This window comes from Pseudoalteromonas sp. SG45-1, assembly GCF_014164135.1.
GTDB lineage: Bacteria > Pseudomonadota > Gammaproteobacteria > Enterobacterales > Alteromonadaceae > Pseudoalteromonas > Pseudoalteromonas distincta.
Genome location: NZ_JACJEP010000024.1, coordinates 1 through 56,397 on the forward strand (window position 1 = coordinate 1; position 56,397 = coordinate 56,397).

Below are 56,397 nucleotides of genomic sequence, written 5' to 3' on the forward strand. Positions count from 1 at the left end.
ACACTACTCATCATTACCTCTTAAAATTAGTGGTGATAGATTTAATCATTAATTAAATATAACGGTAAATAAAGTGAATCAGTTTTACACTGCCAGCCATGCATATCTTTGCCCAATTTAGCCATACTAAGCGCATTTAATGACATGACCGCATTTCCATCTTCTTTGAAGTCACCGTATTTACATTCATCAGCGTGCCACGCAATTACTTTGTCAATGCTTGATTGCCATAACAAATCATCGCCAATAGTAAGACCTTTAATGGCCTCAATAAGAGGAACAATGCATTGTTGTACATCTTTATCTTTAGTTGATTTTGCCTCAGTAAGCGCATTTTCAATTTCTTCTTCAGGCAGTACTTTACCTGTGCCTATTTTAATTAGTAAGTGATCATACAAAAAAATAGCTTTCTTAGTCACGCTGCTGGTTGTAAAGTCATCTGCATGTTCACGTAACTTGCTTATTATTGATTTATCACCAAACAATAAAGTGATATTAAGCTTATTTTGAATAGTCCATTCGTTGTTGTGCCCTTTTAGTTCTGAGTCAAAACCTGTTAAGTATGCAAATGGCGCTGCTTTTTTCAAATAAAGCTTTGCTTCTGTGTAGTTTTCTAATACATAATGAGCATAAGCGAGTTCTTGAAGTTTTCTTGAGAGAATCCTTGTTGCATCCTCCCTTTCTTCAAGAGGAGTCTGCCTGTTGTCCATATCAGCTAATCTAATTTCAATAGTTATAGGTGCTTTTTTAAAAAGCTTTTCAAATTCAAAGTTATAATTATTAAGTTTTAGCATTCTTTTTTACCTTCTTTTTTTCTTTGGGAGAGGCTGAAGTTTACCGCCAGTAATCTCACCGTCAACCTCGACAGCTTCAATAACAAGCTTAGTTACTTTAGGTTTTTTATCCTCGATAGCATCTAAAATATCTTCTCCCAATTGATTTTTTTCTTCGTATTTTTTAGAATTTTTCATCGACATTAAGCTGCTTTCAATCCATTCATCTGTCATCTGGTCGCCTTTATTTGCACCAGTTAACAATTTAGCGCCTGGACCTTTAGCTTCAACAATAAAATACTCTATAATTTCGTTATTTTCGTCTCGTTTAACCCAAACCTGATCGACTCCTGGACCGGGTCCAAAGCTCAACTAAACTAGACAGCCACTCTAATTGTACAAGCCAAACTGTGGGCAGATTCAAGGTCGAAGTGCACCACCTTTACTAAACTATAAGTTCAGGAGGTGTGCCATGGGTACCCAATATTCACATTTATCTAACTTTGAACGTTGTCGTTTATTTGAGTGGTATCATTACCAAAAAAAATCAATACGTGAGGTGAGCCGATTACTAAATCGTTCACATAGCACTATTAGCCGAGAGTTAAAGCGTAATAAATATGATTATTACGTACCAACTTATTACCCTCATCCAGCTCAAATGTATTACGAAGTAAGGGTAAGGGAGAGAGCTAAGCGAGTTAAGCTTAAGTCTGTTGAAGCTCAACGATATGTGACTGATAAGCTCAAGCTTGGGTGGAGTCCTGAGATCATAGCTGGGCGAATAAAATTTGATAAAACCTTACCCAACGTATCTCACGAGGCCATTTATCAATATATATACAAGAATGAACCATCACTTATTGTATATTTAGCTAGGCAACATAAAAAACGTAAGAAAAAATATCCAACCCGTAAAACGAAAACAGTTTGGGGTCAAAGATGTAGTATTTTAGACAGGCCAGATGACATTAATCTCAGAAAAAACTTTGGGCATTGGGAAAGTGACTCTGTTGAATCTAGCGACAGAAAATGTGCGCTGAATGTGTTACTTGAACGAGTTTCTAGAGTGTGTCATATCACCAAATTACCATCTAAAAAAGCTCTAGCGACATCGAATGCAATATGTAAAAAACTATCTATTTACCCACCAAGTTCTTGTTTATCGATAACTTATGATAATGGCTCTGAAAATACAGAGTTTAAAAAAGTAGAAGCCATTTTGAAAAATAAATCTTATTTTTGTGAGCCTTATCACAGCTGGGAAAAAGGTGCTGTAGAGCAAGTAAATGGGTTAATTAGAAGGTATTACCCGAAGAAAACAAACTTTAGCAAAGTAAGCCATCAGCAATTAAAAAAAGTAGAGGAACAACTAAATAATCGCCCTAGAAAATGTTTAGGATTTAAAACACCAAATGAAGTCTATAATGAATTAGGTGGTGCACTTCCAATTAGAATCTAGGCGTTTGCTAAACTGCAAAATTAAGATGGGTGTCTTGTTTATTGCTTTTTTCAACCCAGCCTCGTCGATGTTCGTAAGACTTACCTGTAAAGTGATCTTCACCACATAAAAATGCACGACGAACACACCGTGAAATACAATGATAATATTTTGTATCAACCAAACTTACTTGACGCTTTCTTGCAATTGCCATAAGACACCCTGCTTGTTTTTTATACTGACAAAAGCCTAGTACTACGTTTGCTAAACTGCAAAATTAAGATGGGTGTCTTGTTTATTGCTTTTCTTAAATATACTCATACTATTTTAACTAAATAACCTAGGCAGCACTTATGCTACCTAGGTTTAAATTCCTTTTATGATTGTTAAAGAACTACGGTTAGTTAATCGATTTGAAATCCTGGTTCTTCATGGAAAATAGAAAGCTGTTTTTAATGTGTTTTCCACAGTTTACAAATCTATCATCAAAAATGATGTAAATTTTTGCCACAAGGTTTTCCCAAACTTAATTTCACTCTCAGGCTTGATGTTATCTGCGTATTTCCATGGAAATTTAAAAATATCTGGCGGTGTTAGCTTTTTGATAGGTTTTCCCATCAAAAGATTATCGAGCTGCTCTTCATCATTAAATTCTTTTCTAAGCTCATCATCAGCTTGATTCATTTCTTTTAAAAATGACTTATCAACGCGATACCAAAAGTACTTAGGGCGACCATTGGCTTTATCAAATTCAGCAGTGGTTTTATCAAACTCTCGGTAATATTCAAATTGTGGGATGTCTGCTAATGGCTGAGTAACATCCATAAAGTTTTGTAATAATTCCCAATGTTGAAAACTGCAAGCTATCTCATTGTTGTAAGCAACATCATAACGCTGATCTTCTTTATAATGAAGAAGCGTAAGCCCCCTATGTGGAAATCCACTTTTGGGATCATGTGTAGCTTTGTAATGAGCATTAAATTCTTCAAAGCTTAAATAAGCAAAGCTCTTTGCATCGATTTTGGGTACTTTAACTACACCTGTTTTACGATCGAAAATAACTGCTAATTTAAAATTAGATCTAAAATATGGCCATATTACCCAGTTTGAAATTTTTGAAAAACACCAAACAGAAAACAACACAGTATAACTATCAAATGCTTCTGCAATATCTCCAAGCAAAAAACTAGTAATAGGAAAAGCTAGCAAAAGAAACAGTATTGATATGTGGAATATCCCCCAAGCGAAAGTTAAAGTGTCTATGAAACTTACAGGATTAGAAGCCAAAGGTAATTCCAATCGGCTCTCATTTTGACTAAGTATACTTCGATGCTGGTTTGCTGCACCACTTATATTCAATTTATATTCTAATCTTTGAGAGTTATCAAAGCAGTGCCCAAACACATCACCTCTAGGAAATAACGCTTGCTTACTTTGGTAACGGCAATACATAGAGTCACGCTCATCAGTCGCTATTCCATCTCTATACTTTGTATCTTGCTTGCCTCTGTAAACAGTTTCAGTATACTCTTCAAGCATATTTTATTTCCTTTATTATCCATGCTTTGTCTGGTATCTCGCCGGTTTTCCAGTCACTGCGCTCGTCAATGTCCACATAAGGCAAGGTCACATTTTTATCTAACCGATACTGCACTTTTACCTGCCAATCAACGTCAAAGTTTAATGGCCACATTGATAAAATTGGGACAATGTATTGAAATCCACTTATAACGCCTGATTCAGTATTTTCTTTTTGGATTATTTGCCAATTTTTATGATCGTGACGAAATTCCTGCTCAAAGTGTAAAACTCCCTAATCCTCTATTTGGTCAACTTGAGCGAACACCTCTGACTGCCCTAACGCAAAGTTTGGCGTGTCCATATCAATGGTTAGTTGGCAAAAGTTTAGGATGGATGTCTAGTTTATTTCTGTTTCCATATCAATGGTTAGTTGGCAAAAGTTTAGGATGGATGTCTAGTTTATTTCTGTTTCAGGATACTTCTCTTGGTCTATATGGCTAATTTCTGGAAAGTAATTCATCACCCCCGGCGCACCCATTTTCGAGGTTAACCTGCAAACAACCCCTTCCCATTTAAAGCAACAGTTACCTAATTCATCTCGTTGTTCACAACCGGGTATATCAAAAGTGAACCCGACCGTTTGGTTTTTCCTGTCAAGGTACATCACCTTATCAGGTATATATCTAGCCATTATTGGTAATAGGTTTAAGAAAAATAAGTTCCAGAAAAAGGTAACAAGTGGTATCCACCACTGATATTCTTCACCTTCTTCATAAAATGGAAGTGATAAAATACTAATTAATGTAACAAAGCTTAATACAGCACCAATGGCCATTGGACCAAATAATATGGCTTTTATAGGGTTATTGCCACAAGGCGCTATTTTATATTGCTCTTTTTTATTCGCATAAATGCGCCTATCTTGATTTAGCCAACGTCGGAAAAAACACAACCCTCTAAATTCGCTTCCTTCATTTATTATTCGGTGCGCTTCAAAAAAACGATTAAACTTTATTTTCTTTGGCATTATTCCAACACCAAAGTAATTATTATTTTGCATCAGGTCCCTTTGCTTTAATAAACCTAGGCAGCATATACCGTCTAGATTTGAATGCCTTTTATTAAAAATTAACTTAGCCTAATACTATACATAAAATCATCTTTTAAGGTATTCCCATAAACAACTGCAATGCTAAACGCTTTGCTTTATATTTCAATGTCAGTTTTTCGATACGTTCTGGCTCACCTTTAAAATGCAGCCAAGGCTTAATTATTTCTTCGTTAGGTGTCGCTCTGAGCCAATTAAAATGAGCTGCTTCTTTATTAAATTTTTGCCAAATTTCGACTTGTTGAGCAAGTGAAAAGTCGCTCCAAAATTTATTAGGTCTGCCATTTTTTTTATCAAATTCAGCGGTGGGTTCATCAAGGTGTCGGTAGTTTTCATACTCAGGTACATCAGGAAGTGGTTGGCTGTTGTCCATAAAACGCACTACACGCTCCCAATATAAATAACAGTTCATTGGGTTGTTTGAGTTATCCGGCACTGGCACAACAATTTTAGTGTCAGGGTATTTATCTTCATTAACATGACTTATATAGGGTACAAACCCCATTACACCTGGGCGTGTTGCAACCATATCTAAATGGCATACAATATCAGCCCATTTAAAACAACAATTGCCCTGCTCATCACGCGCTTCGCAACCAGGGATAGTATAAGTAAAGCCTACTAGCTGCTTTTTTCTATCAAAGTATATTTGTTTTTTAGGGATGTAACTGTCTGTTAGCGGCAGTAAATTAAGAAAAAACAAATTCCAAGAAAAAGTAAGTATAGGTATCCACCAGTGGAATGGGTCCTTGGAATAGGTAGCTACTAAGCAACAGATCAACAAGATTATACTCAAAGTAAATCCGATTATTATTGGGCCAAATAAAATAACCCTGACGGAGTTATTTCCACACATTTCTACTTTATATCGTTCTGGGTGCTTTTGTATAACTTTCTGCTTTTTAGAGGGCAGGTCATACAAGTAACATAAGCCTTTAAACTTAGCCTTAAGACTATCTAATCTCTCAGGGTAAAAAAAACGATTGAACCGCGTTTTTTTAGGCATGATATCAACGGCTAGGTAATCATTATTTTGCATTACTTTCCTTATGCGATTGCTAAATCAGGTGAAGCATTTTTAATTGGCTTTTCAAACGCATCAAAATCTATTGGTAAGGTTAAATCTTCGTTGTATATAAGTATTGATTTTATTTCAACATCAAACACACTGATACTAGGTGATTCAATTTCAAACTCATAAACTGCAGCATTTAGGCTAAGGCTATTATCATCAAATTCACATAAATATTCTTTAGTACCTTCAACCCACCCTGCTTCTTTGTAAACATCCAATGTTGTTGGATGTCGCCAAGAGTATTTTACATCTAAATGCAACTCAGATTTACCGACTATAAACATTGGTAAATCTACTTTCACCGTATAATAACTGCGACTATCAAAAAAAGTAGGCGTATTAATAGTCACTTTGGGCGAAAATAAAACACTTTGAATATATTTAAAATATTGGTTTGGATCTGAGAAAGTATTGTAAATAGCCCCCTCTTCACCTGCAAATACACCCCGCTTATTCTTGGCAAATGGACCAAACTTAGCCCATATTTCTAGCTTGCTATCGGTTAACCACACAGCAAGTAAGCTAAATACGATTGAGCCTAATAATAATGCCCACCCCCAAGGTCCAAGACTTGCAAATAAAGCCGTGTGTATTCCTAGTCCAATACTGAAACCCGCCGCGGCAAACATAGCAATACCAGCATCAGTGTCACTTACACTGATTAACTGATACGCATCAACTGCTTGTACCGACCCCATGAGAACCCCCATAACACCCGAGAAACTTCTTAGAACATTAACACTCGCTGATGAGCCAAGTAGTTGAAATGAGAGCCTTGTTCGAGTCAACAAACGTTGCTCTACATTTTTTGTATACGCCTCCCAAACACTCCCCACAGCAGCCAAACTAGAACCAATTAACGCTACATTTTTTACACCTTCATAAGCGTCGCCTTTTTTAAACTCTTTTTCATAATTTAGGTAACAAACATATGTGCTATACCCCGTCAAAAATAATAGGGGTATAGAAACAAACCGCCCCGTAGCTACGCTGATACGTTTTAGCATCTTAGAGTCTAAGCCACGATGGTGGAACTCCTCCCCAAGACTTCGGACGGGGCTATCAAACAGCACCTTTGCAGGAATATCATTTTCAGGCAATGTCAAAACATAAAGTTGGCTACCAGCCATGAGTGCCGCAAAGTTCTTTTGCTCCAAAACCATTTTTGCCATTTGCGTAACTAAAGCGATGGTTTGCTTAAATAGCTTGCGATTACTTTCATTAATCCCATTTGAAAAAAGGGGTTGCTTTAATGCTTTAGCAACTGTTATTACTTGATTTGTATTAGTAGAGGTGATTTTTCCCTTTTCTTCAATAGCTTTGATAATATTTCTAAATGCGCTACGTTGTTTTCTAGTTTTCAAATCATTTAATAAAGGGTGGCTAACAATATCCATATTCAAAGCAAAGCGCCCTTCAGGCACTGCATTCGCGGGGTATATTTTTAAGTTTTTAAACTCTGCTATGTTACGTGATTTGCTAAAGCCGCCAATTAAGTGATGATACTTAATTCCCTTTTCTGTTAATTCTTTAGTAAAAGTAGCAAAGACTCGCTCTTGCATGCCTAGCCACTCATTAAGCCCTTTAGAGACAACATCAAGTACACTTTTACTTGATAAGTAGGCTGGGATGAATGGCAGTGATAATTCGTCTTTAATTTTATCATGATCAAACTTTTTAGGATTAAACCCTTCTACTGTGTCTGCTATTAATTCCTCATCATAATTAGTGTTTGCTAGGTTTTCTCCAAATGCCTCTGGGTGTACACAAAATTGCTTACTAAACCAATTATTGTTTGTTTGAGTTATTTCAAATACTAACGTTTTACTCTTTTCAAATTGCTCATCTAATCGATTAATTAACTTGTCTTTTTTTTCTTTATCGCATAGTCCTGGCAAATACGCAGACAGTGTGGTTTTAGGTAAGATTAGTGTTATTAATTGCTCACATATAAATTCGAACGCCAAACCGTAAGTAAGAACACCGCCCGTTGTTAAATCCTTGGCTAGGCACTCCCACTCTGCCGGTGGTTGAACATTAATTTGGTCGCTAATCTCACTTAAAGTTAGCTCTAAATCTTGGCAGTCTAAATAATATAAATCGTAGAGCTTTTCTCGAGCATCTAAATAACCTTCAACGGCATCAATTACTAAAGAGGGGTTGGTCCCTAGCAAATACTTTTCTAGTTCTTGCTCTGAAACTTCGCCTGCGGCTTTTCGTGTATTACTGCTTTGTGGGTCTTCTTTTACAAAAGCTTTATGCGACGTTTTAGGTGTGCTGAGCGCCTGTTTTTGCCACAAAGTTTCATTAAAATACAGCTGATGAGCCAGCATTGCCGACTTATAATAACCATTCGATTCAAGTTCTGATTGGTGGTTTTTCAGCATTTGAGAGTAATAGTCAGCTGTTAATTTTTGTACTTGTGCTATACCCAAAATATCATGGACGAGCACACTTACTTTACCAGCCAAAACGTCCATATTTTTAATCGAACCCCAATTAGGAGCATCATTAAAATCTAAAGATTGCATTCGTTCAGTACGGTAGCGACTAGCTGTTTGAGTATCATCACACTTGCTCAATAAAGGCTTTTTACTGAGACGTAAGTCGCTTTCATACATTCCTCCTAATGCAGTAATATATTCCCACGACCACTGTACTCGTGAAAAAGCAATTTGAATATTAGGCACTTGGGCTGTACTTGGCGAACCAAACAGTTCAATTATTTTACGCGGTAGTAAAATATCTTGATTAAAAACACTACTATGCGGTCTTAGGTCTTGGCTATGATGTAGGGATAAATCCACATCACTCAATTGCTTATCAGCTAACGCTGCAATCTCTCGCCATAAAAAACCATTAATATATATGTAATAATAACCATATGCAGCATCATCCTCAGGTGTTGGTCTAAATTTATCCATAGGGATGAATTCGGGTGCGCCCGCTTTAGTTTTATCAAGTGTATAGTCTTTAAATACTAGTGGCGTAACGGTTATAAATGTCGGCTTTTGATCTTCAGCTAAATCTTGCGACTTTAACTTTTTTGCTGCTTTACCAAATGGTATGCAAAGCTCCGGTCCAGAAAAACTATGTAAAATAAGATTTAAACTACAGTCTTTCGCTTCATCAACAATCCTAGGGGCGTATATATATTGTGTAGTCATTTAAACTCCCTCATCAAAAACTTGGTTATTCTTGAATGCACCTTGAGTGACGGTAAACTTCCCTTGACCAATTAAATTATTATTAGCGTCTGTCTCTACGATAAAAGCGGCCTCTGCTGGGTCTTCACTTTGTGTATCTGAATCTCTCATTTCGACACTCAACCCTCTTGGTGATGCGCCACCTGATTGCGCTAGCGGCATAGGCGGGGTGTTTTTTGAGTTTGAAATCATTAAATCGCCTTGACGCACTGCGGGTTTACCTTCAATGAGTACATTAAATGAGCCTATAATAAATTCTGCTTTTCCATCGTTTGTACCGCTTATTATGCCTTTTTTGTTACCCGGTTTGTCGCCCTTACTCTTTGAAAAGTTACTTTTGATATTAGCCGCGCCATTTCCGTTAATTTTTACTGACCCAGCAACACTTGCTACATCGCTGGCCGCAGCCATATTTGCGTATGGAATAGGGATTACACTTGGCCCTACTGTGGTTAAACATACATCTATGGTACTTAACTTACCGCCGCTTTTTTTGTGTACCGCGGTACGGCCATTTATGAGTACATTTTGCCCTGATACTGTGGCTACTTGCCCTGCTTGCGATTGCGCATCTTTGGTTAACTGCTCTTGACTGCCGGCTTGCCACCCTAAGTGACTCGACACTAAGTCTAAAAATGCTTGGGCATTGGTAATCGGTTTATTAACATCCATATCTGTTTGTGGTTCGTTCCACGGCAAGATGGCCTCGTTTTTTTCATCGTCCCATTGTGGTGGCGGAATTATATAGTCGGGTATGAAGGTATTAACCATTTCGCCTAGTGTTTTATCGCGGTATTTTGGGCGTGCTATTTCATCTAAAAAAGCAGCTTCACCGGCATCTCTGTCTTCAAATATAGCAACATTACTGGCTTTACCTAATGCGCCGTTACTTCGTGCACTATTATTGAGGGCTAATAAAGTTGGGTTATTGTGTCGCCATGTTAATGATCCTCCTGAGCGAACATCGGCGGTTAGCGCGTCTATGTCGTACTGAACACTGCCTGTTTGTTTACCTGCGGCTGCATTAATGTATGTCATGAATTTTCACTCCTTGAAATTTTTATTAATTGCTCATTGGGTGAATTAAATAATAAAAACACATGATTTAACCCTTCATTTAAAGGGTTATTTAAATAGCTATGTGTAAGTACTAACCCTGTTAGGTTATTAGCAACACCTTGATAACCTAGTGTGTTGTTTAAGTCTGCAAGCTCTATTAATTCATCTTCTGGGGTATATAGCATTTGTGTATTAGCAAACCATTTTTTTTGCCATGCTAACGACTGCTTACCTGCAAATAAGTAAGTATCATTAACACACGCTTGTGCTTGGTTAAGCTGCTCACTTAATTCGCCATTAAAAAGCTGTGCTTCTAGCCCACCTTGTCCATGTGTAAGTAATGCACATCCACCTTCTCCATTAATAATGCCTGGCGGGCCATTTAGCACTTGTACATCGTTATTTTTTGCTTGGTCACTTACATACTGATAACTAACACACGAATCTACTGCAATTATTAGTGTATCTGGGGCTATATTTTTAAAGTCGATAGTTGTTGTTTGTATAAAATCAGGTATTTGCTGAGAGATCACCTCAGCTAAAAGCTCATTGACGGTATCGTCACTTATTACTGGGTTTTTTAACTCATCCTGTGGTAATACAAACATTATTTGACTTATACGAGATGTTTTTCTAAGGGTTGCAATATCAAGGTTTTCGATAAGCTGGCTTAGTAGTAGTAAGCATTTAGTTTGCCTGTCTAGTTGGGCAAGCTCTTCTATTTCTACCATTATGTAGGGGGCATCTAAGCTTATATCGCAACGTATTAATGCTTTACTCGGTTTAGAAAATAACATTTGGTTTGCAACAGCGGTATATAGGCTGCTTGGTGTACACCCTGTGGCATTTATGTGGCAAAGTACATCAAACTTCATTGTTAGCTTCCTTTTTTGCCACGACTAACTGACTATTTGCGCCTACGTGCATAGCATCAATGCTCCCGCGCCATAATAAAGAAAAACTTTGCGCGTCAGAATCAATAATTAAGGTGTCGCAGCGCATATTAATTGTATGTCTGTTTAATGTGTTAACTAGCTGAACTATTGGCTCGTCAAATGGAAGCTCTACTCGCTGGTGCTGACCATAGTTTTGTAACGGGTACAGTCCAGAAAGCGAAAACGCCCACCCTGCTGTAAACTCATTTTTTATACGCTGATCTAAAGGTGCCACATTATTAAAATGTTCATCAAGCATTGTTTTAAATGGGTAATTACCTGCCATTAGTGCTTTTTTATCAATGTCGGGCATGAGCTCTATGCGTGGTGACCAATGTGATGGTATAGCTGAAAGACCAGCTACTGGCGTAGTATGACTCGGCTTTCGCAGAAGCTCGTTTGCATACTCAATAGAGGGTAGTTGCTGCCCTATTGCCTGTTTATTTTTAAGCTTAAAACCTTTTCCTATTGGGTTTTCTAGCAGGTAATCGGTTTCGTCATTCAGGTTTTTTCCACCAAAGGCATTGCTGTAATTGATAGGTGTAGGTTCAATAATATTAGGATCAGTTGCGACTGGCCCTAGCAAAGAGCGCTTCCAAAAACGTGCGCCGGTTACACGTAAACGCTTTTTAAATAGTGGCTGCGTTTTATCATGAAGGCCAAGCTCGACTTCAATCACTCGCGCTTGTTTGGCTTTAGGTGGGTAAGCTGTAAAGTCGCCATACACTTCAAATCCATGCTTAAAAGCAACTTGTTCGTTTACTTCACTCAGTGGAGAATGTGCGGGGTCACCAACGTAGTCATCCGCTACAACAATATCGGGTCCAGGCTCGTTTGGTGTTACATTGCCCTTTTCGTCAAACTCAAAGCTTTGTTTTACGACAACCACTTTAGCCAGCGTACGATCACTCAACCAACCATCAAAAAAACTGGCCTGCCAAGGAGAAAAATTATTCAGCACTTGGGCTCTCCGCTATCACACTTTGCCATTGCTTAGCGCTCACTAATAAATGGTATAACGCACAGGCTTTTTGCAGTGGATAATGCGGTGCTATTACACGTTGCACAACTTCTCCTGCAAGCATTTTTAGTTTTTGTTTTACATTACTGTGCACAAAGCTAACACCGTTTAATAATTGATCCCCGGGCGTTAATGCAAACGTTTGCCTTGCATGCTCTGCATCGTCAAGGTTTATGCCGCTATGTAGGTTTTTTTCGTTATTTGACTCTACTACAGTTACTTTTTCTGCTTGGGCAAGCGGCCTATCAGTTATTGTTAACCACGCTGCATATGCTGGTTTTTGCGTTACCCCATGTGCCATTAAATTAATAAATAAAGGCAGTGTGCGTTTGTATACAAAGTGGCTTAGTACATGCTGGCAAAGGCCGGGGTTAGCTTTACAAAATAGAAGGCAAGGTTCATCCCAACGCGGATCATTAGTAAGCCCAGCTAAAGCAAGCAATTTTGCTTTTTTATTGTCATCATTTGTTTTAGCAAATACTTTAAACAGCATGTCTGATACGTTTTCTGCGTTATTACAGTAGGCATTTACAAGTGCTGCGTAAGCAATATCAAAGTTAGCATGTAACATTGCATTGGTAAGCTCTGTTTCGCTTAAGTGCTGTGAAAAAAGTAAAGTAATTGCGTTACTATCAAGCTCTTCTTTTTCGTTGAGTACACTATTGCGCAGTGCTTTATTATCATCTAACTGCCAATAATCAAGTAAGTGCTGTAATACACTGTAATAACTTAAATGTTTGTCCGACTTTAAAGCTAAAAAAGTTTCGGCGCTGTTAAGCTCACTTTTTAAATTAAGACTTTGTAGCAATAGCGTGTAGATACTGTGGTGCTCAGGGTTTTCTGTCGCAAAGGTAATAAATTCATCAAGCGCTAAATGGCTTACTTGTGTTAAATTTTTACCTGCAAAGTAATCTGTGGGTGCATCACTTTTTAAATCGCTGAGTGTGTATAAATGATTTAGTAATTGGCTTTCAATTACATTGAGTCGCGCAAGCGGGTAAACGCCTTGCGCTTGCAACTTTTGTTTGTGTTTTAATAAAGTAGTTAAGCGCTGCTGATGCTGCTTAACCTTAGCGACTTGTGCAAACATAGAATTAATTAAGCCTAATTGGCCAGCCAGCCAAGGTAAGATCTTGCTCGCTATTGGCTGTTATGTCTCGCCCTTCGAGCACTATCGTCCCGTCGGCAAATACTTCTATCGTCCCTTTAGCCGTTTGAAGGCTAATACTTTGCTGTGCTTCAATAGTTATGTGGCCTTGGCTATTTTTAATAAGCGCAGCAGGTACTTGTCCTTCACTTGCAAGTAGCCCTGTTGCTATAAAGCCTTGTGCGGTATGAGTAAGCAGCACTGTGTCGCCCACTTGGCATGGTGTTATATGCGCCGCTTGCGCTACAACACTATGTTCGTCGTTATTTATTGTAACGCTTTTAACTCGGCCAAATTCATCAACTTTACTTACAGGTGCAAGTTGCTGATCGTGATTAAATATACTTTTAACTTTAGCGTTCATTAAATTACTCCTTTAACTTAGTTGTTACTAATTGCACTGCCTTTAATTGCTATATTAGTGGCACTTAACGTTATATTAGTGGCATCAATTGTAAGGTTACCCGCAGCATCAATTTCTATACTTGCACCACCTTGGCTTAACTGAATTGAGCCTTGCCCATTTGCTTTTATAGTAATATTTTTACCGCTATTTAGTTCTAAATCACCTTGTGGCGCTTGTAACTCAAGGTTGCCGTCTACCGAGTAAACGCTAATATCTTGTCGTGCTTGCATTTTAAGCTCATCAGTTGCTGTGAGCTCTAAATTACCATCTGTTGCTTGAATACGGCTATTTGCGGCTGAATTTAAGGTTAAATCCGCAGCCGAGGTAACTGTAATATCCCCCTCGCGGGTTTGAATTTGCAAGTTATTCTCTACTCGCGTTGTAAAATTATTAGCAACTGTAAAGTTTGCGTCGTTCTCAGCAACAAACTGTAGGTTTTCTTTCGCTGAAATTTTAACATCACCATCAACAGACTTTAACATTGCCTGGTGCGCACCATTTGTAGCATCGAGTATTAATTGGTTTTTATTGTTTTTATTGGCAAGGCTTATCTTCTCTTCGCCTTTTTTGTCATCCATTACAAAGCTGTGCCCAGCTTTAGTTACTAATTTATTTTCAGTTGGGTTTTCGCTTGTAACAGGACTTGGTGCATTTTCATTATAAAGCGCGCCTAAAATTATAGGCCTGTCTAAATCACCATTTTCACCACAAACGAGCACTTCTGTACCTTGAGTTAGTGGAAAATGCATACCGTGCCCGCTGCCACCGTAAGGTTGCATTAAACGTGTAGGACGGCTTTCTTGGCCTTCCCCATCTTGATTAAAAGGTAGTTTTACTACGTAGTTACCTTTGTCATCAATTTCTTGCTCAATTAATGCATTAAACGTTGCAAATACACGTCTCGCTGGACGTAATGCGGCTTTATAAGGCTGATTAACACTAATTAAATAAGCTTGGTTTTTATACGTTAAGCCCTTTACATTAGAGCCGTATTCAACCGAGGCACTTTGGCTACCTTTGTGCTCTACACGCGTCACTAAATACTGACCATCATGCTCTGGGTGGTCATAAATATTTAAACGCATACCAGGGCGAAGTGCTCTGCAGTCTGTATCTATTATTATTTGCTCACGTTGGCAATCAAACGCTTGCTGCCTGATAGTTGCTAGGTCTTGCCCTTCGTTTGACTGCCCGTAATTATCACCATAATGACTATCTTCACCAAAACCAATAACTGACGCACTGTTATTTTTTGAAACTTGCAAATTACCCGGAGCTTGGTAGTTGTAATCATCTAAGTGTGTACTTTGCGGAAATAATTGAGCCTGCCTGCTTATAGCAAAAATTGACTCACTCGTTCTTACTTGCCCAGATGGCGGTACGTAGCTTAGGTTTATTTCATTAAACTCTTGCGCTATACCATTTGAATCATTGCAAATATACAATGTACATTCACCACCCGTTTGCTCTACAAAGCTGTATACAAAACCGTGCTTACGCATTAAGCGTGTTACAAATTCGTAATCAGTTTCGTTATATTGCACGGTCATATCGAGCATGGTTGAGCTTGCTTGTACATTTAACTTTTGCGCAGGGAAACCTGCTTTTTCAAACACACTCGAAATAATTTTACCTGCATCCATAGCAGTAAATACACGGTTAGAGTGCTGATGCTTAAGTAATGTTAAATGAGAACTCATGATCAAAGTATAGTGATACCCCTGATGACTTTGACCATGCGCTATAAAACCACTAATTAACCCTGAAATAGTACGATCTAACATTGACCACACTAGTGATAACGAAACATCTTTGCCTATTAGCATTTCAGATGTTAAATGTTCAGGGCTCAATACTTGGATTTTAAATTCATAGTCTTCACATAAACGATCGTCCCTAGACTCAAAGTCAGTTACATATACCATCCCGTCAGGCATGCCCTGTATAGCAACACTAAAGTGACTTTTATTGGCCTTGAGCTCGTTAAATATGTCCATGAATCCCATTTTTACATCCTTTTATTTAAGCGTTATCTGCAAATGTCGCCGTAATTTCGTCTTGTTCGTCAACAGCCAGCGTTAAAATATCAGGCATGTCTTCTTCTGCCATAAACTCTAAAATTGATTTAGCGATACCAGGAAGTATTTGCTGCTCTATAACCGCATTTACCATACGTGCACCACTATCTGAAAGCGTACATTGAGTAGTCAGTTTTTCTAAAACACTAGCATCTACTCGTAGCTGCATTTTGTGGTTTTCGTGCAAACGTGTTGCAATGGCTTCAAGTTTCAAGCTGACAATAGACTGTAGAGCTTCTGAATCAAGCGCTAAGTAAGGTATAACTTGCATACGAGCAAGTAAAGCAGGTGCAAAAAAAGCAAGTAACTGCGGCTTAATTAAATCAGTAAGTGCACCGATTGACGGTACTTTCCAAGGCGTTCCGTCTTCATTAATAGGTGCTTGCGTTGGATTTAGCGCTTCGTTAATAGCTGCTTCTTGATCGCTTTGCTGTACTTGTTCTTCATCATCATCTTGAGGACTTAGGTCTATAACTGTAGGCGGTGTACATGCATCGATTAACTCTGCTGAGCCTAAATTAGATGTCATGATAATTACAGTATTTTTAAAGTCTATTTCACGTCCTTCACCGTCACGCATCGTGCCACGCTCAAACACTTGGTAAAACATGTTCATTACGTCTTTGTGCGCTTTTTCAACTTCATCAAGTAAAATTACTGAATATGGACGCTGTCTTACTGCTTCGGTTAAAACACCACCTTCACCATAACCAACATACCCTGGTGGTGAACCTTTAAGTTGCGATACGGTGTGCGACTCTTGATATTCACTCATATTAATAGTGGTTAAAAATTTATCACCACCAAATAATTGTTTTGCTAAACAACGCGCCGTTTCTGTTTTACCCACGCCCGATGGACCAGCTAGTAAAAATACGCCTAACGGGCCTTCATCGTTGCTTACGCCGGCTTTACTTACTCTTAGTGTTTGCGCTATTTTAGCGAGTCCTGCCTGCTGCCCTATAACTTCTTGGCCAATTGTGGCTTCAAGATTAATTAAATTACTAATCTGATCTTTTACCATTGCCCCTACAGGCACACCGGTCCACTGTGAAATAATTTGTGCAACAGCATCTGCATCTACTTCACTAAATAAGCCGTTGTCTTGTGTATTTTGCTCTTTTAGTGATTGGCGAAGTGTCAGTAATGATTCGCTATCAAGCTCTTGATCAGTTGCCTGCTTTATCTCGTTAATTTGACTCAAAGTCGAAATTTGAGATTCACGCGAGTGAGTAAGTTGCGCCAATTTATTTTGTGCAATAACCAGCTCTTCAACTAAATGGGTAAGCTTATCTTTATCAACGACTAAACCTTGTCCTAGCTCTACATTGAGACTATTGATTCTGGTTTCTAAGTAATTAATGTGCTCACGCTCAGACTCAATGGCAGCTGGGTCTGTAGCAAACGACATACGTACTCTTGCCGCTGCGGTGTCTAATACATCAATAGCTTTGTCTGGTAATTGGCGACCTGTTATATAGCGCGACGATAAAACGACAGCAGCTTCTATAGCGTCATCCGTAATTTGAATATTATGATGCTCTTGATATTTATCTTTTAAGCCTGCAAGCATTAATTGAGCCGCTTGCTCTGTTGGCTCATCCACTTTAATAAGCTGAAAACGGCGCTCTAGAGCAGCATCACGTTCAAAATACTTTTTATACTCGCTCCATGTTGTAGCAGCAACGGTTCTTAATTCTCCGCGTGCTAATGCTGGCTTTAATAAATTTGCTGCATCACTCATGCCCGCATCGCCACCGGCACCAATTAAAGTGTGCGCTTCATCAATAAACATAATTATTGGCGTAGTTGAATTTTTAACTTCGTCGATCACCGTTTTTAAGCGGCGCTCAAATTCACCTTTAACGCCGGCACCTGCTTGCAATAACCCCATATCAAGCACCAATAAGCGTACGCCTTGTAAATCACTTGGTACTTGACCATCAATTATGCGCTGGGCAAAACCTTCAACGACTGCTGTTTTACCTACACCTGGGTCACCCACTAGAATAGGGTTATTTTTTCTTCGACGGCATAACACATCGACCATCATTCTAATTTCGTCATTACGACCCAACACAGGATCAATTTTACCCTGTTTTGCTTTTTCAGTTAAATCTTCACAGTACTCATCAAGCGCAGCTGTACCGTGCGATGAATCTGTTTGATTTGCAGACTTTGATTTAGCTACTGGGTTTAAACGCTCTGAAGATTGCTGACAAATTTTATCTAAATTTTCAGCTAAAAAGCGTGAATCTATTTTATCTAGTAAAGCAGGTAATTGAAGTACAGGGCTGTAAGGTAATAACTCTGTTAATGAATCAATAAGCGCAGCACCTGTTATAAAATCACTTTTATGCTGAACATTAGCACTTAACCATGCACGCTCTAGCCATTCGTATAAACGACGAGAAAATGTAGGCTTACTTTGATTACCGGCAGGTTGTCTATTTAAAAAGTCTAATAGCTCATGCCATACTTTGTCTTGATTAATATTAAAGAAATGAAAAATGTGCTCAAGGTCACCATTACTTCCTTCTTCCATTAACTTAATAAGTAAATGCTCAGGAAGCACTTCAAAATGACTACGACTACTCGCAAACCCAGCTGCTGATTCAAGTGCTGTTGCGGTGTGGCCATTTAATTTATCTATGAGTTGTTTTATGCCTTTAGCATCCATTTTTTTATCCTTAATTCCTTAGTGTTTATACTGTTGATGGCTGTAGCTATGTGTTGTTGTATTTGCAGCTGCGGCCCCTAAATATGAATTATGTCCAAGTACTAGCGGTTGCTGACCTAAAGCTTGTTCGGCAACAGCCTCATTAGCTACTTTTATTTGGCAAACCCACTCTACATTACTTGGTAAATGCGCAGTCAGAAGTGCAGCCATTTTTATACCTTCTTCGCTTCTTGGCGTTAAACTCATGGCTGTATCACTATTAACTGGACCTATATCTATTGTTAAAATACTTCCGCTAACTAATACCTTCGTTCCAAGTACTGCAGAGCTGCCTAAAACCATTTGGTTTTCTTCGCCGATTGAACTTGGTGTATCTATTTTTTGCCAATTTGCTCGTGTGTCGTCAACTTTTAGCGTGTCTATATTTAAACTATGTTTAAGAAGCTGCGCTAAGCCAGCAGCGCTAGTTTGCTTTAAACTTGCAATACCACACTGAATTTTTTGATCAGTTTTTCCCAGTAAAATAGATTCAACTAACCCATCAAATTGGCTCGCGCCTCTACCTGCTATATTAATTTGCGACTTTTTCCAGGCCTGAAAAAGTTGGCAATAAAGTACATGATTAAATATATCTAAAAACTGACGAACGCGGTCACCGCTTTGCTCATCACTTGCTGCTTGCTCTAATACATAGTGTGGCATGGGTGCATCTACACCATACAAACCTAAAAAAGAAGTCGATAAGCTTAACCTTCCTCTGCCATCATTCTCTAATACACATTCGCGTACATCAGTAGCAGGAAAACCAAGCTCTTTAAAAGGTTTAAAAACAACTCTGTTACTAATCCCTTGCTCTAGCTCTTGAGGTGCGGCCCAATGTTTTTCTATTAAGCTCATCGCTTTAAATAAGTTAAACCGCCAAGGCTGCTCAATAAGTAGCTCTATTGGCGCGGGTAACTTAGACCAAATAGGGTGCGCATGATTTTTATCAGCATAACTCATAGCTGATAACTCTTACCCGGTTCAATATCCCAAATCCACGATTTATAACTAGGAATTGCATTAACACGCGTTTGTACGCTTTCATTTATAGGGGCATACATTAAAAAGAATTCATGTAATACATTACAAAAATGAAATAAATCAGCATCACCAACAAATTTACTTTCATCAATATCAATAAGTACATCAACACCTTTGATAAATATTCCACGTTTAATTTGGCTGATCGGCGTTGCTGTTATTTTTAAAATGCTTTCAATTCGTAATCGATTCTCGGCTTTATTAGACCAATCAAATAACACTAGTAATCTTTTTAGTTCTGTAACTTGCGTAATTTGTGAAAACTTTACATTTAATAAGCTAATAAGCTGCCAGTGTTTTGGCTGACTTGGACATGCTAAATAATTAGTTGGGCGTATAACATTTTTAACCTCAACGATGCTCGGCATATCTTTTCCGCCTTCGTTCAAGTCTCCCTCTTGCAAAAGTTGACGAGGCCAACCTGCATTAAAAGAGGTTAAATCAACTGATAGAGTTTCTTTTTCATCTTCTAAATTAAAAGGAAGTTGTAAATAATGAGTCGGGGCTGCTGCACCTACGTCTTTTGTGAGCACAGTAAATAGCTTTTTTTCATCTTCAAATACGCTTTGATAACGGGGAGTGTAATCATACGATTGTCCCGTTATAGAGTTTCGACCTGCAACTGCATCTACCGTATAACTAAAAACATGATCATAACGTGCCTGATCTGCACTTATCATATAGTCAGTTCTGTTTGGCTCTATTTTAATTGGCTCTGCTGCTTGGCTAAATAAATTAACTGCTGGCACGCAATTGATTAAAATGTTCTCTTTACTTAACTGATGACCTGGCGGTAATTTATTATCACCCCTAAATACGATTTCAAAACGGTCAATATGCTCAGGAAACTCTTCGTCTTTTAAACCATCAAATGTTAAAAAATAAAACCTATCTTTTGCATTAAAATAATCAAGTAATAATGCATATCCTGGATGGCTTTTAGCCGCACTAGGCAGTAAAGCGCCATCTATATCTAAATAAGTAGCGCTGCAACCTTTTGCTTTTAACTTTTTATTGAACTCAAAATGGTTAGCACCAAAATCAAGTTCTGCTTGTTTATTAGGTGTTTTCAATAATTGGAATAAAGCACTGCACAATGGTGTATCACCACGTAAATAAAAGTTTAGTTTAGATAAATCAAAATTACTGCGTTCACCTTGGCATATAAACTTAAGCCCTATTCGTAGCTCTGCACCTAAGTGCGACTCTTGATACCGAACATGCTCAACATCTAAAGGAACAACGTCTAAACCGTGTGTTGTGCTAAAAATTATTTTTTTATTATCGGCCTTTGCTTTAGGCGGATTAAGCTGTAGACCTTTTGAAATAGAATGTGTTTTTTGCATAGCCAATTTAGGCTTAAATTGAACCACAGTACTAGAAGGATAATAACTTAGGAGTATTGGACACAGTTGACGCAGCACTTGCTCTGAAACTTCAGGTACTGACTCATCTAAACGCTTTTGAGTATGGGCAGTTAAATACGCTACACCTTCTAATAAGCGCTCAATATGAGGGTCTCTATCTTTTAATGCATCAATGTTAAGCATTCCTGCATGCTCGGGATAAAACTGAGCAAACTGCTTACCAGCTTGGGTTAACAAGCGCATTTGAGCATCAAAATATTGCTGCATTCATCAATCCTTTAAATAAAATTAGTTAGTGTTTTTTGCATGTTGTATAACGTCTGCTTTACCACCAGATTCAAACCGAGTATTTAACTTGATACTTTGCCCGCTCGTTAAAAAAGCTTGAATATCTAGCCTTATTACACAATTATCTTCTTTAATTTCTACAGGTGTTACATTTGCATACCGTACGCGAGGTTCGTACTTTTCTATCAATTTTTTAACCTCAAGCGCTAACGTGTGTTGCGAGTATGGTAACCCCTCATAAATATCCTCTACATCGGGCAGACCATAGTCAGACAAGTGCTTCAGCACTCCTCTTCTTGCATTTAAAAGCTCATTTAAATGTTTGCAAACACTGACTTGCTCATCAGTTTGAAAACCATGATAACCATTACGTGTAACTGGTTGAGTTAAAAAATCGAATAACGCCATATTTAGATCTCAATAAAAGGATATGCTTGCGCATATCCTTCAAAATTACTGACTAATTAACGACCTTCAGTCCAAGAGTCAGAGAACTCGATGTTGCCATCTAAGTAAGTCCAAGTAATGCGTTTGTAACGTAGACAAACTGTTTCAAGGTGCGGGTAACGCTCCTTGTCTAAGTCTTTAACGTTATGCATTGTTGGTGAGATCGAAGTGATTTTTACATCTTCCAACTTGTGGCAGAAATATTCACGCTCAGTCCCTGTGTCATCAATACGGTACCATTTAAGCTCTAATTGCTTAAGTGTTTGACCGTTTGAACACGCTTTGTACAAGTACGGCGTAGCCGCATCAACTGCTTTTGTAATTACAAAAGGTTCATGCTTACGAGTACCTGTAAGTTCACCTGTATCGTTATCCGTAGGAATACGAAGTTCATGATCAAAGTGTAGGATCTCAATTGAACCTTCACGCTCTGCAACAGTTACAGAACCTTTGATGTCATTACCTTGGTCGTCCTTTAACCACATGTACGCTGGAATTGCCATTTCATTATTCTCCTTTTAGAATGAAGTGTTTCCTGTTAGTTGGCATTGGCATAAACAGTAATATTTATGCCCCCCAAAAAGCCCTTTGCTTCATGCCACTGGGGAATATGTCCCAAGTTGGATGCAACCAACTTGGGGCAATTTTTCAGACTAATAAGTCTTAATCCTTTATGTACACCAGCCAACTACTCACCAAATTGACGTATTTGATAGTACTTAAATCCGTTTCATTGGCGGCGTAGCAGTTCATTTTTCGCCAGGCATTTGCCCTACTAGCGCTAAACGAACATCAATCCCTTCAACTTGGAAATGAGGAACAATGTACGTACTTACTCTGTAGTAACCAGGGTTACCTGGAATCTCTGCTACAGTAACTTTTGCATCTTTTAGTGGATGCGTAGCTATAAGAGATTCATCAGGGTTGTTCATTTTAGTTACTAATGCGCCAAGCCAATCATTAAGCTGCTGCTCTAATTCATGGCGAGGTTTACTTGAACCAATATTTTCACGCTGTAAAACTTTTAAGTAATGCGCAATACGCGATACTAAGAAAATATATGGTAAGCGTGAGTTAATTCTTGCATTAGCTGTTGCTTCATTTGTTTCTAATACCTGTGGCTTCTGCGCACTATTAGCAGAGAAGAAACATGCAAAATCTGAATTTTTATAGTAACTAAGTGGAATAAACCCTTGGTTAGCAAACTCAAGTTCTTTAGTTTCAGAAATCAAAACCTCAGTCGGTATTTTAGTTTCTGATCCTTTACCCGCTTCGAATGAATGCAGTGGAAGATTTTCAACTTTACCACCTGACTGTGGCCCACGAATATTTACTGCCCAACCATTATCATGGAAACTACGGATGATATTTGCAGCAAATGCAAATGTTGCATTACCCCACAAATAACGTTCATGATGCTCAGCACTTACATCTTCTTGGTAATTAAAGTTACGAAGAGGATTTGTCTCACCATAAGGTAGACGTAGTAAAAAGCGCGGGAATGCTAAACCAATGTAGCGAGAGTCTTCTGATTCACGGAAATTTTTCCAACGAAGAAACTCAGCGCGCTCCATGTAAGAGCCCAAATCTTGGATTTTAGATACTTCTTCCAATGAATCTTTAAGAAAAAACTTAGGACCAACACTGCCCATAAACGGACAATGCGCTGCCGCAGATACACGTGATATCTCTTGCAGTAACGATACATCGGGTGCTGAACAATCAAACTCAAAATTAGAAACCATTGTTGAAACTGGCTCGCCACCTGGGGTATCGTAATCTGAAGTATATACATGTTTATATAATGCAGATTGAGTTGTATCTGGCGCCTCTTCAAAATCGTCTCTTAGAGTTTCTTTATCTACATCAAGCATTTCGATTTTAATGTTAGCATTGTTAGGCGTACGGTTAATTAGGTAACGTAACGAGCGCCATGCTGATTCCATTTTTTGGAAATTTGGGTGATGTAAAATTTGGTCTAACTGCTGAGAAATAATAATGTCTACTTTTGCGATGTAATCATCTAAAAGTAACTTATCAATTCGCGTTACTTCTTGACCACTACTGCTAGCCATATCTAAAAATACATTTATAGCTGCTGTTAAGCGCTCATTTGCACGAGTTTCAGCTAGGTTGCTTGCATCTCTAAATGAATCAAGTTTGATCTCATCTGCAACTGGAGAAATATCAACCATTCCACATATATTTTCATAAGTGGATAAAGGAGCTTGCTCCGTGGTATGCGCGGCAACATTTAATTGTTCTTGCATGGACATGATAATCTCCTTATTCAGTTATTGGTTGTTTTTCATCTTCAGACGCTAGCGGCGCAATTTCATCCAGTTTAGCTTTTAACTCGTCTAGCTCTGGCTGATTTTGTAAAACACGCTCTAATTCTTTACGAAGTGATGAGTTATCTAATAAATTAGATTTAAGGTCACGAAGTAAATTACGCATAGCCATCATTTTATTAAGCTCTGGCACTTGAGAAGCTACTGATTCTGGGTCAAACGACTTAAAAGAATCAAACTCAAGGTTTACATTAATTTCGCCGTCACCTTTAATTTTGTTCGCTACCTGAAAGTTAGCTTTAGGCGCCATATCTTTAAGCACTTGCTCAATGTTATTTTTATTAATTGTTATGCGCTCACGCTCAGATAGTTCTTGGCTATTTTGACCATTTGAGTAATCACCAATTACTAACATCTTTAATGGCAATTCACTTTTTTGTGAAGCACCATCTGTATCAAGCTCTAACGAAATATTGATCCGAGCTCTGGGGATCTCTTTTTGAAATGTATCACTCATGTTATTTCCTTTGCAGTTTGGTTATCTACCGACTCAATTCCAATTAAACCTCGACATATTAGTCAAGCCCTTGTAACTAAACCCACGCTAGCGCTTGTGCAGGGTTAGTTACCATCATTTGCTGACTAATATGTTTAGCAGCTAAACTCATTTCATCTTCTGGCGTTTGTGACAAACTTGCATAACACTGCTTGGAAAATCGCCATACTTCCATGCAAAAACATTGTTGCCATTGCGCTAAATCATGCGCTTTTATTTGTTTTAGTAACACGTTCAATAATGCTAAAGCATGTTCGTAATGCTCAGCTTTTATTAATAGTTTTGCCTTTAATAATTGCGCTTGGGCTTTATCAAAGTCGTTTAAAATATTTATGTGATCTACTTTAATTAGAGCTGAAGACAACTGCCCTTTTTCAACCCCTTGTATTAATTCGCTATACTGCTCATCAAACGCACTACTTTGAGAGCTAACAGACTCTGTTTTTGCAGAGTGAGATAGCTCTTTTAAAAACTCTTTATTTACAGATGAACACAGCGGACTTCCATCGTCATACTGTAGGGAAACTAAAGCAGGAAACTGCTCATTTAAATTAACTAATTGTTGCTCAAGCCAATGAACAAGCGGCAATTTATTTAATTTTTTTAATGCATTTAAACTAAGCACTTGAAGATTTAAATTAAATTGCATAGCCCCTTCCATAAACAACCCTTCGGCTAAATTTAAAGCTTGTTCAGGCTGCTCACTTGCCAATGCATTTTCAATTGGAGCAAATGCTGCAGCCCTTGGAGCGGGTAAACGCGTTTTTCCATTTTCGTTAGCGGGTAGTGCCAACCTTGTCCAACGCGCAGCTCGCGATAACTTTATTACTCTTTCAATATTATTTTGTTCTTTATCAAAGTTAAGTAGTTGCCTAACCGCACTTAAATACGCTGTATCTGAAGCAATATCAGCATTACCAATACTAAGCTGACTAGCAGCTGATGCAGGTGCAGGTGCAGTACTATTAGCTTCTGATTTTGGAGCTGTTACACCCGTATTTTCAGCTAATTTTTGCTCTGTACTAATTGCTTTTTCTTCTTGCACTGGTTCAGCTACAGGTACTGGGTTTCGCTTTTCTTGCTCTTTAGCCCACTCATTCAAAGTTGATAGAGGGCCAGATTCGTTGTCTAATAACGCAACACACTGCTCATTGTATTGAGTCAAAGCAGCTATAAGTTCAGGCCATTGTTCAGCGTTTGTATCATGCCCTTGGGCAACACCTTTTAAACGTTCTTGCTGTTGTAAAAACCATGTATTAACTGCAGCACGCATTCTGGCTCTTAGTGGGTGTACCTCATCCGTAAAAGTAGTCAACAAACGATTAAATAACAATAACGTATGCGTTAAACCTGTAACCCCAAACTCACTTGTTGCTGCTAGTGCTAAATAACTTACTATGCGTAAATCTTTACTTTGAGTGTTGAGTAAGTCTGATGCTTGTATAAACATCACTTTAAAGTCAACTTCCCCCACTCCTGATGAAGATGCTTTTAATGCTTTAAATGTTTCTTCATATTTTAAATCTTCTCCACACTTATTCCCGGCAAGAGGTGCACTTAATGCTTCAAGCCATTCAATCCAAGTGGTATGTGTATGCGGCGCTTTAATACTCATGATTTACACCAACGACGAAGTGCATCGTAAACACTCACGTTATCCATATCAGCAAAATTAAGTGTTTGTGAAGACGGCTGTTTTTCTACTTTTAAATTACATAGATCAACAATGTCATTCGTTTTTTTATCGTATTCCCACACACTATTAAAGTATGACGCTGGAATAGGTCTACAAAAAATAGTTAAACTAGGCGCTTGATTATCATCACCTAACTGATAAAAAAACCAAGGCTGCCAATTATGATCTGCCACCATAGACGCAACTAAGTGCAACCAAAACCCTGCAACTAAGGCACTTTCATGACTAAAACTAGGCATTGGTAGGCGAATACCAAACTGACTTCTTAAACACCCTCTATTAGCAATAGATTTAAGCACAGCCGATAGCTCTTCAATTAAAATTGCTCTTTTTGCAATATCGTTCAAGCCTAAATGTTGCCAAAAAACGCTCATTGGAATAGTTCTAAGTTTATCAAGCTCTAGAGTTAGATTTGGTTGCTGTTTAAGTGCATCAGCTACACGGTTATAATCTTGTGCTTTTTGCTCCATTTCATTAATACTGGCAGCTTGTTTAATATTTTCATTTACACCTAAAAGGTGCTCTATTACTTGGCTTGCAAATAAAAATAGAAAAGCAGGATGTCGCTTATATGTATCAAGCCCACTATGTACAAAAGAGCTAAATGGGTAAAAACGACCACTGCTATCTTTGCTTGGCTGCAAAACGCCAAGTAAACCACCATCATCCGCATTGCCAGATATAAAGAACAACGACTTAGTTCCATTCAAGTGGCTTGTATCAGTCGTTTTTCTACCACGGTTTAAATGGGCAAAGCCCTCTTGCAACCAATGATCAAATCCAACCGATTCTCTAGATGAAATATTGAGCTTCACAAAGTCTGGTCTTATCGGTGTTTTACCCATAAAACCAAAGCTATGTTGCTTAACCAGCGTCGGTGTTTTCTTTTTTGTAAATAAACTAAACATTGCTAGCGGCCTATTGCATTGTTCGCGACTGCGATTGAGCCAAGCTAGGGCTTTGTGAAAACAAAGAGCTTGGCAATGCAAACGATGTAAGCATGTATTTTGAAAATATACCGCTGTTGCGTCCTGATTTAAGAGAAAACTGGACTGTTAACACTTCATCAGATTTATCTTTTAATTCCCATGTTGCTAAAAACTCTGTGCCTTTAATCCACTTAACACTGGCTGAGTTAAGCACTTTTAGTAGTGCCCAAGGTCCGTCTTGCTCAATAGAAATACGACGCCCTTTATTATCTAAACCATACAGAACAGCTTTCTCTGCAGCTCCTCGACCAGGCCACGAAAAGTTACGCCATTCTTCAGGCTCATTGCGGTAGCGATAACCTTGCTCACTAAAGCCTAAGTATGTTTCACGAATGCCTCGGTGTGGAACAGGCATCATCTGAAAAGTAAAACCAGCACTATCGGCGCCATTAGAAAACAACGAACGAGTTACTTTATTTGCTTTAGTTAAACCATCAAGTAATTGCGGGCTAAAACCAATACCTACACCATTCCATTGTTTTTCTTCCCATACACCGCGGCGTACTTTCATAAATGGTTTGAGCTGGGTGTTAATAAAGCTCCATAAAATTCCTGATTCAGAATTTAAAAACTCAGAAACATCTGCTATCGCAGCATCAGGGCCAGTTAAGTTAAATGGATATTTACCAGCTAAACTGCTGTTATACATAGTATAAACTTGGTTTTCCCACTCTTGGTTAAGCTGAGTACGTGCTTTTGCCATAATAGTAGCGATACCACCATGAAGCGGGGCCTTAAATAGCTTATCTAGCGTTTCTTTGGTTTGAGGGTCTAGTGCTCGAGTTTGGCTCTCAATAATTATCCACGAAGACTGTAATGCATTACTTTGGCTATTACCTGAAAGTAAGTCCTGCGCAAATATCATTGCTTGAGCATCATCTTCATTACTCGCTGCCATTGCTTTAATGTCTGAATGGATGCTACTTAATGAACTGATGTATTGTCTTAAGTAATCAGAAGAATTCTTATCTTCATTAGGCTGTGCAAAGCGTCTTAAGTCTGCAAATCGACTTTCAAGCTCTGGCGCTCTAACCGTACTCATTTGGGTAATTGTTGGCGTGTTTAGAGCTAATTTATTTGCAACATCTGCAGCCGTCTTACCTATCGAAGCTTGGCTTTTTAAAGGGGCATCAGCGAGCGTAATATTGTCGTTAATCAGTTTCATTAAATCGTTAAAGGGGCCATCCATCGATGAAAGGCGTGCAAAATCAATACTTGCATCGTTTAGATCTCTAAATGCAGGCACTTTTATGCTATCTATAAAAGCAAACCAAGTATTGCCGTAGTCTTTAAAGTAATATGCTCGCATAGCCTTTGCCAAAGTTTCAGCTTGTGCTTCGTCAACAACATTTTGACCATTTTCATCGCTAGAACCCATAACCCAGTCACCTGAGAACACCAAACGTGAAATACGTTTAATCTCTGGGAATACATATTCCTGCCAACCTAAGTTTGTATAAACATATGGAATTTTATACTTACTCTTAAATACATCACGATTTTTAGAAATCATAAAGTCGTTTAATAACAATGGCTTTTTGCGATCAGCAAAACTTGTAATTACTTGTTGATATAACGGGAAAGCCTCTGGCTGGGTATTTAAATTGTCTCTCGCTAGCGCTATCGATGTTTCGTTAGCCTGCCAAAATGCAATTTTACCTGGCTGCTCTATGTCGTTACCCATATTTTGTAAGTACATATCAACTAAGCTACTTAGTTGTGTATAAATTGGTGCTTGCTCTTGTGCATTTATGTCTATATGAAAATGCTCAGCTATAAAATTAAGTAATTGCTCTTTAGCAAACTCCGTTGAAATATGCTCAGGGTTCGTACTCATCATTAAATGCATTTTTAGTGCATCGTAATACTGCTGACGAATCGTTGCTTTGGCTTCATCTTCATTGTCAAACCACTGAGTTTCGTACTGTTTTATTTGCGCAAGTAAATGCTCTTCACCTGGATAAGTAATAAGCTGATTCATCTGATTAAATAGCACATTTGCAACGCTATCTAAGGTTTCATCACCTTCGTAAATACCAAATATAAAGTACCACGGTAATGAATCTTCGTAAGTTTTAAGCTGACCGTAGTGCTCAAACAGCGCTAGTGTAGCAGCAAGTTTCTGCTCATCTTTAGCCTTACTTACATTAGCTTCAACAACAGCTTTTACACGTGACTCACCTTGATTAAGTAATAGTTGATTACTTGTGTACGACGTAATAAGAAGTGCTGTAATTGCGGCAATAGATGCCAAGCCCGAAGTAACGGTTAAACCTTTTAACCAGCGTCCTACTAACCGTTTTTTTCTGTTTCCTCGCGTTAAATCCTGTAGTTTAAAAATAACATCATTAAATACGCGATTAATAAAATAACTTTGAGTAATACTTTCTTGTTTTTGGTCAACTACAACCGCACCAAATTGATCTCGTACACCATTAGTAATACGTTCAATAGGCGTACCTTCTTGCGTACCCGATGTAAAATAAACACCAGCAAACCAAGGAACTTCTTGATATGGATTAGACTTAAACAGCAAGTTAACAAACTCAGTTAACTTAGTTGAAGCTGATTGAAATTGATTAGGAAAATCAAGTATTAGCTGTTTACGATGCTCGTTGCGCTCTCGTGCAACTTTGCTTAAACGTTGTTCGCACAGTCGCTCATATAGTTCCTGCATACGAACTTCAAACATTTCTGCAGGATCATTTTTTTGATCTTCACTAATGTCGAGTAAGTACGCACCAAACACTTGCTCACGCTCTTTTTCAGATAAATCACTAAAAAAAGGTTCAAAACCACTGATTAAGTCAGTTTTGGTAAAAGTAATATATACAGGAAAAATAACGCCAAGTTGAGTAATTAGCTCTTCTATACGCTCACGTACTAATTTTACATGTTGACGGATTTCTTCACTGTCGGAAGTTAATACATCTGCAACGCTAATGGCCACCATTACGCCATTTATAGGCAGTTTTGGTCTGTATTTTTTAAGGAGCGCTAAAAATGACAACCACTCTTTATTTTCTGACTGCTCAGTTGTGTAACGCCCTGCAGTATCAATTAAAATAGCTTGATCTGAGAACCACCAGTCACAATTGCGCGTTCCACCAAAACCTTGGATATGCAATTCACTCGAATTAGAGTAAGGGAAATGTAAGCCAGAATTTGCAAATAAAGTACTTTTCCCTGTAGCCGAAGGGCCAATAATCATATACCAAGGCAAAGCGTATAAAGCAGTATTACCACGATAACCCGCACCTAAATGAGATGCTTTTAGAGATCCCAATGCTTCTTGCATCTTTTCTTTAATTTCACTTAATTCAGCACTCGAACCGGCATTATGACTTGCTAATTCAGAAGCTAACTTATCGCCTGAGCGCTTAGTCCATAACCAACGAATAAAAATAAATAAAACAAAAACAGCGGTTACAGCACCCATCGCAATTAATTTTTTATCGGTAGTATCTAAACCCACCATGCGACCGGCAAACCACACAATACTCAAAACGGCTATAAAGCCAATAAGTTGACCCGTTGCACGCGATGATACTAAGCCCAATAAAAAATGAACTAAACCGCTTTTATTAACTCTTCCCTGCATTGTGTTACCTATCGTGTTTCGTTGGTTTTATTGAGCTGAGTCAGCACTTCAATTTGGTTGTCTATTACCTGAGTACTCTGCGTTGCTTGCTTATTAATTACATAATGAAATCCAGCAAATAATGAGGCAATAGAACCCAAGCAAATAGCTAATATCACCCAATAAGGAATATTACGCCCCACCTTCATAGCAAACCCTTCTGCAGGTATACCGTTATCAGATAATTGAGAACTCGGTGTTCCTTTTATATCTTCAATTTGAGCTCTTACATCAACAATTAACGCTTTTAATTGCTCAATACCTTTAACTTTGTAAATGCCTTCAAAGCCAAGCTGCAGACAAATATAGTAAACCTCTAATGCAGCTAGCTTTTGCTCTCCGCCGGTACGCAACTTACCTAAACGTTCAAAAAATTCTTCCCCTGCTCGGTTGTTACCAAAAAATTCAAGCTGTAGCGGTCGAGACATCCAATCCATTCTAAAATGAGCACCTGAGCTCATAACAAATTCATCACACATAGCCGTAAGAGCAAACTTAACTTCTTGCATTAAACTTGTTGTTACCTGTTGCGAGTAACAATTACGCTCATACTCATCAAAACTAGTAAGTAAATTTTCTCTAAACTCTCCAAGCTCTAAATTAGTAGATTGCTTTAGTTTTAATGGTGTTAGCGCGTTAATTACAGGCGAAATACACGCGACTAAATCTTGTTCTTTTTGTGCTTCTTGCATAATTTCAACTCTACGTTAATTACGTGCTACGGTAACAATTTCAATTTGTGCACTTTGCAATCCAAATGGTACAAATAAGCTTAATGATTGCTCTTCAATAATTTGCTGCCAAATGAAACCATGCGACTCAAGCCTGAAGTATTCGTAACCACTTTTTATGGCCAGCTTATTTGGAGGTCGCTGACAATGTGTTAGTTGCACACCCGCTAAAGCAGATGAAATCATGATATCGAGCTTTTCGCTTGCACCTACTTTTACTTGATCACTAAATGTTTCAATCCATTTGGTGTCTTCAGATTCAAAATACACAGCTAAATAAAAGTCGTTGTTAGTAAACGTTGCAGAGTCAATAGTGGCAACTTGATAAATAGCGTTAGAGGTTTTTTCAAGTTTTAAGCCCACCATTTTCTTAGGTACAACCCCTTCAAGTAAACGAGTTAATAGGCCATCAAGCTGACCAAATACATTGCTTAAATTTTTATGCTGGTATGGTGGTACTTGGTTAACTAAGTCACTGTGCTCAAACATTGAAACTGAACTAATTAAATCAACAAGCTCACAATACAAACGTTCAGGATGGACCAAAGACAAGTTTTTAAGATGATCTAAACGTTTAGCCGATGGAGCCATTGCATTAAGTAACAAAAATGTATTCATTTCATTCGGCCCAAAATCAGTAACTGAGCCATAATTTTTACGTCTGCTAAGCAGCACATTAACTTTTGCATTAACTAAATTAGCCGTTCTATTTAACAGCTCAGTTAAATAAGCAGATGCACTTATATTTAATAAAGGAGGCACAAACTGTTTATTTAAAACAAACGAGCCATCTTCCGCACGACTTATTTTTAAACAGGCAATAGTGTCAAAATAAGTTTTTACATCTGAGTCAGACAGTAATATAAATTTAGGCTTTGCAACTAATACCTCACGGCTACGTGACGCATCATGATTATCTTCTAAATCAATATAATCCGCTTCATATGCGCTTAACTGCCCGCTGGCCGCATAGCCTTCAATATTGCTAACTGTTTTATTTGCAGCAATAGCAATATAAATAACACTATCTTGATGGTTATTATCAAGCTCTAGTTTTAAATCATCTTGATGTTGACGATCAAAATCAAGCAAGCGACCATTTTCTAAAAGTAGCTTAAAACTAGTTACTTTTAATATACCGCGAGCAAGTGCTGATTCATCAATAGCAAAATGCTGTAAACCAAATGCCAATGGTGATATTAGCGCTTGACGTACAACCTGATTTTGATCGTGATAATCGTCAAATAGTTGAAAGTGTTGCTGAGCAAGCAAAACACCTTCAGCCCAAACGGGCTTTGCGGGAGCTTTTAAATTCATTACTCAGCCTTATCCACGCCAGGTAATTGAACTTCGTTGTTTGTAACCAAAACATCTAATGATGTAGACAACTTAACAGGGCCATCTGCAAGCGGGTAATACGCTTTCCAATTATCGCCACTGCGATCTCTAAATAAAGCAACAATCGCTACAAACTTTGCATTTTCAGCTTGTTCAAACTTAATTTTAGATTGCTCAGAAGGGTGAATTGTCCGCTCTTCTAATGTAATTAAACTATTAGCCAAAACTGATTTATCTGACTTCCATAATTCTTCAAACGTAGCTGTTTTAAATGTTTGTATATCCGACAATTGATACACCTTTAAAACGACTGGTAACGCTTCATCAAATTGGTTTAAATTTAAGTTATCTGTTGCCTTAACATCTAAACTTACGTTAGTACTCATACAACCAGTTAACATTATAGAAAGTGACAAACCTATAATCGCATTTAAAATAAAGCGCATTTTTTACCTCAATAAATATTTTTATTTAAAATTAAAATTAGTTTTGCAAAGAGTAGCTTCATAAACTGGGCAAATAACTTTATTGAATCTTACATTCGCACAATCAGACCATTTATTAGTTTTAAAAAAACCAAACAAGGTCTTCTTTCTGCTTTTTTCTTGAGAATCAACTAACAAAGACTGCGTAACAACATCATCTATAGACATAATCAACTTAGTATTTATTAACGAAAGCTCTTTTATATAAACAGAAACATCACCATTAATTAAAGTAACTTTTTCATTGCTTTTAGGAGGATTGTTTAAAAAAAAGAAAAAGTGTTCTATAGAATTTTCAGAAAATACGCGATGGGCAGGAATACCTACCTGGTCTAGTAACGAAGAAACGCTGGCTGTAAGTGACCAAGCTAAGGAGTACAAGCTATTTATTTGATTTATAAACTCTTTTTTATTCACAACATGCTCCTTGTCATCTGTTAAACTAAAAAACGCATAGTCTAAGGCTAGTAATAAATCCATTTATTTGGCGCATAATACAAACACCTAACCGCTATTGTCAACCTATATAAGGTTTAAAATATTAGAATATTAATGCGATTAATTAATTAGAATAAACACTCTAATTAATGTTTATAAATGAAAAATACGCAACAAAACACCACCATCCCCATTTATGAAACAATCGAGTGTAAATCTAATTTAATTTTTTATGGTTACAATTATCCAGTTGATCATTAACACACAAAAAGGTATGTTTACGCCACCAATTTTACCGAGCAGGGATTGCAACGTTTTGACTAAATCTAATTTTTTTTTGAAGGTTAATGACAAAGACCTTAATGTTACTTACCTACATGGCTACGAAAAAATTAATAAAGGCTTTAGTTATTCACTCACCGTTGAATCTTCAGTAAAAATTAATACAGATATCCTACTCGCTAATGCCAGCGTGATTTTTGTTAATAAAAACAAAAGATATCGAGAACAATGCGGTCTGATTACATCTGTAACCAATATGGGTGTATTCAACAATTTACACCGCTTTAAAATAAACATTCAAGATCGATTATCTACCTTAAAAAACACCTCAAACAGTAAAGTCTTTATTGCTGTAAACGTACAAGATGTATTAAATTACTTAGCACAAAAAGCAGGTTATTCATCAGGACAAATTGTTTTTAGGACAAGTTCCGCCTTACCGCATTTAAAGCAATGTGTGCAAGCAATGGAAAGTGACTGGGCCTTTTTTAATCGCTTGATGTCTCAGCATGGTCTTTTTTACTGGATTGAAAGTGAATCAAACACCGAAACACTTGTTATAAGTGACAGCAACCTCAACAGCCCCTATTTAAGTACGGGTGTATTAGAAGTTAAAGCAAACGCGGGGATGAACGCCCAGTACTGGGGTAACTTTGTCGGCTTTATGCACAGTGAAGTAACACAAACCATATATAATAATGCAGCGCAAAGTAATGCCCATGGACAATTCCAAAAAGTAGCCAGTAACAGTCAATCATTTTTCGAGCCTGCTGCAAACTCAGACGCAGAAGCATCAGCACAAACACAAAGCTTTAGTAATGCATTAGCCGCACACAATAAGCTGGTTACGCTTATGGGTAATGTATCTGATGTATTTGCAGGCTGCTCAATTTCGCTTGACGATAATATGGGGTTTGCCAGTGGTGATTTGCTATGCATTGCAATAGAGCACACCCTTAATCAAGCAAATGACGAAAGCAGCCATGAAGGTGAAACGCACTATCACTGCGTAGCGCAATTTATAGAGCGCGGTACACCTTACAAAGCAATGCCTGAGCCCCACACGCCTAAGCCCATGGTATTTCCAGCAACCGTAGAATCTCTCACAAGTAATGCATTTGTAGATGAACATGGCCAATACCGTATTCGTACCGAGTTTGATAAAACAGCTCGCCCAGTAATTCAATCAAGCCCTGCACTAAAAAAACTAGCGCTATATGCTTGTGAAAACCAACCTCAAGCCACTGGCTGGCACTTCCCACTCGTTGGTGGCTCTGAGGTACTTATTGGGTGTATTAATAACGACCCAAATAATACATTTATAATAGGTTTTGCACTAAACGCCGACCAGCCAAGCGTAGTTACATCCGCTAACCCAACACATAATCGCTTATTAAGCGCAGCGCAAAATGAACTCATGTTCGATGACGATAAAGATGTACCCAAAGTCATCTTACAAACACTCGCCAGTGAGCACTATATTGAATTAAATGCTATAAAATCAGGCCGCCAATTTATTCAATGGATAAGCCAACTCGGTACTATAAATTTACACGCAGGGCGCGACTTATGCCTTGAAACCGAACAAAACAATGTTCAGTTTGTTATTAAAAACAATCAATTTATTGATGTTAAAAATATCGTGTCGCAAACCACAAATAACAGCCATGTAAATTATCAAAGTGGTGGCAGCCAAGCCTTCAGTGGTAAAAATGTGACCCTTACGAGCGAGAATGAAATATCACTCCTCACCGGACGAGCAGTAAAAGTGCACGCACAAAGCGACATACTCCTTAAAACTAACAACAGCGACTTAAAGCTTAATGTGCCTAATGGCTCTACGTTTTTACAAACAAACAATAATATAAGCATTACGGGCTCAGGCAATGGCGATTTAATTATTCACAACGCGGGCGGCGAGATAAAACTCGACAGCCAAGGCAATGTTGATATTACCGCCACTAACGTACTCACACTCGATGGCACATTTATAACCTTTGATGGCCCGGTAGATTACGACATAACTAGCCCACAAACAGTGCGGGCACCAAGCAATGCAAGCCCTGCCAATATTAGCCGCATTAGTGATATAACCATTGATGACTCAGGCATTGCAGCAACAACGTCAAGCGTAGTGGATTTACTTTATGTTTATCAAGATGGCAGCCCTGTAAAAAACGCACCTTATACAATTAAATTTGATGATGGAACACAAAGCACAGGCCAGCTAGATGAAGACGGGATAGCGCAATTAACCGACGTACCAAATGGTCAATTTACTGTTCAATACGGCGAAGATACGCGCGAGTATGAACCACAAGATAACACCACACCAAATCCACTTTATAAAAGAATAACCCCCGCCTCTGCCATACAAATGAGCAGAGCTGGGCAAACAGCAACACTTGATGAAGCAAGCAACATAGCCAGCCAAGCAGGTAATTGGTTATGGGGGGCACTGCAAGGCGACTTTAATGAAGACCCCACCACTGCACAGATTGTAGTGGGCAGTATTATTTCAATGATACCGGTTATTGACCAAGTCATGGACGTGCGGGATATTTTAGCCAATGTAATACTACTGACTGATGACGATAAAGCCAACGACAATGATGGCTGGATAGCCTTTACGCTCACCGCGATAGGTTTAGTGCCTGTGCTCGGCTCCGCGGTAAAAGGCGTCGGTAAAGTGGTGATTAAAAACAGCGGCGACACAATAGAAGCCGCAATTGCAGTGTTACGCAAGCTAGGCAAAGGCGACCCCGTTCAGTATTTACGTAAAATAAATTGGCAAGACCTAGGTAAACAAGCAGCCAGCGAAGTAAAAGCCTTTATAAAAGGCCTGCGCGATACACTTCACGAAATATCAACAAGTTGGCAATACGACCTACTGCTGCCACAACTAGCCATAGACGGCATGCAATCCACCATTAAACAGCTTGATGAAATAGCGCCCAAAATAGACCAAGGCGTTAAAGGCGCAGCCAGTGAAATTGGCAATCGCGTAAACAAAGCCCTCGATGAATTTGAGCCCCCGAAAAGCACCGGTATTGTGGGTAAGCCTAAAAAGACTATTGCGAATGAATTAGATGCGCCTAAAGGGAATGATTTAAAAGGGGCTAAGGCAGCCAATAGATCCATTGATGAATTATTAGTAAATGGTAAAGTTCCTTCTATAAGAAATAATAAATTTAATGAATGGTATGATAATTTGTCTTTAGAGGAAATGCGGTTGCTTTGGGATGATAAAAATATTCGCGAGAGTATTGAATCTCGAATTAGAAAGCCAGGTGGCTACCACGAATGGTATATGGTCGCTAGAACACCAAAATTTAAAGAGTGGGGTCTCCCCATGGAAGAAATAAAGCGAGTTAGAACAAAAATATCTGAGTTGAAATGGAAAGTACCTGACAGTGACATTCTTGGCATGCATGGTAAAAAAGGGTCAGGGACCTTTCACAAAGAATTACTAGAAATAATTGATAATAGTAAATCTCTAGAACAATTTCATATACAGTTAGAGACTTTAATTACTAGATGGAAAATAGATCCTTCAGTATTACCTAAATAAAAAGTGAGAACTTATGGATAATTTAATTAAAGACTGGAAATGCTTTTGTCAAGGTACACAAGAATTTGATAAATCCCATTTCACTTATATATTTCATGCGGAAGGAATAATTAATAGCGTTAATCACATAACACAATTTCTTCCAGAAAAAGAGAGTCTAACTCAAGTAATAGAGAACGTTTTATCAATTAAAGAAGTCAAAAGAAGTGCGAGTATTAGCGATGAAGCAATCGTATCTCATGCCAAAAATTTTATATTAGAACAAGTTAATTTATTAGAAAACTTGGATGATGAACTACGAAGTGCAACAGATGATTTTGAAATTAAATTTGTAACGCCTACTGAGTTCGAGTCTCACATAGATGACGATATCCCCAATTATTGGCTTTTTGACGAGTTCGGAGATTTAATTAGAGACTCAAAAAGAAATGATGATGAAGTAACATTTGCGTTTTTTGAAGCCTTATATGGGATCGATAATGACTATTATTTAAGTTGGTACATTGCTGCACCATTACTTGAAATTAATATAGATTTAAGTAGCTATTATGAACTGTGGAAAAACAATTGCCAGGTTTTATTGTTAAAAAATAAACTGTTAATATTAAAGAATACATAAGCTAATTAAATGCTAAGGACAGCAAATGCAACCCGATATTAAAAGCATCCCGCAACACCTAGGTCAGTACCTTTATCAACAAATAGATAATCCGTGGCTTGAAGCTCAGCTTATTTTAGATTACGAAAATAACAGCATATCTGAATGCAAAGCTCACTTTATTAAAGCAGATGACGAAACACAGCATGCAATTGCTGTATCTGAAAATATAACTGAGTTATTTAAAACGTTATTTGACCACGCTATTAAAAACGAAGCGGAAGATTGGCAACGCGCTATTTTTACTATCACTAGTCAAGGTCAGTTTAACTTAAACTTTGAGCGCGATAATAACGATGATGAAGAAGTAATAAACGCTGCAAAACACGTTAAGTATTAATTTAACCCGCTCTTTAACAACATGGATGTTGTAAAGCTAGGCGCTACAGCCTTTTAATATTAGCACCTTAGCCTGTATTTCAAATTGAGCCCCCTCATTTACTTCTCATTCTTTTCTCTTTGTGCAATATGTTTTTTAAATGAATTATTCTCAATGAGGTTGAGTGGCGCTGCGCTTAATGGAATTGAAACAAAGATATTTATCAAGCCTGGTTTAATCACTGGTGATAAAATACAACCAAAACTAACAAATTGGCCGGATGCAATATAATGAATAAAAATGCAAAAAAAACACTCCTCGAGAGGAAGTTTACTTCAATAGACTACATCAAACTTTACGTGGATAGTTATCAGGAAATTGTTGAAACGCTTGAAGCCGGAATGAATGAGTTTGAACTCCAGTTGCAAAAAAATCCGACTTTAAACATGGACAACTTTAAGTCATGGCAACTCCGAGGCGCTCCCAATATAAAACGCGGCGCTCAGAATGCGCTTGAACACTTTGAAAAAGCTAAAAAAGGCCACCTTACAGGAATTGCAAGCTCTGCTGGTAATTTAAGAGGCCTATCACGCGATGTTGATAACATAGGTGGTTTTGGTGAGTGGTGGCATGAAATAGATAATAAATACTGGGATACTTTTTATTCAAAATATATGAAAACGAAAAAAATAGGCTCGAATATCGATTATACCATTTCAGGTTATTGGGAGAATGATGAAATTCTTGATGAAGAAATTACAGGGCCTATGGATAAAAACGAGCTGCTGAATTATTTAAAGCTAGGCGAATCGGTTGATGATTTATCTAAATAACTGAAAGGAAAGCCCATGCAACCCGACATTAAAAACATCCCGCAACACCTAGGTCAGTACCTTTATCAACAAATTAAAGAGCCATGGCATGAAGCACAGCTTATTTTAGATTGCGATAATAATGTGATTGAGTGCAAAGCTCACTTTATTAAAGCAGATGACGAAACACAGCATGCAATTGCTGTATCTGAAAATATAACTGAGTTGTTTAAAACGTTATTTGACCATGCGATTAAAAACGAAGTTGAGGATTGGCAGCGAGCTATTTTTACTATCACTCGACAAGGCCAGTTTAACTTAAACTTTGAGCGCGATAATAATGATGAAGAAGTAATAGCCACTGTTCCAACACATTAAGTATTAATGTAATCCGCTCTTTAACAACATGGATGTTGTGAAGTTAGACGCTAAAAATGAGCGCCCTAACCTTTCACATAATGACTGCTTTTTATGTTTAACGCCCTCATTTACTACCATTCTTTTCTCTTTATGCAATATGTTTTTTGAGTAAATTATTCACAAAGAGAGCTAGAGGCGCTGCGATTAAAGAGTAAAGGTATCATTAGGTGTCTAGCAAACTATTGGAAGTCCACTCAAAGTATTAGAGCAATGGGCAACAATATCGAAAGGTAGAACAATATGAATCTTGAACAAGAAAAAAATCAACTTATCGAAGACCTAAGTGATATTTATAAAGCGCTCTTGAAAAAATTAATTACTGAAAAAAAGAACTTTAATACAATAGCCGTTCATTGTGGCTCTGGTTTTAGTGCGTTTGGTTTTTCTTGGAATTCTGAGCATCATTTAGAAAAGAAAAAAGAAAAAAGAAAAGTTTCCTGAAAATGATTGGCCTACACTCAAATATTCAGTATCTGAGTGGGAAAATATTTTTTATGAATATAAGAGCTTTAACGAACTCAATGAAAGAATAGAAGAAATATTTGATGACCTATATAGTGAAGATCTAACTGATGCACAAATAACACAATTTTTTAGCGAGATAGTACTTGAGGTGATCTTAGATATTAAAAAAGCAGTTTCTGGTCACGCCAATACATTTATCTCATTACAGTTTAGCGACCCTAGTGATAAAGAAATCGATTTAATGCAAAAAATCACCCAACTAACAACTGATGGATATAGAAGTCCTGAATTTTAAAATTACTTAGAAAAAATAAAATAATTTGTAATAAATTCATATAATAGTTAGTACAGCCTAACCTAATTAAAATAATTTCTAAAGCCAAGGATAGCCAATGCAACCAGACATTAAAAACATTCCACAATACCTAGGTCAGTACCTTTACCAGCAAATAAAAGAGCCGTGGCTTGAAGCACTCGTCATTTTAGATTGCGAGAATAACAATGTACTTGAATGCAAAGCTCACTTTATTAAAGCAGATGACGAAACACAGCATGCAATTGCAGTATCTGAAAATATCACTGCGTTGTTTAAAACGTTATTTGACCACGCCATTAAAAACGAAGTTGAGGATTGGCAACGCGCTATTTTTACTATCACTCGTCAAGGCCAGTTTAATTTAAGCTTTGAGCGCGATAATAACGATGAAGCCACTTTATTACTTTAAATGAGCAGCATAAGCATAGCGTTAAATTTATTTAAAACTTTATAAATTAATAACAATAATTGAACCTGAGCTGGATACATATTAAACTGTACGCCAATTTGTTTTTTAAACAAACGAAAGTCAAGGAAGACGAGTTAGGTACCCCAACTTATTAATACTCCTCCATGATATTTCGTGACATATAACATTTATTATTTAAAATAATTTTACGGAGTACCTATGAAAAAATTAAGCGCACTTTTGGGTTTACTGTTATTAAGCGGTTGTTCTACACCTCCTCCTGCTCAAGAAACTGAGCAAGTAGTTGTAGAACCTATTGCAGAGATTAACGAAGTAGCCGCACCAATTTCATTAACAGTTATTACTAACCCAGCTGATGCTCGCGTTCGTATTATGAATATCAACCCTGTTTACAAAGCTGGTATAGAGCTTAAAGAAGGTAAATACGATATTGAAGTAAGCAAAGCAGGATACCTTACTTACAGAAAATGGGTTTCAGTTGATAAAAAAACAATCCTAACTGTTGAACTCGATACAATGGAAGCAAGCCAGTCGGCTCAGTAAACTTCTCAGTACGTTTTAGTATATGCCTTAGTCTGATTAATTTAATAACTGGCCTAAGGCATATTAAATCCTTCATAAAGCCACAAATATCCTACTGCGAAATAACTACCAACATTTATTAAAATATATAACCACAACACCACTATAAAACGCCGCTTTTGCGATTTATGACGAAGTAATTGTTGAGCAAGTAATGCCCCCGGCCATCCTCCAAATAATGCAAGTAGTTGCAGTGTGCGCTCTGGCGTGCGGTTTACTTTTTTATGTGAAGAGCGCTTAGCTTGTCGCTTATCCCACGCGTACATTAAAAAAGTGATAGCACTTAATACACTTATATAACCAGGTACATATATAGGTATATAAACAGGTAAGTATTGCAGTAGGTAAGCCTGCCAAATGGCGGCTAAATAAAGTAATGAGAATGTGATTAATATTTTCTTTATCAATTAATTATCGCCTATACTTGGCATTGGTATTACAAAAACAAGAGCCAAATTATGACATATTTTAAAGCGATATTCTTAGCCTTATGCTTATTAACATTTAATAGCTATGCATCCGATACATCCACCAACCTTGATAAAGAACTTGCCGTATTTAAGCCCTATTTAGGAACTTGGCAGGCTGACTTTAAAGTACCTGAAGGAGCTAAAAAAATACAAGATGTTGGCCGTTGGGAGCGTGCTTTAAACGGTAAAGCGATACATACCAAGCACTCTATTAATGAAGGTGAGTATGGCGGCGAGTCGATGATTTTTTACGACAGTAAAAAAGAGTCTTTGGTATTTTACTATTTCACAACAGCAGGGTTTTATACAAAAGGGACTATGAAAGTCCTCAGCCCCACTCAATTTGTAGCTTATGAAGATGTAACAGGTAGCCTAGATGGTATTACAAAGGTTAAATCGATGAGTGAACTAAAAGACGATAAATTTATTGTATCGACCTCTTATTTAAAAAAGGGTGAGTGGACAAAGCCCGAACAACGTATTTATACACGCAGTACAAAAACGGTTAAGTTTAAATAGCTGTGATTTAAAAGCATAAAAGGCAGCCTAGGCTGCCTTTTGTCATTTATAAAACCGTATTTATTTTACGTATTTTTTAAATGGCGCGTCTACTGGTGTATCAGCAAGGTGATTAGTGTAGTTGCTCATTACTTTTTGAGACAAGCCTACAATAATTTCAAGTAGCTGTTGCTTAGCGTAACCTGCGGCAAAGAATTTTTCGATTTGCTCATCGCTGATCACGCCACGTTCACGTGTCATTGCAAGTGTAGTTTCACGAAGAGTTTCTAGCTTAGGGTTTTCAAGTGGTGTTTTGTTAACAAGTGCGTCAACAATACCTTGATCAACCTTCATTGCCGCTGCAATACCACTGTGAGCAGGAACACAGTAATGACATTCATGCTCTACGTTAATTGATTGCCATACTACTGTTAGCTCTTCTGCGTTGAATGATGTTTTTTGAAACAACTCATGCAGTACTTGGTAACCTTTAAGTAATGTTGGTGCTTCAGCCATTACTGCATGTAAGTTAGGAAGCATACCAAATGCTGCTACTGAATCAGCTAGTAACGGTTTTGCTTCTTCTGGTGCGTTTTCTTGAGTGTATAAAGTAAATTCGGCCATGGTTAGCTCCTAATAATTAATAGTTTTAAGTAACTTCGAGACACATAGTATTTGATTTTGAGCGACTGTTCAAGTTAAAATTGAGCAAATGTTCAAATTGATTGAGAATGATATGGCTAATAAGGTTAAATTTGAACGCGAGAATGTAGTTCGCGTTGCTAGTCAGCTATTTTGGCAAAAAGGTTTTCATGCAACCTCAACGCGTGACTTACAAGAAGCAGTTAATATGCGCCCGGGTAGTATTTACTCTGCGTTTGGCTCTAAAGAAGGTCTATATTGCGAATCGCTGAAAGATTACACCGTACAAATGAAAACCCAAATAGAAGGGTTTTTATCAAGTGCCGATACAGTACTTGGTGGATTACGTGCGTTTGTTGAAAACGTGGTAATTAAAACAAAAGATTGCAGCCCAAGCGCTATTTGTATGCTAGTTAAAGCAAACAGCGAGTTTGCAGAAAAAGATTCAAACCTGTATGAGCTAAGCTTAGATTTAACGGCTCAATTTGAAGCTTATTTAACGCAATTATTTAACCAGGCAATAAACAAAGGTGAGTTAAGTAACACGTTGACCGCTGTTGAATATGCGCGCTTTTTTCAAGTGCAATTTACAGGTTTACGCGGTTATTTTAATCGTCCTAATGTAGAGCAATTTGCTGAGCCAATGATCAACCAAATGTTTATGTTGATTAAAAAGTTATAAATAGCAGTTATCGAGCATTCTCAAAAAGTTACATTTATTCTACTAAATAAAAATGGCCAGTATTAACTGGCCATTTTTTTGTGCTTAAAACTTAATTTGTAAGTTACGTTTTAAGCTTATTAAGTTCATTATCTTGCTGGGCAACGAGTGCATTAAGCGCTTCGCTGCTATCCCCTGCTTGTGTAGATAAGTCAGCAAGTTGCGATGCGGCATCAGAGATAAGCGTTAAATTACGGTTTATTTCTTCAGTTACTAAACTTTGCTCTTCAGCAGCGGTGGCAATATGTGTAATTTGATTGGTTATTTCATCAACTTTAACAACAACACTGTGCAGAGCATCAAAAGCTACTGATGTTTCATCAACGGCATTTTGTGCACGTACTACGCCTTTTTCAATAACGGTAGATGCGTTACCTACTTCAGATAATAAACTATCAATTAGTTGGCTTATGTCATCTGTTGATGAACGCGTTTTAGAAGCAAGTGCACGTACTTCATCGGCAACAACGGCAAAGCCGCGCCCATGTTCACCAGCGCGCGCAGCTTCAATAGCAGCGTTAAGTGCAAGTAAATTTGTTTGTTCTGAAATAGTACGAATTACATCTAATATTTGCGTAATGTCTTTACTACGCGAAGCAACTTTTTCAACGGCTTGGTTAGCTTCTTTAATTTCTTCAGACATCGTTTTAACTTGCGTCATCGCTGATGACAAGCTCGACTCACTGCTTACTACCAAGCTATTTATTTCATCGGCTTGTTGGGCTGATTGCTCTGATGCTCTGGCTACTTCGAGTGCTGTTGCGCTCATTTCGTTCATAGCCGTTACCACACTTTCAATTTCTTGAAATTGAGATTGCACATTATGCTTTGTATCAATAGCTATGTGTTGTGCTATTTCGCCTTGCTGCTTGGTTTGATCAGACACCGTTTTAAGCTCAGAAATTAAATCACGTAGCTTTGCTAAAAATCGATTAAACCCACCAGCTAATGCAATAAGCTCTGCGTGACTATCAACATGCAATGTATGTGTTAAATCACCTTCAGAACTTGCGAGGTTATCAACCCGCTGTTGAATTTGTTGTAGCGGCGCTATTACACCTGCTATTACTAATTTCATAATAACAAAAGCAACCACAGCAATTACTAAGCCTGTTATTAAAATAATAAATCTGAGTGATGTTGCTGTCTCTTGCATGTTTTTTTCTAGCGCTTCAGGCCCTGCAAGTGCTAGTTCTGTAGGTACTTCTATGATTAATGACCACTGAGTGTTAGCTAGTTTTATATTAATTGGGTAGTTAACTAAATACTCGCGAGGCGTTTTAAAGAGACCATGTTGGCCTTTAAATTTAACCAGCTCACTGTAAGTGTTGCTACTAACCGCTTCTTTAAATGGGCGGCCTAATTTAGATTTATAGTGACTGCTGCCTACAATTAAACCTATATCACTTAAAAGTGTTACTTTTGCTTGGCCGTTGTAAAGCTCGCTCGACAGCTTTTCGGTTAAGCCCTGAAAAGTTGGGAGCGTTAAATCAACGCCAGCTAAACCAATAAACTGACCTGACTTTAAAATAGGCACAGTTAACGAAGTTAGCATTACTGAGTCGCCCGATGGGATTTCGTATAAATACGGTTCCATAATACAAGGCTTAAGCGTGTCTTTTGCACACAAATACCAATGCGCTTCACGAATACCAAATTCATTTAAAGAGGTAATATATTTATCGGCAGCATTAGCTACTTTTTGCTGTTCAATTACGCCGTTTTGGTCGCGAGTAATATACACCTCTAAGGTGCCATTACCATTAACCGAATGTTTGTAACCTTGTTTAAAGCTCGAATCTTGCCCATCAAAAGCATTAGGCTCAAATTGCGAATATATAGAAGAAAGCAGAGTATTTTGCTCTAACATCGAGCGGTTAATACTTACTACTGTATCGCGGCTCAGGGTTTCGCTTTTGGCTGCGTCACCTAATAAAGCCGCTAATGAATAAGGAATGCGGTAAGCTTCATTAATAAAGCCTGCAATTTTTTCTCCGTATCCAGCTGCATGAGCATTAAGCTTTTCTTCTACTTCTACAGTAATGTACTCTTCAGATTTAGTCGCTAACTGCTTATTACTTGATGATAACTGCCACCACAAAACGCCTGATAACACTAGTACAGTTATAAATATACTACCGACACTAAGCCAGAGTAACTTTTTTGCTAACGATATTTCTCGCATTCATTACACCCTTTAAATTAAAACTACTGATACAGTTTAGTAGATCTAACCAACGAAGCTATGAATATCGTTAAACAAATTGAATTTAATACAATACGTTGGGTTTTTTAAAGTTTAGCTAACCGTGCTGTTGTAATTGCGGCTAAAACTAATAAACACACACTTACCCATAAACACGCACTAAGCCCATATACTTGAAAAACCCAACCAGAAAGCACCGTACCAAGCAAACGCCCTATCGCATTGGCCATATAATAAAAGCCAACGTCTAGTGACACCCCATCATTTTTAGCAAAACTTACTATTAAGTAACTATGCAGCGATGAATTTACAGCAAATACTCCACCAAAAATAAGTAAGCCTATTACAAGCGTAAAATGTACCGCTATATCCAATTGCATCAACAACGCCAAAATGCCAGTTACACCACTTAATAAAGCAACCCACCAGTATGCTTTTTTGACCGAATGTGAAGTTGAATCACCTTGCCCAGTTATTCGCGGTGCTTGCGATTGCACCAGCCCATAAGCAATTACCCACGAAGCCATAAAACCGCTGACCCACCAATGATCCCAGTTAAACTGAGCGGCTAAGTAAACAGGTAGTGCAACCACAAACCATACATCGCGCGCCGCAAACAAGCATAAACGCGCTGCGCTAAGTAAGTTAATTGCCCGTGATTTAGAAAATAATTCTTTAAACTTAGGTTTGTTTTTAGCTTTACCAATATCGCCTTTTAAAAAAATTAAACTAATAACCCACGCAACACTAAGTAAAATAATTAGACTTATTAATGCCCCCACAAAACCAAATACAGTTAGTAATAAGCCGCCTAAAAAAAAGCCCACCCCTTTTAAAGCATTTTTAGAGCCGGTAAGTATGGCAATCCATTTATATAATTGGCTTTGCCCTGCATCGTCTTGTGGTACTAAATACTTAATGGCGCTCTTTGCACTCATTTTATTTAAGTCTTTTGCTATGCCACTCAGTGCTTGCGCTGCCATAACATAGGCAACGGTTAGCCAATCCCCTGGCACGCAAAGCATGGCTAAAGCGACAAGTTGTAGCCCAAGCCCTACATTCATGGTTTTGTTCAACCCTAAATGCGCGCCAAGCCAACCACCTACTAAATTGGTGATCACCCCAAATATTTCATAAAACAAAAACAACATGGCTATCGCAAATGCACCATAACCTAACTGATGAAAATACAGCACCACCAACATGCGTAGCGCACCATCAGTTAAAGTAAATGCCCAATAGTTACTAGTAATTATTAAATATTGTTTTATAGAGCTCGGTAAGTTAGCCAACTGCGCAAACATAGCGTTAAACCTTTTTAAACGAGATTAAACCAAATCACTTTGTGCAACTTTAAGCATTAGCTCAGCAGTACGGTTTGCATAACCCCATTCGTTATCGTACCAAGCGTATAGTTTAAGTTGAGTGTTGTTAATTACCATGGTTGAAAGCGCATCAATAGTGCAGCTGCGCGGATCTGTTTTGTAATCTATAGATACAAGCGGCTTTTCTTCGTAGCCTAAAATACCTTGTAGCTCGTTATTTGCAGCGTCTTTAAACCACGTGTTTACTTCGTCTTGTGTAACACCTCGCTCGAGCTCAAAAACACAATCGGTAATTGATGCGTTAGTAAGAGGTACACGCACGGCATGGCCGTTTAATTTACCTTTAAGCTCAGGAAAAATATGCGTAATAGCAGTTGCACTACCGGTTGTAGTAGGTATTAAACTTGTACCGCACGAACGCGCACGGCGTAAATCTTTATGAGGGGCATCAATAATCGTTTGGGTATTAGTAATGTCGTGAATCGTTGTCATTGAGCCGTGCTTAATACCCACTTTTTCTTGCAGTACTTTTACTATTGGCGCTAAACAGTTAGTAGTACACGAGGCGGCTGTAACAATTTTATGCTCACTTGGGTTATAAGGATCATCGTTTACACCCATTACTACATTTAAAATACCGTCTTCTTTTACAGGTGCGGTTACCACAACACGCTTAACACCTTGCGCTAAATATTGATTTAACAGCTCAGTGGTTTTCATTTTACCGCTGGCTTCTATTACTACATCGCAATCTGACCAATCAGTTTCGTTTATGGTTTTGTTGTTAGTAACTGCAATCGTATGCTTACCCACACTAAAACTACTATCATCACTAGAAACCTGTTGTGCTAAGCGCCCGTGTACTGAGTCAAACTCAATTAAATGTGCGTGGGTTTTAGCATCGCCCGCTACATCATTTACTTTAATAAACTCTATTTCTGGCCAATCAACTGCTGCACGCAGAGTTAAACGTCCCATACGGCCAAAACCGTTAATACCTACTTTAATAGTCATAATTAAATACCTTTAATAAGTTAGTTACAGCAGCTAGTAATACGTTCAGGGCGATTACCCATAACATTTAAGCGCGTTAAATCGTTTTCATAAAATGAAGGGTTAGCAGTAAGCGTTTGCGTTAATACATTTTTAGCCCACTCTGGTAGGGCTTTATTAATACTGTAATAAACCCATTGATTTTGTTTACGGTCGCTCAACAATCCGCATTGTCTTAACTGCGCTAAATGGCGAGACACTTTAGGCTGGCTTAGCTCAAGTGCAGTAACCAGTTCGCATACACATAGCTCTTCTTGATGGCTAATGAGCAGCATTGCTTTTAAACGCGTATCGTCCGCTAGGCATTTATAAAATTGAAGTGGGTTGAATTGTTCCATATTGTCCTCGCAGTTTTATTGCACATACAATAAAACAAAAACAGAACATATGGAATAGTGAATATATGATTTTTTGCATGTTTATTTAACGACTCCTTTTTATTAAACTCCACGCACAAAAAAGCCCAGTAGCAAAACCACTGGGCTATTACAGTATTAGTTAACTTAGCAATTAATTAAATAACTGAAAGCTCTACTTCAATATTGCCACGTGTTGCGTTTGAATATGGACATACTTGGTGCGCTTTATCTACAAGCTCCTGCGCTGCAGCTTTATCCATATCACCTAGTGATACAGCAAGTTTTACTGCAATACCAAAACCGCCTTCAATCGCGCCAATAGATACTTGTGAGTCAATATGTGTGTCGCTTGGTAAATCTATTTTTTCGCTACCTGCTACAAATTTTAGTGCGCCAATAAAACACGCGGCATAACCTGCGGCAAATAATTGCTCAGGGTTAGTACCTTGACCGTCGTCTCCGCCTAAACCTTTAGGTGTTGATAAATTTACATCTAAACGACCATCATCAGATTTAGCTACGCCTTCGCGGCCGCCAGTTGCAGTTGCTTTTGCTGTATAAGCTACGTTTTGTAATACATTCATAATGAACTCCAAAGTTTAGTAATTAATTTAGTTTGTATGCAAAATAATAGAACAAGTAATTAGAGATTGCAAATACTTTGCATGCAAATTAAAATGCCATGTATCGAAATAAAGGATAACGTTATGCCGTTTGAGCAATTAAAGTTAAAAAATCAGTTATGTCATCGGTTATATATGGCATCTAACAGCATTGCGCGTGCGTATCGCGAGCCTTTAAACGAGCTAAATTTAACTTATCCGCAATACGTAGTAATGATGGCGCTGTGGGAGCAAGACGAAATAACAATTGCAGAGCTAATAGATAAAACCGCGATAGATGGCGGTGCAATGACCCAAATACTCAAAAAAATGAGCGACAAATCATTACTGGCTGTTATTAAAGATGAGCACGACAAACGCAAACGCCTAGTTCAGCTAACCAAGCATGGCCAATCACTTAAGTTAAAAGCAGCCGATATTCCTAAAAATATTTTATGTAAATTTGATAGTGTAGATGCAACACAAGCGAAACAGTTGATGCAGCTGCTCGATTTAGTAGTAAACGACTTAGCCGATTAGGCTCTTAATTTTTAAACAATAAACGTGTTTTAAAAGGTTTTAAAAATGACTCATATTAAAAAACTACTATTAGCAGCGGCGTGTAGCACGGCTCTTTTAGGTAGCAACGCCGTATCTGCTAATACCGATAATCAAAATGCTGATTTAAAAACAGTAGCCACATTTGATGCGCAGCACCCTCCGGGCAACATTGCTATTACCCCATCGGGCAGAAAGTTTTTATCTGTGCATGGCTTTTTTGGCCAAAAGCAAAAAATTATGGAGCTTTTAAGCGATGGTACAACTAAGCCCTATCCTAATGAAGAGTGGGCATACGCGTACAATAACGGTAAAGGTTTTTACGACGTGCTTGGCATAAACGTATCAAGCGATGGTGTATTATGGATGCTCGACACCTCAGGGCCCGATCACGCTGGGCGCTGAGTAGGTTGGGATACAAACAAAGAGCAACTACATAAAATCATTTATCTGGCTAAACCAACCATTACCGACACCTCGTTTTTAAACGATTTAGTCATCGATAATAAACATGGCGTTGTATACATTGCCGACACAGCCCAAGGCAGCCAAGCCGCTATTATTACGGTAAACCTTAAAACAGGTGTCGCACGCAGAGTGTTACAAAATAGCCATTACACCACCGCCGAAAATATCGATATGGTTATTGATGGGCGCATAATGAGCCTTGGCGGACAACCAGCCCGCTTAGGTGTTAACCCTATTACGCTTGACCCTAACGAAGACTGGCTTTACTTTGGCTCAATGTCGGGTACGTCGGTTTACCGCATTGCCACCAGCGATATAAATAACGAGAGCCTTTCGGGTAAAGCGCTTGAAGACAAAGTTACGCGTTACGGCACTAAGCCAATTTCAGATGGTATTATTGTTGATGGCGGCGGTAACGTATATGTAACCGACATAACCAATGGCGCAATTGGCGTAGTTAAACCCACTGGCGACTACGAAGTATTATTTAAAGACGAACGTTTGAGCTGGCCTGATGGCTTTAGCTACGGACCCGATCATAAAATATACTTTACCGTTGACGACTTACATAATTCGCCTGTACTTAATAATGGCAAAAATCAAAGCCACGGTAAGTTTAAAGTAATGTCGTTCGAGCCTTTAGTAAAAGGAAAAGTAGGCCGCTAATTTGCTTTTTGAGTGACTGTATTTTTTAAAAAGCCTTGCACATTTAAGTGACCTAATAGTTGCAGGGCTTTTTGTTAAAAACACACCACACTGGTGCATATTTTAAAAATACTTCACCGCTTTGGTGCTAATCCTTTAGTACGTATTTACACTTAAATACTAAATACCTGATTTATATTCATAAAATATTCAAGTTAATGTTGGCATACTTCTTCCAATAAACTGATGTGTTCAGTGAAAATACCAAGGAAAAACCATGTTCAACTTATACCATACCCTTTACCTTTTATGGCGTTTAGATATTAGCGTTTGGCAAGTTAATGATCCAACAAATACCCATACCACCGCTGATAAAGAGCGCGTCTATGTTAAGTAACATCGTATTGTGTAAAGGCTTGGCATAAAGCTTAAATGTATAAACCTACTTTAGGCTAAGCTTTTGCACACTATGAAATTTATGTGTACATTTTAATTAAACTTCAAATTAATCGTTCAATATAAAAACAACCTCCTTGTAATAAACTCCACATTTAAAAACGTCGAAAAAATTAGTAAAAACACTGCGTTTATAACTTTGCAAGCAGCCCTAATGCGTTGTATTGTTGCATCCTATTGAAAATTTTTAGTTGGAACGTGTATGCACGCTTTGGAAGTTAATTTTGATGGCTTAGTTGGCCCTACTCACAACTACGCTGGTTTATCGTATGGTAATGTTGCCTCGTTAAATAACGCAGCAAGCTTTTCAAATCCTCAAGAGGCAGTGCTTCAAGGCCTTGAAAAAATGAAAGCCATGCACGACAAAGGCCTAACTCAAGGTGTATTTGCCCCTCATGCGCGCCCCGACTTAAACGTACTGCGCCGCTTAGGCTTTACCGGTAATGATGCACAAGTAATTCACAAAGCATTTAAAGCTGATCCTATTTTATTACGCGCGTGTTATTCAGCGTCAGCAATGTGGACAGCAAATGCAGCTACGGTATCGCCATCTCCTGATACAACCGACGGCAAAGTACATTTTACTTCAGCTAATTTAAATAATAAGTTTCATCGTTCATTAGAGCCTGCAACCACTACGCGCTTATTAAAAGCGATGTTTAATAACGACAAATACTTTGCGCACCATACCCATTTGCCAGACCAAGGCTTTTTTGGCGACGAAGGTGCAGCAAACCATACTCGTTTTTGTGACAGCCACGGCGAACAAGGCCTTGAAATGTTTGTATTTGGTGCCAGCGCGTTTAACAGCCAATTACCAAAACCCGCTAAGTTTCCTGCAAGGCAAACACTCGAAGCCTCAGAAGCAATTTGTCGTTTACATAACTTAAAAGATTCAAGCCAAATTTTACTACAGCAAAACCCAGACGTAATAGACCAAGGTGTGTTTCATAATGATGTAATTGCAGTAGGTAACGCCAATGTATTACTGTGCCACCAGCAAGCATTTTTAAACCAAGCTCTGGCACTGCAAGATATTCGCGAAGCGTATGTAGGCAATAAAGAATTTTATATTATTGAAGTACCTACCGATAAAGTAAGTATTTCCGATGCTGTAAGTAGTTACTTATTTAATAGCCAGTTAGTGAGCCTTGAAGATGGTTCAATGCTGTTAGTGGCACCACAAGAGTGTAAACGCAACAGCGCGGTTAACGCCTACATTGAAGAAATGATTATGGCTGATAACCCAGTAAACCAAGTGCAGTTTTTTGATTTACGCCAAAGTATGCAAAATGGCGGCGGCCCAGCTTGCTTGCGTTTACGTGTAGCCCTTAACGAGCAAGAACTTGCAGCAGTAAACCCAGAGGTTATTTTAACTGATACTAAATACACACAACTGTGTGACTGGGCAAAACGTAACTACCGCGACAAATTAGGCGCAAGTGACTTTGCAGACTCAGCCCTACTCACCGAAAGCTACCAAGCACTTGATGAGCTAACGCAATTACTTAATTTAGGTTCAGTGTACGACTTTCAATTAGAAGGTTAATACCTCAGCCTACACAAAGACGAATATAAAAATAGCGAGCCAAGACTCGCTATTTTTATTTGTGTTTATGTTAATACATATTTAAGTATCTTTGTTAACAGTTATGGCCGATGCCATAGACTCAGATATATGCAGCGTACGCTGCGGAAACGGAATACTCAGTCCAGCGCCTTCAATTGCTTCTTTAACACGTTTATTTAAATCCCACACAGTTTGCCAATAATCACCATTAACAGCCCACGCACGTAATTGAATGTTTACTGCGCTTTCGCCTATTGAAGTCACCATTACTTTAGGTGCAGGCTCTGCGAGTAACCGGCTCTCTGATGCGGCTAATTCTTTGAGTACATTTAAGCCAACGTCAATAGAGTCGGCATACGAAATCCCCACCACTATATCCATTCGTCTTTTGCCATTACGGGTAAAGTTTTTAATATTGCCACCCCACACTTTGCCGTTAGGTGATGCTATATAAAGACCGTCGGTGGTTTTAAAAATAGTGGTAAACAAGTTTATTTCACTCACAGTACCAAGCGTGCCACTGGCATCAACAAAGTCGCCTATTTTAAAAGGTCTGAGTATTAGCAGCATAATACCCGCAGCAATATTGCTCAGCGTATTTTTAAGGGCTAAACCAATCGCCAAACCAGCAGCACCCATAAGCGCAATTAAACTGGCCGTATTAACGCCAAAAATATCTAAAATAAATAGCCCACCAATTATATAAACTAAATAACCAGCAATACTCGATAAAAGAGGAAGCAGCGTACTATCTACTCTTTTTAATGGAGATTTAGAGTTTTTAATCGCTTTTTTAACCGAGCGTGCAATTAAGGCACTCGCAACTAAAATCACCAACGCTAAAATCACTTTGTACCCCAAAGTGATGATTGTTTCTGAATGGCTTTGCCAAAACGCTAAAAGTTTATCTTTCATGTTTGTTCCGATAAATATTGCTGACACTCAGCAAAATAATGGTTAAATCTAATAAAACCGACTTCAAAAGAAGTGGCGCGAGTATATAGAATAAAAAATTTAAACCTATCTTTTTTAATCACTTATTTCAACTTTAAAAATACCGTTAAAACTATGGTTTTTGATACGTAGAGCCCACCTATTTACGGCTAATTTATAGCGCCTATTCAATATAGGTTAATCGTTTATTGGTATGGTTATTTTAAGCTTTCAAGGTTCACAAAAGAGGTTATCTATGGGAAAAGAGAAAATTGTACTCATAACCGGCGCTTCAAGTGGTATTGGCGAAGCAACCGCAAAAATGCTGGTTAACAATGGTCATAAAGTAATACTTACCGCTAGACGCGAAGATAAATTAACTGAATTAGTCGAGTCATTGGGCTCAGATAACGCCATTAGCGTAGCCGCAGATGCAACCGACTTTACCGCGCTTGAAAACGTAGTTGCTAAAGGCATTGAAAAATTTGGTCGTTTAGATGTTGCCTTTGCTAATGCAGGTAAAGGGCTAGACACTTTAGGGGTTGAAGAAGGCGACCCCAATGAGTGGTCAACCATGATCGACATAAACATTAAAGCCCTACTGTGGACTGCAAAACTAACAATGCCGCATTTACGCCAAAGCAAAGGACACTTTATTATTACTAGCTCAGCAACTGGTCGCAGAGCTGTTAAAGGCTCTATATACGGTGCAAGCAAATGGTTTACTTATGGTTTTTCTCAAAACCTAGCACAAGAAATTAGTGAATGGGATGGGCGTTGTACAACCATCACCCCTGGCGCTGTAAATACCCCTTTTACTGATGAAGCAAGACCTGACAAGTTATACCCGCAAGATGTTGCCGATGCTGTGCTATTTGCCATTGAGGCAAATCAGCGTAATAACATCAGAGAAATACATTTAAGACCCACTCATTAGTAAAACTATTCTCATAATTTTGAATATGTAAACATAGGAGAAATAATCATGGCGAAAGAAAAAATAGTCCTCATTACAGGTGCTTCAAGCGGTATTGGCGAAGCAACCGCAAAAACGCTGGTTAACAATGGCCACAAAGTCATTTTAACCGCCAGAAGCGAAGACAAATTAACTAAATTAGTTGAATCATTAGGCTCAAATAACGCACTTAGCGTAGCTGCAGATGCCACAGACTTTACCGCACTTGAAAACGTAGTAACAAAAGGCATTGAAAAGTTTGGCCGATTGGATGTAGCCTTTGCTAACGCAGGCATGGGTGTTTCAACCGCTGGCACCGAAAAAGGTGACCCAGATGAGTGGTCAACCATGATTGACATAAACATTAAAGCCCTACTGTGGACTGCAAAATTAACCCTGCCGCATATACGCCAAAACAAAGGTCACTTTATATTAACCAGCTCTGCCGCTGGCCGTAAGCCAATTGGTGGCTCTATTTACGGTGCCACTAAATGGTTTGCTTATGGCTTTGGACAAAACTTAGCTGAGGAAATGAGCGAATGGAATGGCCGCTGCACAACCATAGCACCAGGCATGGTAAACACCCCATTTTTTGATGAAGCTAAACCCGACAAACTCGACCCACAAGATGTAGCCGACGCCGTACTGTTTGCTATTGAAGCAAACCAGCGCAACAGCGTACGCGAGATTTATTTAATGCCAACTAATTAAATGTAGCTTGGTAGATTTTGGGCTGTCAGGTTTAATGCTAATGGCGTTAAACCTGATGGTTGTTAATTCTAAATACCGGCTAGATAGAATGAAGGGAAAATATTCGGCATTAATAAAAGCTTGCTATATATACAGTAACTCTAAACCTCCATCGCTAGGTTCAAATACTTCAAGCCAAATGGTAACACCATTTTCATCGCTACATTCAATATCAAAGGCTCCATCATAAACTTCAACTATTGTTCCAATATCACCGACCTGAGGAACTCTAGAGCCAAAGCTTTTTTCTGAATAGATAAATTTTTTATTAAGAGATATCACTTTTACGACAGAATATTGCTTCATTTGATTCTCAAGTACGTATAACTTTTTTACAAGCGGAAAATTATAGTTAAGTATAATGTTTGAGGAACGAAAAATAGCCAACTTTAATTTTCCGTTTAATATTCTTGTATGGATAATAAACCCATAAATTAATTAATACTTTAACCAAGTTCGGGTAATGTGAGGCCCAAGCTTTGGCTGCAACCAAAGCCTTTTATACAGTAGTTCGATTGATTGAAGGCTCCTC

51 protein-coding genes and 2 pseudogenes are annotated in these 56,397 nt (G+C 38.2%); 16 read left to right on the forward strand and 37 right to left on the reverse strand.

Annotation, left to right across the window (positions count from 1 at the left end):
- Nucleotides 1–41: 41 nt before the first annotated feature.
- A complete protein-coding gene (locus tag H5117_RS16540) occupies nucleotides 42–794 on the reverse strand; it encodes a hypothetical protein (protein ID WP_182738686.1) in 753 nt (250 codons plus the stop codon).
- 6 nt (nucleotides 795–800) lie between these two features.
- A complete protein-coding gene (locus H5117_RS16545) occupies nucleotides 801–1,145 on the reverse strand; it encodes a hypothetical protein (RefSeq protein WP_259404512.1) in 345 nt (114 codons plus the stop codon).
- Between the two features lie 100 nt (nucleotides 1,146–1,245).
- Between H5117_RS16545 and H5117_RS16550 the strand changes: the two genes are divergently transcribed.
- A complete protein-coding gene (locus H5117_RS16550) occupies nucleotides 1,246–2,235 on the forward strand; it encodes an IS30 family transposase (protein WP_182738687.1) in 990 nt (329 codons plus the stop codon).
- A 49-nt stretch (nucleotides 2,236–2,284) separates the two neighbouring features.
- Here the strand turns inward: H5117_RS16550 and H5117_RS16555 are convergent.
- The 26 genes and pseudogenes from H5117_RS16555 to H5117_RS16680 form a co-directional block, all read right to left on the reverse strand.
- Nucleotides 2,285–2,428, reverse strand: a pseudogene (locus tag H5117_RS16555) (Mobile element protein); the annotation flags it as partial.
- A 257-nt stretch (nucleotides 2,429–2,685) separates the two neighbouring features.
- Nucleotides 2,686–3,753 carry a hypothetical protein gene (locus H5117_RS16560; protein WP_182738689.1) on the reverse strand — a complete coding sequence of 356 codons (1,068 nt, stop codon included), beginning with the start codon at nucleotides 3,751–3,753 and terminating at the stop codon, nucleotides 2,686–2,688.
- Nucleotides 3,746–3,907 (reverse strand): hypothetical protein, encoded by a 162-nt coding sequence (locus H5117_RS16565; protein WP_182738690.1) that lies wholly within the window; start codon nucleotides 3,905–3,907, stop codon nucleotides 3,746–3,748. The genes H5117_RS16560 and H5117_RS16565 overlap by 8 nt, the downstream gene beginning before the upstream one ends.
- 282 nt (nucleotides 3,908–4,189) lie before the next feature.
- Nucleotides 4,190–4,795 (reverse strand): hypothetical protein, encoded by a 606-nt coding sequence (locus tag H5117_RS16570; RefSeq protein ID WP_182738691.1) that lies wholly within the window; start codon nucleotides 4,793–4,795, stop codon nucleotides 4,190–4,192.
- Between the two features lie 103 nt (nucleotides 4,796–4,898).
- Complete coding sequence (locus H5117_RS16575) at nucleotides 4,899–5,546, reverse strand: hypothetical protein (RefSeq protein ID WP_259404516.1); 648 nt, start codon at nucleotides 5,544–5,546, stop codon at nucleotides 4,899–4,901.
- Between the two features lie 344 nt (nucleotides 5,547–5,890).
- Nucleotides 5,891–9,085 (reverse strand): hypothetical protein, encoded by a 3,195-nt coding sequence (locus tag H5117_RS16580; protein ID WP_182738693.1) that lies wholly within the window; start codon nucleotides 9,083–9,085, stop codon nucleotides 5,891–5,893.
- Entirely contained in the window at nucleotides 9,086–10,162 is a 1,077-nt protein-coding gene (locus tag H5117_RS16585) for a DUF4150 domain-containing protein (RefSeq protein ID WP_182738694.1), read from the reverse strand. It abuts the gene before it with no gap.
- Nucleotides 10,159–11,058 (reverse strand): hypothetical protein, encoded by a 900-nt coding sequence (locus tag H5117_RS16590; protein ID WP_182738695.1) that lies wholly within the window; start codon nucleotides 11,056–11,058, stop codon nucleotides 10,159–10,161. Before H5117_RS16590 ends, H5117_RS16585 begins: the two co-directional genes overlap by 4 nt.
- Nucleotides 11,048–12,079, reverse strand: coding sequence for a DUF2169 domain-containing protein (locus H5117_RS16595; protein WP_182738696.1), 1,032 nt, complete (start codon nucleotides 12,077–12,079; stop codon nucleotides 11,048–11,050). Before H5117_RS16595 ends, H5117_RS16590 begins: the two co-directional genes overlap by 11 nt.
- Nucleotides 12,069–13,229, reverse strand: coding sequence for a hypothetical protein (locus tag H5117_RS16600; protein WP_182738697.1), 1,161 nt, complete (start codon nucleotides 13,227–13,229; stop codon nucleotides 12,069–12,071). The genes H5117_RS16595 and H5117_RS16600 overlap by 11 nt, the downstream gene beginning before the upstream one ends.
- A gap of 4 nt (nucleotides 13,230–13,233) precedes the next feature.
- The gene (locus tag H5117_RS16605) at nucleotides 13,234–13,650 is read right to left on the reverse strand and encodes a hypothetical protein (protein ID WP_182738698.1); all 417 of its coding nucleotides are present in this window, start codon (nucleotides 13,648–13,650) and stop codon (nucleotides 13,234–13,236) included.
- Between the two features lie 17 nt (nucleotides 13,651–13,667).
- Nucleotides 13,668–15,689: a type VI secretion system Vgr family protein gene (locus H5117_RS16610; RefSeq protein WP_182738715.1), complete on the reverse strand. Its 2,022-nt coding sequence runs from the start codon at nucleotides 15,687–15,689 to the stop codon at nucleotides 13,668–13,670.
- Nucleotides 15,690–15,714: 25 nt separating this feature from the next.
- The gene (gene tssH / locus H5117_RS16615; protein WP_182738699.1) at nucleotides 15,715–18,450 is read right to left on the reverse strand and encodes a type VI secretion system ATPase TssH; all 2,736 of its coding nucleotides are present in this window, start codon (nucleotides 18,448–18,450) and stop codon (nucleotides 15,715–15,717) included.
- Between the two features lie 18 nt (nucleotides 18,451–18,468).
- Nucleotides 18,469–19,452, reverse strand: coding sequence for a type VI secretion system baseplate subunit TssG (gene tssG / locus H5117_RS16620; protein ID WP_182692321.1), 984 nt, complete (start codon nucleotides 19,450–19,452; stop codon nucleotides 18,469–18,471).
- Complete coding sequence (gene tssF, locus H5117_RS16625; RefSeq protein ID WP_182738700.1) at nucleotides 19,449–21,167, reverse strand: type VI secretion system baseplate subunit TssF; 1,719 nt, start codon at nucleotides 21,165–21,167, stop codon at nucleotides 19,449–19,451. The genes tssG and tssF overlap by 4 nt, the downstream gene beginning before the upstream one ends.
- A 21-nt stretch (nucleotides 21,168–21,188) precedes the next feature.
- The gene (gene tssE / locus H5117_RS16630) at nucleotides 21,189–21,596 is read right to left on the reverse strand and encodes a type VI secretion system baseplate subunit TssE (RefSeq protein ID WP_182738701.1); all 408 of its coding nucleotides are present in this window, start codon (nucleotides 21,594–21,596) and stop codon (nucleotides 21,189–21,191) included.
- 56 nt (nucleotides 21,597–21,652) lie between these two features.
- Nucleotides 21,653–22,138, reverse strand: coding sequence for an Hcp family type VI secretion system effector (locus H5117_RS16635; protein ID WP_007584479.1), 486 nt, complete (start codon nucleotides 22,136–22,138; stop codon nucleotides 21,653–21,655).
- A gap of 246 nt (nucleotides 22,139–22,384) precedes the next feature.
- Entirely contained in the window at nucleotides 22,385–23,911 is a 1,527-nt protein-coding gene (gene tssC, locus H5117_RS16640; RefSeq protein ID WP_182692318.1) for a type VI secretion system contractile sheath large subunit, read from the reverse strand.
- A 10-nt stretch (nucleotides 23,912–23,921) separates the two neighbouring features.
- Nucleotides 23,922–24,443 (reverse strand): type VI secretion system contractile sheath small subunit, encoded by a 522-nt coding sequence (gene tssB, locus H5117_RS16645; RefSeq protein WP_182692317.1) that lies wholly within the window; start codon nucleotides 24,441–24,443, stop codon nucleotides 23,922–23,924.
- Between the two features lie 76 nt (nucleotides 24,444–24,519).
- The gene (locus tag H5117_RS16650; RefSeq protein ID WP_182738702.1) at nucleotides 24,520–26,097 is read right to left on the reverse strand and encodes a TssA family type VI secretion system protein; all 1,578 of its coding nucleotides are present in this window, start codon (nucleotides 26,095–26,097) and stop codon (nucleotides 24,520–24,522) included.
- Entirely contained in the window at nucleotides 26,094–27,086 is a 993-nt protein-coding gene (gene tagF, locus H5117_RS16655) for a type VI secretion system-associated protein TagF (RefSeq protein WP_182692315.1), read from the reverse strand. The genes H5117_RS16650 and tagF overlap by 4 nt, the downstream gene beginning before the upstream one ends.
- 10 nt (nucleotides 27,087–27,096) lie before the next feature.
- Entirely contained in the window at nucleotides 27,097–30,768 is a 3,672-nt protein-coding gene (gene tssM / locus H5117_RS16660; RefSeq protein WP_182738703.1) for a type VI secretion system membrane subunit TssM, read from the reverse strand.
- Nucleotides 30,769–30,776: 8 nt separating this feature from the next.
- A complete protein-coding gene (gene icmH, locus H5117_RS16665) occupies nucleotides 30,777–31,499 on the reverse strand; it encodes a type IVB secretion system protein IcmH/DotU (RefSeq protein ID WP_182692313.1) in 723 nt (240 codons plus the stop codon).
- 15 nt (nucleotides 31,500–31,514) lie between these two features.
- Entirely contained in the window at nucleotides 31,515–32,855 is a 1,341-nt protein-coding gene (gene tssK / locus H5117_RS16670) for a type VI secretion system baseplate subunit TssK (protein ID WP_170071209.1), read from the reverse strand.
- Nucleotides 32,855–33,322: a type VI secretion system lipoprotein TssJ gene (gene tssJ / locus H5117_RS16675; RefSeq protein WP_170071208.1), complete on the reverse strand. Its 468-nt coding sequence runs from the start codon at nucleotides 33,320–33,322 to the stop codon at nucleotides 32,855–32,857. Before tssJ ends, tssK begins: the two co-directional genes overlap by 1 nt.
- Before the next feature lie 21 nt (nucleotides 33,323–33,343).
- Nucleotides 33,344–33,841: a hypothetical protein gene (locus tag H5117_RS16680; protein WP_248280115.1), complete on the reverse strand. Its 498-nt coding sequence runs from the start codon at nucleotides 33,839–33,841 to the stop codon at nucleotides 33,344–33,346.
- 274 nt (nucleotides 33,842–34,115) lie between these two features.
- Here H5117_RS16680 and H5117_RS16685 point away from each other — a divergent pair, with 274 nt between their 5' ends.
- From H5117_RS16685 to H5117_RS16720, 8 genes are all read left to right on the forward strand, one after another.
- Nucleotides 34,116–37,652, forward strand: coding sequence for a contractile injection system protein, VgrG/Pvc8 family (locus tag H5117_RS16685; protein ID WP_259404533.1), 3,537 nt, complete (start codon nucleotides 34,116–34,118; stop codon nucleotides 37,650–37,652).
- A gap of 13 nt (nucleotides 37,653–37,665) precedes the next feature.
- A complete protein-coding gene (locus H5117_RS16690; RefSeq protein ID WP_182738704.1) occupies nucleotides 37,666–38,271 on the forward strand; it encodes a hypothetical protein in 606 nt (201 codons plus the stop codon).
- A gap of 25 nt (nucleotides 38,272–38,296) precedes the next feature.
- Entirely contained in the window at nucleotides 38,297–38,650 is a 354-nt protein-coding gene (locus H5117_RS16695) for an immunity protein YezG family protein (RefSeq protein WP_182738705.1), read from the forward strand.
- Nucleotides 38,651–38,919: 269 nt separating this feature from the next.
- A complete protein-coding gene (locus H5117_RS16700; RefSeq protein WP_182738706.1) occupies nucleotides 38,920–39,462 on the forward strand; it encodes a hypothetical protein in 543 nt (180 codons plus the stop codon).
- 15 nt (nucleotides 39,463–39,477) lie between these two features.
- Complete coding sequence (locus H5117_RS16705) at nucleotides 39,478–39,819, forward strand: immunity protein YezG family protein (RefSeq protein WP_182738707.1); 342 nt, start codon at nucleotides 39,478–39,480, stop codon at nucleotides 39,817–39,819.
- Between the two features lie 282 nt (nucleotides 39,820–40,101).
- Nucleotides 40,102–40,302, forward strand: coding sequence for a hypothetical protein (locus tag H5117_RS20725; protein ID WP_259404535.1), 201 nt, complete (start codon nucleotides 40,102–40,104; stop codon nucleotides 40,300–40,302).
- A 416-nt stretch (nucleotides 40,303–40,718) separates the two neighbouring features.
- Nucleotides 40,719–41,051, forward strand: a complete 333-nt coding sequence (locus H5117_RS16715; RefSeq protein ID WP_182738708.1) for a DUF600 domain-containing protein — start codon at nucleotides 40,719–40,721, stop codon at nucleotides 41,049–41,051.
- A 219-nt stretch (nucleotides 41,052–41,270) separates the two neighbouring features.
- Complete coding sequence (locus tag H5117_RS16720; RefSeq protein ID WP_182696509.1) at nucleotides 41,271–41,615, forward strand: PEGA domain-containing protein; 345 nt, start codon at nucleotides 41,271–41,273, stop codon at nucleotides 41,613–41,615.
- 53 nt (nucleotides 41,616–41,668) lie between these two features.
- On the opposite strand, the gene H5117_RS16725 is transcribed toward H5117_RS16720, so the two are convergent.
- Nucleotides 41,669–42,061, reverse strand: a complete 393-nt coding sequence (locus tag H5117_RS16725) for a DUF1294 domain-containing protein (RefSeq protein WP_182693138.1) — start codon at nucleotides 42,059–42,061, stop codon at nucleotides 41,669–41,671.
- Nucleotides 42,062–42,112: 51 nt separating this feature from the next.
- On the opposite strand from H5117_RS16725, the gene H5117_RS16730 reads away from it, so the two are divergent.
- On the forward strand, nucleotides 42,113–42,643 hold the full coding sequence (locus H5117_RS16730) for a hypothetical protein (protein WP_182738709.1): 531 nt from the start codon (nucleotides 42,113–42,115) through the stop codon (nucleotides 42,641–42,643).
- A 60-nt stretch (nucleotides 42,644–42,703) separates the two neighbouring features.
- Here H5117_RS16730 and H5117_RS16735 read toward each other — a convergent pair whose 3' ends face one another.
- Nucleotides 42,704–43,246, reverse strand: a complete 543-nt coding sequence (locus tag H5117_RS16735; protein ID WP_182738710.1) for a carboxymuconolactone decarboxylase family protein — start codon at nucleotides 43,244–43,246, stop codon at nucleotides 42,704–42,706.
- A 112-nt stretch (nucleotides 43,247–43,358) separates the two neighbouring features.
- On the opposite strand from H5117_RS16735, the gene H5117_RS16740 reads away from it, so the two are divergent.
- Complete coding sequence (locus H5117_RS16740; protein WP_004334521.1) at nucleotides 43,359–43,946, forward strand: TetR/AcrR family transcriptional regulator; 588 nt, start codon at nucleotides 43,359–43,361, stop codon at nucleotides 43,944–43,946.
- Nucleotides 43,947–44,049: 103 nt separating this feature from the next.
- Here the strand turns inward: H5117_RS16740 and H5117_RS16745 are convergent, their stop codons facing one another.
- The 5 genes from H5117_RS16745 to H5117_RS16765 form a co-directional block, all read right to left on the reverse strand.
- Nucleotides 44,050–46,170: a methyl-accepting chemotaxis protein gene (locus H5117_RS16745; protein WP_182724130.1), complete on the reverse strand. Its 2,121-nt coding sequence runs from the start codon at nucleotides 46,168–46,170 to the stop codon at nucleotides 44,050–44,052.
- A gap of 107 nt (nucleotides 46,171–46,277) precedes the next feature.
- Entirely contained in the window at nucleotides 46,278–47,495 is a 1,218-nt protein-coding gene (gene arsJ / locus H5117_RS16750) for an organoarsenical effux MFS transporter ArsJ (protein WP_182738711.1), read from the reverse strand.
- A gap of 24 nt (nucleotides 47,496–47,519) precedes the next feature.
- Nucleotides 47,520–48,530 (reverse strand): ArsJ-associated glyceraldehyde-3-phosphate dehydrogenase, encoded by a 1,011-nt coding sequence (locus H5117_RS16755; protein WP_182738712.1) that lies wholly within the window; start codon nucleotides 48,528–48,530, stop codon nucleotides 47,520–47,522.
- A 20-nt stretch (nucleotides 48,531–48,550) separates the two neighbouring features.
- Entirely contained in the window at nucleotides 48,551–48,907 is a 357-nt protein-coding gene (locus H5117_RS16760) for a metalloregulator ArsR/SmtB family transcription factor (RefSeq protein WP_024595411.1), read from the reverse strand.
- 176 nt (nucleotides 48,908–49,083) lie between these two features.
- Nucleotides 49,084–49,512 carry an organic hydroperoxide resistance protein gene (locus tag H5117_RS16765; RefSeq protein ID WP_024595412.1) on the reverse strand — a complete coding sequence of 143 codons (429 nt, stop codon included), beginning with the start codon at nucleotides 49,510–49,512 and terminating at the stop codon, nucleotides 49,084–49,086.
- A 123-nt stretch (nucleotides 49,513–49,635) separates the two neighbouring features.
- On the opposite strand from H5117_RS16765, the gene H5117_RS16770 reads away from it, so the two are divergent.
- From H5117_RS16770 to astB, 3 genes and pseudogenes are all read left to right on the forward strand, one after another.
- On the forward strand, nucleotides 49,636–50,070 hold the full coding sequence (locus H5117_RS16770) for a MarR family winged helix-turn-helix transcriptional regulator (RefSeq protein WP_024595413.1): 435 nt from the start codon (nucleotides 49,636–49,638) through the stop codon (nucleotides 50,068–50,070).
- Between the two features lie 45 nt (nucleotides 50,071–50,115).
- Nucleotides 50,116–51,222, forward strand: a pseudogene (locus H5117_RS16775) (L-dopachrome tautomerase-related protein).
- 637 nt (nucleotides 51,223–51,859) lie between these two features.
- Nucleotides 51,860–53,206 (forward strand): N-succinylarginine dihydrolase, encoded by a 1,347-nt coding sequence (gene astB, locus H5117_RS16780; protein WP_182719995.1) that lies wholly within the window; start codon nucleotides 51,860–51,862, stop codon nucleotides 53,204–53,206.
- Between the two features lie 81 nt (nucleotides 53,207–53,287).
- On the opposite strand, the gene H5117_RS16785 is transcribed toward astB, so the two are convergent.
- Nucleotides 53,288–54,142 (reverse strand): mechanosensitive ion channel family protein, encoded by an 855-nt coding sequence (locus tag H5117_RS16785; protein ID WP_182724134.1) that lies wholly within the window; start codon nucleotides 54,140–54,142, stop codon nucleotides 53,288–53,290.
- Nucleotides 54,143–54,416: 274 nt separating this feature from the next.
- On the opposite strand from H5117_RS16785, the gene H5117_RS16790 reads away from it, so the two are divergent.
- Both H5117_RS16790 and H5117_RS16795 read left to right on the forward strand, forming a co-directional pair.
- Complete coding sequence (locus H5117_RS16790) at nucleotides 54,417–55,097, forward strand: SDR family oxidoreductase (RefSeq protein ID WP_024597442.1); 681 nt, start codon at nucleotides 54,417–54,419, stop codon at nucleotides 55,095–55,097.
- A gap of 48 nt (nucleotides 55,098–55,145) precedes the next feature.
- Nucleotides 55,146–55,826 carry an SDR family oxidoreductase gene (locus H5117_RS16795; protein WP_182738713.1) on the forward strand — a complete coding sequence of 227 codons (681 nt, stop codon included), beginning with the start codon at nucleotides 55,146–55,148 and terminating at the stop codon, nucleotides 55,824–55,826.
- A gap of 123 nt (nucleotides 55,827–55,949) precedes the next feature.
- On the opposite strand, the gene H5117_RS16800 is transcribed toward H5117_RS16795, so the two are convergent.
- Nucleotides 55,950–56,171 carry a hypothetical protein gene (locus tag H5117_RS16800; RefSeq protein ID WP_004334476.1) on the reverse strand — a complete coding sequence of 74 codons (222 nt, stop codon included), beginning with the start codon at nucleotides 56,169–56,171 and terminating at the stop codon, nucleotides 55,950–55,952.
- Between the last annotated feature and the right edge of the window lie 226 nt (nucleotides 56,172–56,397).

Bases quoted from the DNA above. Each gene is read 5' to 3' on its own strand.
- H5117_RS16540 (WP_182738686.1), bottom strand. From the start codon at position 794: ATGCTAAAACTTAATAATTATAACTTTGAATTTGAAAAGCTTTTTAAA.
- H5117_RS16550 (WP_182738687.1), top strand. From the start codon at position 1,246: ATGGGTACCCAATATTCACATTTATCTAACTTTGAACGTTGTCGTTTA.
- H5117_RS16560 (WP_182738689.1), bottom strand. From the start codon at position 3,753: ATGCTTGAAGAGTATACTGAAACTGTTTACAGAGGCAAGCAAGATACA.
- H5117_RS16565 (WP_182738690.1), bottom strand. From the start codon at position 3,907: ATGTGGCCATTAAACTTTGACGTTGATTGGCAGGTAAAAGTGCAGTAT.
- H5117_RS16570 (WP_182738691.1), bottom strand. From the start codon at position 4,795: ATGCAAAATAATAATTACTTTGGTGTTGGAATAATGCCAAAGAAAATA.
- H5117_RS16580 (WP_182738693.1), bottom strand. From the start codon at position 9,085: ATGACTACACAATATATATACGCCCCTAGGATTGTTGATGAAGCGAAA.
- H5117_RS16585 (WP_182738694.1), bottom strand. From the start codon at position 10,162: ATGACATACATTAATGCAGCCGCAGGTAAACAAACAGGCAGTGTTCAG.
- H5117_RS16590 (WP_182738695.1), bottom strand. From the start codon at position 11,058: ATGAAGTTTGATGTACTTTGCCACATAAATGCCACAGGGTGTACACCA.
- H5117_RS16600 (WP_182738697.1), bottom strand. From the start codon at position 13,229: ATGTTTGCACAAGTCGCTAAGGTTAAGCAGCATCAGCAGCGCTTAACT.
- H5117_RS16605 (WP_182738698.1), bottom strand. From the start codon at position 13,650: ATGAACGCTAAAGTTAAAAGTATATTTAATCACGATCAGCAACTTGCA.
- H5117_RS16610 (WP_182738715.1), bottom strand. From the start codon at position 15,689: ATGGACATATTTAACGAGCTCAAGGCCAATAAAAGTCACTTTAGTGTT.
- tssH (WP_182738699.1), bottom strand. From the start codon at position 18,450: ATGGATGCTAAAGGCATAAAACAACTCATAGATAAATTAAATGGCCAC.
- tssG (WP_182692321.1), bottom strand. From the start codon at position 19,452: ATGAGTTATGCTGATAAAAATCATGCGCACCCTATTTGGTCTAAGTTA.
- tssF (WP_182738700.1), bottom strand. From the start codon at position 21,167: ATGCAGCAATATTTTGATGCTCAAATGCGCTTGTTAACCCAAGCTGGT.
- tssE (WP_182738701.1), bottom strand. From the start codon at position 21,596: ATGGCGTTATTCGATTTTTTAACTCAACCAGTTACACGTAATGGTTAT.
- H5117_RS16635 (WP_007584479.1), bottom strand. From the start codon at position 22,138: ATGGCAATTCCAGCGTACATGTGGTTAAAGGACGACCAAGGTAATGAC.
- tssC (WP_182692318.1), bottom strand. From the start codon at position 23,911: ATGTCCATGCAAGAACAATTAAATGTTGCCGCGCATACCACGGAGCAA.
- tssB (WP_182692317.1), bottom strand. From the start codon at position 24,443: ATGAGTGATACATTTCAAAAAGAGATCCCCAGAGCTCGGATCAATATT.
- H5117_RS16650 (WP_182738702.1), bottom strand. From the start codon at position 26,097: ATGAGTATTAAAGCGCCGCATACACATACCACTTGGATTGAATGGCTT.
- tagF (WP_182692315.1), bottom strand. From the start codon at position 27,086: ATGTTTAGTTTATTTACAAAAAAGAAAACACCGACGCTGGTTAAGCAA.
- tssM (WP_182738703.1), bottom strand. From the start codon at position 30,768: ATGCAGGGAAGAGTTAATAAAAGCGGTTTAGTTCATTTTTTATTGGGC.
- icmH (WP_182692313.1), bottom strand. From the start codon at position 31,499: ATGCAAGAAGCACAAAAAGAACAAGATTTAGTCGCGTGTATTTCGCCT.
- tssK (WP_170071209.1), bottom strand. From the start codon at position 32,855: ATGAATTTAAAAGCTCCCGCAAAGCCCGTTTGGGCTGAAGGTGTTTTG.
- tssJ (WP_170071208.1), bottom strand. From the start codon at position 33,322: ATGCGCTTTATTTTAAATGCGATTATAGGTTTGTCACTTTCTATAATG.
- H5117_RS16680 (WP_248280115.1), bottom strand. From the start codon at position 33,841: ATGGATTTATTACTAGCCTTAGACTATGCGTTTTTTAGTTTAACAGAT.
- H5117_RS16690 (WP_182738704.1), top strand. From the start codon at position 37,666: ATGGATAATTTAATTAAAGACTGGAAATGCTTTTGTCAAGGTACACAA.
- H5117_RS16695 (WP_182738705.1), top strand. From the start codon at position 38,297: ATGCAACCCGATATTAAAAGCATCCCGCAACACCTAGGTCAGTACCTT.
- H5117_RS16700 (WP_182738706.1), top strand. From the start codon at position 38,920: ATGAATAAAAATGCAAAAAAAACACTCCTCGAGAGGAAGTTTACTTCA.
- H5117_RS16705 (WP_182738707.1), top strand. From the start codon at position 39,478: ATGCAACCCGACATTAAAAACATCCCGCAACACCTAGGTCAGTACCTT.
- H5117_RS20725 (WP_259404535.1), top strand. From the start codon at position 40,102: ATGAATCTTGAACAAGAAAAAAATCAACTTATCGAAGACCTAAGTGAT.
- H5117_RS16715 (WP_182738708.1), top strand. From the start codon at position 40,719: ATGCAACCAGACATTAAAAACATTCCACAATACCTAGGTCAGTACCTT.
- H5117_RS16720 (WP_182696509.1), top strand. From the start codon at position 41,271: ATGAAAAAATTAAGCGCACTTTTGGGTTTACTGTTATTAAGCGGTTGT.
- H5117_RS16730 (WP_182738709.1), top strand. From the start codon at position 42,113: ATGACATATTTTAAAGCGATATTCTTAGCCTTATGCTTATTAACATTT.
- H5117_RS16735 (WP_182738710.1), bottom strand. From the start codon at position 43,246: ATGGCCGAATTTACTTTATACACTCAAGAAAACGCACCAGAAGAAGCA.
- H5117_RS16740 (WP_004334521.1), top strand. From the start codon at position 43,359: ATGGCTAATAAGGTTAAATTTGAACGCGAGAATGTAGTTCGCGTTGCT.
- H5117_RS16745 (WP_182724130.1), bottom strand. From the start codon at position 46,170: ATGCGAGAAATATCGTTAGCAAAAAAGTTACTCTGGCTTAGTGTCGGT.
- arsJ (WP_182738711.1), bottom strand. From the start codon at position 47,495: ATGTTTGCGCAGTTGGCTAACTTACCGAGCTCTATAAAACAATATTTA.
- H5117_RS16755 (WP_182738712.1), bottom strand. From the start codon at position 48,530: ATGACTATTAAAGTAGGTATTAACGGTTTTGGCCGTATGGGACGTTTA.
- H5117_RS16760 (WP_024595411.1), bottom strand. From the start codon at position 48,907: ATGGAACAATTCAACCCACTTCAATTTTATAAATGCCTAGCGGACGAT.
- H5117_RS16765 (WP_024595412.1), bottom strand. From the start codon at position 49,512: ATGAATGTATTACAAAACGTAGCTTATACAGCAAAAGCAACTGCAACT.
- H5117_RS16770 (WP_024595413.1), top strand. From the start codon at position 49,636: ATGCCGTTTGAGCAATTAAAGTTAAAAAATCAGTTATGTCATCGGTTA.
- astB (WP_182719995.1), top strand. From the start codon at position 51,860: ATGCACGCTTTGGAAGTTAATTTTGATGGCTTAGTTGGCCCTACTCAC.
- H5117_RS16785 (WP_182724134.1), bottom strand. From the start codon at position 54,142: ATGAAAGATAAACTTTTAGCGTTTTGGCAAAGCCATTCAGAAACAATC.
- H5117_RS16790 (WP_024597442.1), top strand. From the start codon at position 54,417: ATGGGAAAAGAGAAAATTGTACTCATAACCGGCGCTTCAAGTGGTATT.
- H5117_RS16795 (WP_182738713.1), top strand. From the start codon at position 55,146: ATGGCGAAAGAAAAAATAGTCCTCATTACAGGTGCTTCAAGCGGTATT.
- H5117_RS16800 (WP_004334476.1), bottom strand. From the start codon at position 56,171: ATGAAGCAATATTCTGTCGTAAAAGTGATATCTCTTAATAAAAAATTT.